50 protein-coding genes (1 of these 50 running past the window's edge) are annotated in these 57,671 nt (G+C 70.9%); 15 read left to right on the top strand and 35 right to left on the bottom strand.

What is annotated here, in order from left to right:
* Together ACZ6KY_RS25790 and ACZ6KY_RS25785 are read right to left on the bottom strand one after the other, a co-directional pair.
* Positions 1-678 carry the 5' portion of a substrate-binding domain-containing protein gene (locus ACZ6KY_RS25790; protein WP_469312656.1) on the bottom strand. Its footprint begins 855 nt before the window's first position, so 678 of the gene's 1,533 nt are visible here — the first part of the coding sequence; it begins with the start codon at positions 676-678; the stop codon falls past the left edge of the window.
* 183 nt (positions 679-861) lie between these two features.
* Positions 862-2,919 carry a serine/threonine-protein kinase gene (locus ACZ6KY_RS25785; protein ID WP_469312655.1) on the bottom strand — a complete coding sequence of 686 codons (2,058 nt, stop codon included), beginning with the start codon at positions 2,917-2,919 and terminating at the stop codon, positions 862-864.
* 288 nt (positions 2,920-3,207) lie between these two features.
* On the opposite strand from ACZ6KY_RS25785, the gene ACZ6KY_RS25780 reads away from it, so the two are divergent.
* The 3 genes from ACZ6KY_RS25780 to ACZ6KY_RS25770 all read left to right on the top strand — a co-directional run bounded on the left by ACZ6KY_RS25780 (position 3,208) and on the right by ACZ6KY_RS25770 (position 6,290).
* The gene (locus tag ACZ6KY_RS25780) at positions 3,208-4,563 is read left to right on the top strand and encodes an aminotransferase class III-fold pyridoxal phosphate-dependent enzyme (protein WP_469312654.1); all 1,356 of its coding nucleotides are present in this window, start codon (positions 3,208-3,210) and stop codon (positions 4,561-4,563) included.
* Positions 4,564-4,734: 171 nt separating this feature from the next.
* Positions 4,735-5,430: a GntR family transcriptional regulator gene (locus ACZ6KY_RS25775; protein WP_469312653.1), complete on the top strand. Its 696-nt coding sequence runs from the start codon at positions 4,735-4,737 to the stop codon at positions 5,428-5,430.
* Between the two features lie 209 nt (positions 5,431-5,639).
* On the top strand, positions 5,640-6,290 hold the full coding sequence (locus ACZ6KY_RS25770; RefSeq protein WP_469312652.1) for a hypothetical protein: 651 nt from the start codon (positions 5,640-5,642) through the stop codon (positions 6,288-6,290).
* Positions 6,291-6,456: 166 nt separating this feature from the next.
* On the opposite strand, the gene ACZ6KY_RS25765 is transcribed toward ACZ6KY_RS25770, so the two are convergent.
* On the bottom strand, positions 6,457-6,747 hold the full coding sequence (locus ACZ6KY_RS25765) for a hypothetical protein (protein WP_469312651.1): 291 nt from the start codon (positions 6,745-6,747) through the stop codon (positions 6,457-6,459).
* A gap of 211 nt (positions 6,748-6,958) precedes the next feature.
* Entirely contained in the window at positions 6,959-8,776 is a 1,818-nt protein-coding gene (locus tag ACZ6KY_RS25760) for a bifunctional metallophosphatase/5'-nucleotidase (protein WP_469312650.1), read from the bottom strand.
* Positions 8,777-9,135: 359 nt separating this feature from the next.
* Between ACZ6KY_RS25760 and ACZ6KY_RS25755 the strand changes: the two genes are divergently transcribed.
* Positions 9,136-9,459, top strand: a complete 324-nt coding sequence (locus ACZ6KY_RS25755) for a hypothetical protein (protein WP_469312649.1) — start codon at positions 9,136-9,138, stop codon at positions 9,457-9,459.
* A gap of 321 nt (positions 9,460-9,780) precedes the next feature.
* Here ACZ6KY_RS25755 and ACZ6KY_RS25750 read toward each other — a convergent pair whose 3' ends face one another.
* A complete protein-coding gene (locus ACZ6KY_RS25750) occupies positions 9,781-11,064 on the bottom strand; it encodes an adenylosuccinate synthase (protein ID WP_469312648.1) in 1,284 nt (427 codons plus the stop codon).
* Positions 11,065-11,264: 200 nt separating this feature from the next.
* Here ACZ6KY_RS25750 and ACZ6KY_RS25745 point away from each other — a divergent pair, with 200 nt between their 5' ends.
* Positions 11,265-12,119 carry a diacylglycerol kinase family protein gene (locus ACZ6KY_RS25745; RefSeq protein WP_469312647.1) on the top strand — a complete coding sequence of 285 codons (855 nt, stop codon included), beginning with the start codon at positions 11,265-11,267 and terminating at the stop codon, positions 12,117-12,119.
* Between the two features lie 409 nt (positions 12,120-12,528).
* Here the strand turns inward: ACZ6KY_RS25745 and ACZ6KY_RS25740 are convergent, their stop codons facing one another.
* Complete coding sequence (locus ACZ6KY_RS25740; RefSeq protein WP_469312646.1) at positions 12,529-13,026, bottom strand: GbsR/MarR family transcriptional regulator; 498 nt, start codon at positions 13,024-13,026, stop codon at positions 12,529-12,531.
* A 103-nt stretch (positions 13,027-13,129) separates the two neighbouring features.
* On the opposite strand from ACZ6KY_RS25740, the gene ACZ6KY_RS25735 reads away from it, so the two are divergent.
* The gene (locus ACZ6KY_RS25735) at positions 13,130-14,146 is read left to right on the top strand and encodes an ABC transporter ATP-binding protein (protein ID WP_469312645.1); all 1,017 of its coding nucleotides are present in this window, start codon (positions 13,130-13,132) and stop codon (positions 14,144-14,146) included.
* A complete protein-coding gene (locus ACZ6KY_RS25730) occupies positions 14,143-15,765 on the top strand; it encodes an ABC transporter permease (RefSeq protein WP_469312644.1) in 1,623 nt (540 codons plus the stop codon). Before ACZ6KY_RS25735 ends, ACZ6KY_RS25730 begins: the two co-directional genes overlap by 4 nt.
* Before the next feature lie 192 nt (positions 15,766-15,957).
* Here the strand turns inward: ACZ6KY_RS25730 and ACZ6KY_RS25725 are convergent, their stop codons facing one another.
* The 11 genes from ACZ6KY_RS25725 to ACZ6KY_RS25675 form a co-directional block, all read right to left on the bottom strand.
* Positions 15,958-17,178, bottom strand: a complete 1,221-nt coding sequence (locus tag ACZ6KY_RS25725; protein ID WP_469312643.1) for a cytochrome P450 — start codon at positions 17,176-17,178, stop codon at positions 15,958-15,960.
* A 130-nt stretch (positions 17,179-17,308) separates the two neighbouring features.
* Positions 17,309-17,992, bottom strand: a complete 684-nt coding sequence (locus ACZ6KY_RS25720; protein ID WP_469312642.1) for a response regulator — start codon at positions 17,990-17,992, stop codon at positions 17,309-17,311.
* Complete coding sequence (locus ACZ6KY_RS25715) at positions 17,989-19,350, bottom strand: sensor histidine kinase (protein ID WP_469312641.1); 1,362 nt, start codon at positions 19,348-19,350, stop codon at positions 17,989-17,991. Before ACZ6KY_RS25715 ends, ACZ6KY_RS25720 begins: the two co-directional genes overlap by 4 nt.
* A gap of 295 nt (positions 19,351-19,645) precedes the next feature.
* Entirely contained in the window at positions 19,646-20,326 is a 681-nt protein-coding gene (locus tag ACZ6KY_RS25710) for a response regulator (protein ID WP_469312640.1), read from the bottom strand.
* Complete coding sequence (locus ACZ6KY_RS25705; protein WP_469312743.1) at positions 20,323-21,759, bottom strand: sensor histidine kinase; 1,437 nt, start codon at positions 21,757-21,759, stop codon at positions 20,323-20,325. Before ACZ6KY_RS25705 ends, ACZ6KY_RS25710 begins: the two co-directional genes overlap by 4 nt.
* A 271-nt stretch (positions 21,760-22,030) precedes the next feature.
* Positions 22,031-23,245: an acyltransferase family protein gene (locus ACZ6KY_RS25700; RefSeq protein WP_469312742.1), complete on the bottom strand. Its 1,215-nt coding sequence runs from the start codon at positions 23,243-23,245 to the stop codon at positions 22,031-22,033.
* Positions 23,246-23,264: 19 nt separating this feature from the next.
* Positions 23,265-24,203: an alpha/beta hydrolase gene (locus tag ACZ6KY_RS25695; protein WP_469312741.1), complete on the bottom strand. Its 939-nt coding sequence runs from the start codon at positions 24,201-24,203 to the stop codon at positions 23,265-23,267.
* Positions 24,204-24,682: 479 nt separating this feature from the next.
* Positions 24,683-25,765, bottom strand: a complete 1,083-nt coding sequence (locus tag ACZ6KY_RS25690; RefSeq protein WP_469312639.1) for an alpha/beta hydrolase family protein — start codon at positions 25,763-25,765, stop codon at positions 24,683-24,685.
* Between the two features lie 334 nt (positions 25,766-26,099).
* The gene (gene kynU / locus ACZ6KY_RS25685; RefSeq protein ID WP_469312638.1) at positions 26,100-27,302 is read right to left on the bottom strand and encodes a kynureninase; all 1,203 of its coding nucleotides are present in this window, start codon (positions 27,300-27,302) and stop codon (positions 26,100-26,102) included.
* A 4-nt stretch (positions 27,303-27,306) separates the two neighbouring features.
* The gene (locus tag ACZ6KY_RS25680; RefSeq protein WP_469312637.1) at positions 27,307-28,152 is read right to left on the bottom strand and encodes a tryptophan 2,3-dioxygenase family protein; all 846 of its coding nucleotides are present in this window, start codon (positions 28,150-28,152) and stop codon (positions 27,307-27,309) included.
* 165 nt (positions 28,153-28,317) lie between these two features.
* Entirely contained in the window at positions 28,318-28,731 is a 414-nt protein-coding gene (locus tag ACZ6KY_RS25675; protein ID WP_401328587.1) for a DUF3151 domain-containing protein, read from the bottom strand.
* Between the two features lie 127 nt (positions 28,732-28,858).
* On the opposite strand from ACZ6KY_RS25675, the gene ACZ6KY_RS25670 reads away from it, so the two are divergent.
* Positions 28,859-29,437, top strand: a complete 579-nt coding sequence (locus tag ACZ6KY_RS25670; protein ID WP_469312636.1) for a hypothetical protein — start codon at positions 28,859-28,861, stop codon at positions 29,435-29,437.
* Here the strand turns inward: ACZ6KY_RS25670 and ACZ6KY_RS25665 are convergent.
* The 12 genes from ACZ6KY_RS25665 to ACZ6KY_RS25610 form a co-directional block, all read right to left on the bottom strand.
* Positions 29,406-31,016: an MFS transporter gene (locus tag ACZ6KY_RS25665; protein WP_469312635.1), complete on the bottom strand. Its 1,611-nt coding sequence runs from the start codon at positions 31,014-31,016 to the stop codon at positions 29,406-29,408. The genes ACZ6KY_RS25670 and ACZ6KY_RS25665 overlap by 32 nt on opposite strands.
* 159 nt (positions 31,017-31,175) lie before the next feature.
* Complete coding sequence (gene fbaA, locus ACZ6KY_RS25660) at positions 31,176-32,198, bottom strand: class II fructose-bisphosphate aldolase (RefSeq protein ID WP_469312634.1); 1,023 nt, start codon at positions 32,196-32,198, stop codon at positions 31,176-31,178.
* A 185-nt stretch (positions 32,199-32,383) separates the two neighbouring features.
* A complete protein-coding gene (pyrE, locus tag ACZ6KY_RS25655) occupies positions 32,384-32,932 on the bottom strand; it encodes an orotate phosphoribosyltransferase (RefSeq protein WP_389090039.1) in 549 nt (182 codons plus the stop codon).
* 10 nt (positions 32,933-32,942) lie between these two features.
* Entirely contained in the window at positions 32,943-33,737 is a 795-nt protein-coding gene (locus ACZ6KY_RS25650) for an aldose epimerase family protein (RefSeq protein WP_469312633.1), read from the bottom strand.
* Between the two features lie 113 nt (positions 33,738-33,850).
* A complete protein-coding gene (locus tag ACZ6KY_RS25645; RefSeq protein WP_469312632.1) occupies positions 33,851-34,810 on the bottom strand; it encodes an SRPBCC family protein in 960 nt (319 codons plus the stop codon).
* Positions 34,811-34,877: 67 nt separating this feature from the next.
* On the bottom strand, positions 34,878-36,551 hold the full coding sequence (locus tag ACZ6KY_RS25640; protein ID WP_469312631.1) for a polyamine aminopropyltransferase: 1,674 nt from the start codon (positions 36,549-36,551) through the stop codon (positions 34,878-34,880).
* Positions 36,552-36,783: 232 nt separating this feature from the next.
* A complete protein-coding gene (locus ACZ6KY_RS25635; RefSeq protein WP_469312630.1) occupies positions 36,784-37,314 on the bottom strand; it encodes a DUF2617 family protein in 531 nt (176 codons plus the stop codon).
* Between the two features lie 865 nt (positions 37,315-38,179).
* Positions 38,180-39,442, bottom strand: a complete 1,263-nt coding sequence (locus ACZ6KY_RS25630; protein ID WP_469312629.1) for a tyrosine-type recombinase/integrase — start codon at positions 39,440-39,442, stop codon at positions 38,180-38,182.
* 744 nt (positions 39,443-40,186) lie between these two features.
* A complete protein-coding gene (locus ACZ6KY_RS25625; protein ID WP_469312628.1) occupies positions 40,187-40,429 on the bottom strand; it encodes a helix-turn-helix transcriptional regulator in 243 nt (80 codons plus the stop codon).
* Positions 40,430-40,679: 250 nt separating this feature from the next.
* On the bottom strand, positions 40,680-42,314 hold the full coding sequence (locus ACZ6KY_RS25620; RefSeq protein WP_469312627.1) for an ATP-binding protein: 1,635 nt from the start codon (positions 42,312-42,314) through the stop codon (positions 40,680-40,682).
* Positions 42,315-42,352: 38 nt separating this feature from the next.
* Positions 42,353-42,880 carry an HNH endonuclease gene (locus tag ACZ6KY_RS25615; protein ID WP_469312626.1) on the bottom strand — a complete coding sequence of 176 codons (528 nt, stop codon included), beginning with the start codon at positions 42,878-42,880 and terminating at the stop codon, positions 42,353-42,355.
* Positions 42,877-43,689 (bottom strand): RNA polymerase sigma factor, encoded by an 813-nt coding sequence (locus tag ACZ6KY_RS25610; protein WP_469312625.1) that lies wholly within the window; start codon positions 43,687-43,689, stop codon positions 42,877-42,879. Before ACZ6KY_RS25610 ends, ACZ6KY_RS25615 begins: the two co-directional genes overlap by 4 nt.
* 298 nt (positions 43,690-43,987) lie before the next feature.
* Here ACZ6KY_RS25610 and ACZ6KY_RS25605 point away from each other — a divergent pair, with 298 nt between their 5' ends.
* From ACZ6KY_RS25605 to ACZ6KY_RS25585, 5 genes are all read left to right on the top strand, one after another.
* Positions 43,988-44,344, top strand: a complete 357-nt coding sequence (locus ACZ6KY_RS25605; protein ID WP_469312624.1) for a GntR family transcriptional regulator — start codon at positions 43,988-43,990, stop codon at positions 44,342-44,344.
* A 597-nt stretch (positions 44,345-44,941) separates the two neighbouring features.
* Entirely contained in the window at positions 44,942-45,640 is a 699-nt protein-coding gene (locus ACZ6KY_RS25600; RefSeq protein ID WP_469312623.1) for a hypothetical protein, read from the top strand.
* Positions 45,625-46,221 (top strand): cysteine hydrolase family protein, encoded by a 597-nt coding sequence (locus tag ACZ6KY_RS25595; protein ID WP_469312622.1) that lies wholly within the window; start codon positions 45,625-45,627, stop codon positions 46,219-46,221. The genes ACZ6KY_RS25600 and ACZ6KY_RS25595 overlap by 16 nt, the downstream gene beginning before the upstream one ends.
* A gap of 1,488 nt (positions 46,222-47,709) precedes the next feature.
* Complete coding sequence (locus ACZ6KY_RS25590; RefSeq protein ID WP_469312621.1) at positions 47,710-48,954, top strand: pyridoxal phosphate-dependent aminotransferase; 1,245 nt, start codon at positions 47,710-47,712, stop codon at positions 48,952-48,954.
* A 310-nt stretch (positions 48,955-49,264) separates the two neighbouring features.
* The gene (locus ACZ6KY_RS25585; protein WP_469312620.1) at positions 49,265-49,420 is read left to right on the top strand and encodes a type I restriction enzyme endonuclease domain-containing protein; all 156 of its coding nucleotides are present in this window, start codon (positions 49,265-49,267) and stop codon (positions 49,418-49,420) included.
* Between the two features lie 40 nt (positions 49,421-49,460).
* Here ACZ6KY_RS25585 and ACZ6KY_RS25580 read toward each other — a convergent pair whose 3' ends face one another.
* The 4 genes from ACZ6KY_RS25580 to ACZ6KY_RS25565 all read right to left on the bottom strand — a co-directional run bounded on the left by ACZ6KY_RS25580 (position 49,461) and on the right by ACZ6KY_RS25565 (position 51,949).
* Positions 49,461-49,793, bottom strand: coding sequence for a PIN-like domain-containing protein (locus ACZ6KY_RS25580; RefSeq protein ID WP_469312619.1), 333 nt, complete (start codon positions 49,791-49,793; stop codon positions 49,461-49,463).
* A gap of 43 nt (positions 49,794-49,836) precedes the next feature.
* Positions 49,837-50,493, bottom strand: coding sequence for a DUF433 domain-containing protein (locus tag ACZ6KY_RS25575; protein ID WP_469312618.1), 657 nt, complete (start codon positions 50,491-50,493; stop codon positions 49,837-49,839).
* Positions 50,494-50,578: 85 nt separating this feature from the next.
* Entirely contained in the window at positions 50,579-51,448 is an 870-nt protein-coding gene (locus ACZ6KY_RS25570; protein ID WP_469312617.1) for a hypothetical protein, read from the bottom strand.
* A gap of 279 nt (positions 51,449-51,727) precedes the next feature.
* Positions 51,728-51,949: a DUF397 domain-containing protein gene (locus ACZ6KY_RS25565; protein WP_469312616.1), complete on the bottom strand. Its 222-nt coding sequence runs from the start codon at positions 51,947-51,949 to the stop codon at positions 51,728-51,730.
* Between the two features lie 274 nt (positions 51,950-52,223).
* Between ACZ6KY_RS25565 and ACZ6KY_RS25560 the strand changes: the two genes are divergently transcribed.
* Positions 52,224-53,423 (top strand): hypothetical protein, encoded by a 1,200-nt coding sequence (locus ACZ6KY_RS25560; RefSeq protein WP_469312615.1) that lies wholly within the window; start codon positions 52,224-52,226, stop codon positions 53,421-53,423.
* Positions 53,424-53,477: 54 nt separating this feature from the next.
* Here ACZ6KY_RS25560 and ACZ6KY_RS25555 read toward each other — a convergent pair whose 3' ends face one another.
* Positions 53,478-54,020 (bottom strand): YbjN domain-containing protein, encoded by a 543-nt coding sequence (locus tag ACZ6KY_RS25555; protein WP_469312614.1) that lies wholly within the window; start codon positions 54,018-54,020, stop codon positions 53,478-53,480.
* Between the two features lie 321 nt (positions 54,021-54,341).
* A complete protein-coding gene (gene clpB, locus ACZ6KY_RS25550; protein WP_469312613.1) occupies positions 54,342-56,954 on the bottom strand; it encodes an ATP-dependent chaperone ClpB in 2,613 nt (870 codons plus the stop codon).
* A gap of 129 nt (positions 56,955-57,083) precedes the next feature.
* Between clpB and ACZ6KY_RS25545 the strand changes: the two genes are divergently transcribed.
* Positions 57,084-57,497, top strand: a complete 414-nt coding sequence (locus tag ACZ6KY_RS25545; RefSeq protein ID WP_469312612.1) for a pyridoxamine 5'-phosphate oxidase family protein — start codon at positions 57,084-57,086, stop codon at positions 57,495-57,497.
* Positions 57,498-57,671 lie beyond the last annotated feature (174 nt).

Genomic DNA, 57,671 nt, shown 5'->3' with positions numbered 1-57,671 from the left:
CGGCGGCGGTGTGTCGTCGCGCAGGACGACGATCAGGGCGAGCGTGACGACGCACACCGTCAGCATCACGGTGATCAGCCGGGCCGCGCGGCTGAACAGCGGCGGCTGGTCGTCCGGTGTCGTACTGCGGTTGGGCCGGACCTCACCGTCCCGGATGCCGCCGATGATCCGTATCGGACAGCCCACGTCGCCGCCCGACAGCAGGACGAGCAGCTTGAAGTGCTCGCCCCGGTTCAGCGGGACCCGCGGGATGCGCAGGGTGCCGTTCTCGTAGCTGAGACCGGCGGCCGGGGTGAAGTGGTCCATCAGATGGTCGGTGCCGGGCGGCTGGGTCACGGACACACCGCGGATGGTGCGGTCGGTGAACACCGCGGTCAGGCCGTGCGGTTCATGGCTCGTGTAGTCGTCCCCGGCGATGCTCCGCGAGCCGTCGTTCTCGATCCGCAGCAGCACGAGGGTGGCGTCGGACATGCCGGGTGCCTCGTCGAACAGCCCGAGCCGTACGTTCGCGCGCCCCGAGCGGACGTCGTCGCCGATGGGATTGTCCATCTGGACCCGGTAGCCGACCGTCTTGCGGCGCGGCACCCTTCGCTCGTACCAGACCATCACGGCGGAGGAGACGACACCGATGACGGCGGTCCCGACGGCCACGACGTTCTCTGCGCTCAGCCACTCCACGTGAGCCACTCCCCCGAGCACTGCGGTGCGGTGCGGTCACCGTACGGCTCAGGCCGGGAACAACCCACATACGGGAAGTGAACTTCAACCGCCCTGGACGGAACGGAAGTCGGCACGTTCCCCGGAGGTCCGCGGCCACTGCTCACGGACCCCCGGGCGGGGCCTCCTGACGGGCTTCCGGGCTCAGCCGGTCTTCGTGTAGGTCAGCTCGGCCTCGGCCGCCGAGCCGGTCTTCGCCCGCCGCAGCCGGCCGTCCGGCAGGAGGGTGACCTCGGAGGCGGCACCCGCCTTGCAGGACGGCGGTGCACCGACGGTGACCTGGGAGGGACCGATCTCCAGCGGCCCCCCGGGCCCCGGAGCCGCGGCGAGGGCGGCCTGGAAGACACAGTGGTAGGTACTGCCGTCCGCGGTGACCGTCAGCACCGTGTCGCCGACGCCGCCCTGCTGGATGGTCATCCGACGCGTGTGGTGGCCGGTGTCGTTGTCGATGGCGGCGTCCCAGGTGCCGAGGAACGCGTCCGGGACGGTGCCGCCCTGCGTCTCCCCGGAGCTGGGCGACCCGGAGTCGGTGGTCGGCGGCTGCGACGCGCTCTGCCCCGGTGTCGTCGCGCCGGAGGCCGGGGCGGACGCCTTGGGGTCGTCCTGGCTTCCCCCGCCCCCGCCGCCCTTCAACAGCGCGAACACGCTGCCGCCCGCGCCGAGCGCGACGACCAGGGCCACGACGACAAGGAGAACGGTGGACCGGCCGCTCCTGCGCGGCGGCTCCGGACCGAGCGGAACGGCCACGGGGCCGTACGGAGGGGTCGGGCCGTAGGGCGGCGGGGTCGCGCCGCCGGGTCCGTACGGGTGGGCGGCGACGCCCGGGCCGTAGGGAGGCGTCGAGCCGTACGGCGGCTGGGGCGCGCCCCAGCCTGCCTGCGGGTAGCCGTAGGCGGGGTGGGCCGGGCCCTGGCCGGAGGGCCCCGGGTGCTGCTGCGGATAGCCGTACGCGGGGTGCGGGCCGGCCGGCGCCGCAGGAGGAGGCGTCGCGCTCTGGCCCGCGACCATGGTGGGGAGATGGTTCACGGGGCCGGGCTGCCCGGGGGGAGGCGGGGTCGAGCCCTCGTCGGCGGGCGTGGGCGCGTGCTCCGGGGAGGCCTCGGCGGACGCGGCGGGCGCCGAGGAACTGGCGGAGGGCGTCGAGGAGGCGGCGGAGGCAGAGGCAGCGGGCGAGCCGGACGGCGGCTTGGAGAAGTCCGGGGCGGCGACCGGCGGCGCGGGCGCCGGCGGCAGGGCCGGCCTGACCGGCACGGCACCCGCGGCGGGCTGCGCCTGCCTCTCGTCGGGATTCTCCGTGTCGAGCAACCGCACCGCGTGGCGCCCGAGTTGGGCCACCAGCGAGCCGGGCAGCCAGGGGTCGAGGGTGCGCCCTTCCGAGACGGTGTCCTCCGCGCCCGTGCGCTCCAGGATCTCGTCGAGACCGGGCCGGGCGGCGGGGTCCTTGCGCAGACAGTCCCGCACGAGGTCGGCGAGGCCCTCGGGCACACCCGTCAGGTCGGGGTCCTCCTGCGCGATGCGGAACATCATGGCGTGCACACCGCTGTTGGCCGCCCCGAACGGAAGGGCGCCGGTGGCCGCGTACGACAGGACGGAGCCGAGGCAGAAGATGTCGCACGCGGGCGTGACCCGGTCGCCGCGCACCTGCTCGGGCGCCATGAAGCCGGGCGAGCCGACGAGCGCCCCGGTGTGGGTCAGGCCGCCGTCGGTCACCGTCTCCAGGGCGCGTGCGATGCCGAAGTCGATGACGCGGGGGCCGTCGATGGTGACGAGGACGTTCGACGGCTTGAGGTCGCGGTGGATGAGGCCCGCGGCGTGGATGTCCTTCAGCGCGTGCGCGAGGCCCGCGGCGAGGATGCGCACGGAACGCTCGGGCAGCGCGCCGTGGTCGCGCCCGACGACGGCCTGGAGCGAGGGCCCCGCCACGTAGCCGGTGGCCACCCAGGGGATCGGGGCCTCGGTGTCCGCGTCCAGTACGGGTGCGGTCCAGAGCCCGCCGACCCGGCGCGCGGCCCGCACCTCCTGGCGGAAGCGGGCCCGGAACTCCTCCTGCTCGGCGAGTTCCGGCCTGACGAGTTTGACGGCGACCGTACGCCCCCGGTCGGACCGCGCGAGATAGACGTGGCCCATCCCTCCGGCACCGAGCCGCGCCAGCAGTCGGTACGCCCCGATCTGGTGCGGATCCCCTGCCCCCAGGTTCTCCATGGCAGCGCCCACCCTCCCCCATATGTGTGCAACAGACCGAGGATAGTGCGCTCTACGGGGATGTGGACGGGTGGTGTCCACGGTTCCGTCACGACTGATCCCGTTTCCGTAACGGGTCCCGCCGTCTCCTTGACGCCAGCAGCCGGGGGATCGCCGGAAGGGGCCGCCGGGCACCCCGGAACGCGGACCCGTCCCCCGGCCAAGCCCGACAGACTGTCGCGGAAAGCCCCCGACCACAGACAGGACGCCGATATCGCGCCCGGTCCGTGGACATTTACGCTTCGCCGCATGACCCCTCAGCCCAACCCCCAGGCCGGCGCCGCCGTGAAGGCCGCGGACCGCGCGCACGTGTTCCACTCCTGGTCCGCGCAGGAGCTCATCGACCCGCTCGCCGTCGCAGGCGCGGAGGGGTCGTACTTCTGGGACTACGAAGGCAAGCGGTATCTGGACTTCACCAGCGGGCTCGTCTTCACCAACATCGGGTACCAGCACCCGAAGGTCGTCGCCGCGATCCAGGAACAGGCCGCGACCCTGACCACGTTCGCGCCCGCCTTCGCCGTCGAGGCGCGGTCGGAGGCGGCCCGGCTGATCGCCGAGCGGACCCCGGGCGACCTGGACAAGATCTTCTTCACCAACGGCGGCGCGGAGGCCGTCGAGAACGCCACGCGGATGGCCCGGCTGCACACCGGCCGTCCGAAGGTGCTCTCCGCCTACCGCTCGTACCACGGCGCCACCTCCACCGCGATCAACCTCACCGGTGACCCGCGGCGCTGGCCGAACGACAGCGGCGCCGCCGGTGTCGTCCACTTCTGGGCGCCGTTCCTGTACCGCAGCCCCTTCCACTCGGACAGCGAGCGGCAGGAGTGCGAGCGCGCGCTCCAGCACCTGGAGGACACGATCGCCTTCGAGGGGCCCGCGACCATAGCGGCCCTGATCCTGGAGACGATCCCGGGCACCGCGGGCATCATGACGCCACCGGCCGGCTACCTCGCCGGGGTGCGGGAGATCTGCGACCGGTACGGGATCGTCTTCGTCCTGGACGAGGTCATGGCCGGGTTCGGCCGGACCGGCAAGTGGTTCGCCGCCGACCACTACGAGGTGACGCCGGACCTGATGACCTTCGCCAAGGGCGTGAACTCCGGCTATGTGCCGCTGGGCGGCGTGGCGATCTCCGCCGCCATCGCCGAGACCTTCGCCAGGCGGCCCTACCCGGGCGGGCTCACCTACTCCGGCCACCCGCTGGCCTGTGCCGCCGCCGTCGCGACGATCAACGTCATGGAGGACGAGGGGATCGTCGACCAGGCCGCGGTCATCGGCGAGACCGTCCTCGGACCGGGGCTGCGCGAGCTGGCCGAGCGGCACCCGAGTGTCGGCGAGGTGCGCGGCACGGGCGTCTTCTGGGCGCTGGAGCTGGTGAAGGACCGGGAGACCCGGGAGCCGCTGGTCCCGTACAACGCGGCGGGCGAGGCGAACGCGCCGATGGCCGCGTTCGGTGCCGCGGCCAAGGCCCGCGGTCTGTGGCCCTTCATCAACATGAACCGCACCCACGTCGTACCGCCGTGCAACATCACCGAGGCCGAGGCCAAGGAGGGTCTCGCGGCCCTCGACGAGGCACTGTCGGTGGCGGACGAGCACACGGTGTGAGGCCTTAGGGGTTCCCGCCCCGGTGGGGGTCGGTCGCGCGGTCGCCCGCGCCCCTTCGGGGGTGCCGGAGAATCCGCCCGCCGACCCCCACGGCGTATGGTGGCCTGCTCGAAGAGATACGCGAGTAGATACGCGCACCTACCCACGCGATGGGGGAGTGAGACCACCACCATGGCCCGCACCGGCGGCACGGGCGCCGTAACCCGCAGCACCCTGCGGCAGCAGATCGCGGACGCGCTCCGTGACGAGGTGCTCGGGGGCCGTCTCCGGCCGGGCCAGGAGTTCACGGTGAAGGAGATCGCGGAGCAGTACGGCGTCTCCGCCACCCCCGTCCGCGAGGCGCTGGTCGACCTGTCGGCCCAGGGACTCCTGGACGCGGACCAGCACCGCGGCTTCCGCGTGCACGAGTACTCCGCCGCCGACTACCGCGGCATGGTCGAGGCGCGCAGCCTGATCACGGAGGGCATGTTCCAGAGCCTCGTGGCCGGCGGCATGCGGCAGGCCGACGACCCGCGCGCGCTCGCCGCCCTCGCGGCCGTCCGGCGCCGCGGCGAGGAGGCGAAGCGCGCGGCCTCCGCCGGTGACCTGAACATCCTCATCGGCTACGACCTGCGCTTCTGGCGCGAGCTCAGCAGCCTCTTCGGCAACGCCTACCTCGGCGACTTCCTGCACCGGCTGCGGGTCCAGTCCTGGGTCTGCACGGTCCAGCACCTGCGCCGGGTCTCCGACCTCCGGGGCCAGCTCTGGTCCGGCCACACGGAACTGGTGGACGCCCTCGCGCGCCGCGACGCCGACACGGCGCGGGCGATCGTGACGGCGTACAACGAGCACGCGCTCGCCCTCATCGAGCGGCTCGACGCCCCCTGAGACGCGGGCCGGGACCCGGTTCACGCCGGTCCCGGGTTTGAGGACACCCGCCCCGGGCGATCGGTGGGATGGGGGCGCGGCCCCCGAGCGGCGGACGGACCCCGGCCCACCCGGGGGCCCTACTTGCGTACCGGCCTCTTCACAAGACCGCCACGCGCACTACGCTGCCCTGACCACCCTGCACCCCAAGGAGCAAGAGGAGCCGTCTGTTGGCCTGTGACCTGTGGTTGGTCCCGCTCGTCGACGTGCTGTGCCACACCCCCGACAACCCCTTCGCCGAGGAACTCGCGCTCTACGACAAGGTGCTCGCCGAGGCCGGGCTCCCCCCGGTGCCGGTGTACGCGTACATGCCCGGCCTGTCGGGTGACGTGGCCCCGGTCGCCGGCTTCGACTACGACGCGCTGCACTTCCTGCGCCGCGCGTACCTGCTCCAGATGTGCGGTCTCGCGGTGGCGCCGGTCGACGAACTGGGCGGCGACTACGAGCAGTTGCTGGAGATGTTCGAGACGAACGCCCAGCAGTCGCATCTGGTCTGGCACTACGACCACGCGGGCGCGTACGTTCCGGTCGAGTTCCCGCATCCGCTGGCCAACGACGAACTCCTCGCGGGCGGCGGCCCCCTGGGCTCCTCCCAGGCGCTCCTGCGCGAACTCGAGTTCGTGGCCCCCGCGATCGGCATCGACCCCGCCAATCCGCCTACGCCACCGCAGCCTCCGAGCTCCCCGACGGAGCTGGAGGAGCCTGCCGCTCCGGCCCCCTTCGACGCCAGCCCCTTCGCCCGCGAACGTCACGTCTGGCTGGGTCTGCACGCCGCGGCGACCCGGAGTCTCGCCCAGGGCTCAATGATCGTCTTCAGCTGATCCCGATCCCACGGTGCGGGGCCCGGCCGTACGGCCCCGCACCGGCGCACGCGACACCGGCCCATCGGGACAGACCTCCGGACGCCTGGCCGGACACGTCGGCGCGCCCCGGCCCGGACACACCTCCCGGTCCGGCCCGGATACGCCCGCGCACCCGGCCCTGCCGTCAACCCAGCTCCGCCAGGCCCTTCTTGAGGTCGTCGCCGTTCATGACGGGGGCGAGCTCGATGCGGGCTCCGAGACTCATGAACAACGGCTCGGCGATCGCCGGGATCTGGCTGGGGTCCTGCAGGTCGAAGAAGAGGTAGCAGGCGCGGCAGCCGTCGTTGGTGGTGAAGTAGGCCGCCTCCGGCTTGAGCTTCTCCATCGTCTCCTGCATCAACTGCTGCAACTTCCCGCCGCGGATGACCTCGTTGGCCTTTTCCGTGTCCATGGTGGCCCTGAGCATCACGCGCATCGCACTCACCTTCTCCATCGGTCGACGCACGCATAGGCACCCAAACGTGCGTTTTCAGGCTATGCCCCTCGTCATCCGCGTGCCCGCTGGAGCTCCGGGAGCGCCGGGAGCGGGCAGGGAACAGGCAAAAGGCAGGCGGCCCAGCCCTCACCCTCTCCGGTGAGGCCTGGGCCGCGTGTCTCCTGAAGGCAGAGGCGCCGAGCGCGCCGGATCAGAAGACCGGCGTGCCGTCCTGCGTCAGCTTCCAGTTGGCGACCGCGAAGTCCGCCGGGTTCAGCGAGCCCTTGGCCGTCACGTAGTCGATCATCAGCTGGCGGATCTCGTTGGTGGAGCTGTAGGCGATGTCGGCGGCCGCGATGTGCGGGTAGCCGCTGCCGCCGTTGGCCCGGTAGTTGTTGACGGCGACGACGAAGACCTGGTCCGCGGCGACCGCGGTGCCGTTGTAGGAGAGGTTCTTGATCCTCGACCCCTCCGGCTGCGCGATGTCGATGTCGTACGAGACACCCGCCGCCGTGTCGTACATGTAGTCCCAGAAGCTGTTGGCGTTGGTGAGGGTGGCGGTGTCCACCGCGGTACCGGACGGGACCTGGTGGTAGTACTTCGCCGCGTACTCCAGGTAGTCCTTGAGCTGGGCGCCCGTCAGCTTCTTGCCGTACAGCGTGTTGTCGTAGATGTAGAGCCCGGCGACGTCGCGGATGGTGACGTCGCCCTGGGGGATGTCGGCGGTGCGGCTGAAGGGCGCGGCGACGGAGATGAGCGGCAGGGCCGCGTCGGCCGTCGACAGACCGGTGGCGACGGCCGCCATCTGGACCTGGTGGATGAAGTCCATGACGGGGACGTCCTTCCAGCACGCCTCCGCCGCCGACAGGTCGGCGGTGCAGGTGCCGACGGGCGTGTTGACGTACTTGACCACGAGGTCGTGGTCCGCCTTGATCAGCCGGGTGATCTCGGCGTCCTCCTCGACGGTGTTGCTGTTCAGGGTCTGCGCCTTGGTGCTGGTGACCTTCCACTGGCCGCGGACGAGTTCGAGCTCGAAGTCGAAGACGGTCAGCCGCATGCCGTAGCAGTAGGGCTCGGAGAGGACGACGTCCTTGCCGGTCTCGGTGTTGGTGACCGTGTACGACGAGACCTCGGTGTGGGTGTGGCCCACGAGGATGGCGTCGATGCCGGGGACCTGCTGGGCGACGAGGTTGGAGGCGTTCTCCACGTACGGGAGTTCGTCGCCGTACGACGAACTGCCGTCCAGGCCCGAGTGGTCGGTGAGGAACACGACGTCGCAGCCGAGGGCGCGCATCCGCGGCACGTACTTCTTCGCCTGCTCGACGAGCCCGGTGAACGCCATCTTCCCGGCGACGTTGTCCTTGTCCCACAGGGCGATTCCGGGGTTCGTCAGGCCGAGGATGCCGACCTTGATGTCCGGGGCGCCGGGGACACGGATGCGCTTCACGGTGTACGGCTGGAAGGCCGGGCGCAGGGTCTTCGCGTCCAGCGCGTTGGCGCCGAGCAGCGGGAAGTGACACTGCTCCTCGAATCTGCGCAGCGTCTCGATGCCGTAGTTGAACTCGTGGTTGCCGAGCGCGGCGGCGTCGTACCGCATGGCGTTCATCGCGATGGCCATCGGGTGCTTGGGACCCCGCTTGCCGTCGGCGGCGACGATGGGGTCGACGCGCGCGTAGTAGTACGCCAGCGAGGTGCCCTGGATGATGTCGCCGGCGTCGACGAGCAGGACGTGGTCCTCGCCCTTGGCGGCGCGCTGCTGCTTGACGAGGGTCGCGACGCGCGCGACACCGACCGAGTTGCCCTTGCTGTCCTTGTACGCCGCGTCCGTGTAGTAGTCCCAGTCGAAGACGTGGCTGTGCAGGTCGGTGGTGCCCAGGATCGAGAACGACCAGGTGCGCGGCGGCTTCGGGTGCCTGCGGTCCGCCGCCTGCGCGGGGGCCGCCGCGGCCGCGCCGCCGACGGCCACGACCGCACCGGTGACGGCCGACTTCTTCACGAACTCCCGGCGGTTCAGGGGATTGACGGGCATACGGACTCCTGGGACTGGGGTGACGCGGGCAGGGGGACGTGTCGTGCGAGCCGTGCGGAACTACACGCGTAGAGCGTGGTCGCCCGCCTATCCCCTCGTGAACCAGGAGAAGCCCATCTCCCGGTCAAGTAAAGGTCAGTTCGAGGTTTCGGGGACACAACGGACCGGAGTTTCGAACCGTGTTCACCCCGCTGTCACATCGCGCTTACGACGACATCGGCCCCAACTGCCGAGCCACTCACGGCGGCCCGGCCGGCATGCCCAGCCCGCGCAGCCCGCCCGGGGCTGACAAGGCGTTCGTCGCGTTCTTCCGTCGGTTCAAGTCCGTTTGCACTCTGGGCCATCCGCGTCTTCGTGGGATGAGCTGGTTCGACACGGTGGACTTCCCGAAGGACGGTGACGGCTGCCGGTGGGACTCCGCTCCGCACGCCCCGGTCACCGGCGTCCGCCTCCAGGGCGTCGGGCACCTGAAGGCCAACCAGCACCGGCCGGTGACCGGCAGGGGCAGGACCGTCTCGGTGAAGCGTGCGGGCCGTGAGCGGTTCGTCCTGCTCACCGCGGAGCAGGGCCTGCCCGAACCGCTGCCCTCGACCGGCAGTGCGGTCGGGATCGACCCGGGTATCGCGAACTTCCTCGCCGACTCGGACGGTGAGTTCGTCCCCGATCCGCAATCCGCGCCATGAGCGCCGGGCCGCCGCGAAACGCGCAGCCGCGCGGCAGGCCCTGTCCCGGTTCCCGCGCCGCGAGGGCGAGCGGCCTGCCGCTCGGCGTCACGAACGCGAGCACGGCGGCCGGCGGGACCGCGCTGACCTGGGCGGACAAAGGCACCGCGGACCACCTGTGGAGACCGGCCTCGCGCCGAGGCCGGCTCCCCGGGTACGGGTACGCCCCCGGATGCCGGCCGGGGGCGCACTCGTGGAAACAACCGTTTCGGAAACGGCTCCGGAACCTGGTCCGCACACCTCTTCGGAACCTGGTCCGGAAGCCGCTCCGGAACCTCCGCGTTAGATGAACGAGTTGATCTCGATCGTCTCGTCGCGGCCCGGTCCGACGCCGATCGCGGAGATCGGGGCGCCCGACATCTCCTCAAGCGCCTTCACGTAGTCCTGCGCGTTCTTCGGGAGATCCGCGAAGGTCTTCGCCTTGGTGATGTCCTCCGACCAGCCGGGGAGGTTCTCGTAGATCGGCTTCGCGTGGTGGAAGTCGGTCTGGGAGTACGGGAGTTCCTCGACGCGCTTGCCGTCGATCTCGTACGCCACGCAGACCGGGATCTCCTCCCAGCCGGTCAGGACGTCCAGCTTGGTGAGGAAGAAGTCGGTCAGACCGTTCACGCGGGTCGCGTAGCGGGCGATGACCGCGTCGAACCAGCCGCAGCGCCGGTCACGGCCGGTCGTCACACCGCGCTCGTGGCCGATGCGCCGCAGCGCCTCGCCGTCCGCGTCGAAGAGCTCGGTCGGGAACGGGCCCGAGCCGACCCGGGTCGTGTACGCCTTGAGGATGCCGATGACCCGGCTGATCTTGGTCGGGCCGACGCCGGCACCCGTGCAGGCGCCGCCCGCGGTCGGGTTGGACGACGTCACGAACGGATACGTGCCGTGGTCGATGTCCAGCAGCGTGCCCTGACCGCCCTCGAAGAGCACGACCTTGTCCTGCTCCAGCGCCTGGTTGAGGATCAGGACGGTGTCCGCGACGTACGGCTTGAGCCGGTCCGCGAAGCCCAGCAGCTCCTCGACGACCTGGCCCGCCTCGATGGCGCGGCGGTTGTAGAGCTTGGTGAGCAGCTGGTTCTTGACCTCCAGCGCCGCTTCGACCTTCTGGGTGAGGATCGACTCGTCGTAGAGGTCCTGGACGCGGATGCCGACGCGGTTGATCTTGTCCGCGTAGGTCGGACCGATACCGCGTCCGGTGGTCCCGATCTTCCGCTTTCCGAGGAAGCGTTCCGTCACCTTGTCGACAGTGACGTTGTAAGGCGTGATGATATGAGCGTTTCCGCTGATCAGCAGCTTGGAGGTGTCGACGCCGCGCTCGTTCAGTCCGTTCAGCTCGGAGAACAGGACGGACGGGTCGATGACGACTCCGTTGCCGATCACCGGAGTGCACTCCGGCGTGAGGATTCCGGAAGGGAGGAGGTGGAGGGCGTATTTCTGGTCGCCCACGACTACCGTATGGCCGGCGTTGTTGCCGCCCTGGTAGCGCACCACATAGTCCACGGATCCACCGAGCAGGTCGGTGGCCTTTCCCTTGCCTTCGTCACCCCACTGAGCACCGAGCAGCACAAGTGCGGGCACAGGCGTACACCCCTTCCGGGCGGGGCATGTCCAAGGTCGGGGACGTACGCGGCTGGTTCTGGCTACAACTGCGTACGCCGGCGACCACCTTTGGCCGCGACCGTCGGACCGGATGCCCCGGAATAGACGAAGCCCCTGGCGCAAAAACGCAAGGGGCTCTTGCACAAAGATGCTACCCGAGGAAGCGAGGCAGGACCGAGGTGGCGGCTTCCGACCAGCTCCTGGTGGTCATCGACCCGGTCGCCCGACGGACGGACGGCGAGTCTGTACGGATCGCGAAAGACGTGCTCAGCGCGGGTGCGGCGACGAAAGTGTGCCTCCCGGACGGGCCCGAGGAATTCGCTCGGGCGCTGATCCGCCGGGGTGCGCGCCGACCCGTCGTCATCGGTGACGACGGGGCCCTTTTGCGGGCGGTGTCCCTGTTGCACCGGCAGCGGGAACTCGCCGCGTGCGCGCTGTCCTTCGTGCCCGTGGGCGGTGTGCTGTCGCTGTCCCGTTCGCTCGGGGTGCCGATGGGGGCCGTCGCGGCGGCCAGGGCGGTCCTCGACGGGGCCGAGCGACGGCTCGACCTGCTCGTGGACGACAGTGACGGCGTGGTGCTCGGCGCGCTGCGCATCCCCTCGCTGCCCTCCCGGGCGCCCGCTCCGGTGCCCGCGGGAGTCCCCGGGGAGGACGGCGCGCATCTCTGGCTGCGCACCTGCCAGTCCCTGGTGCGGACCCTCGCCTCCCGGCCGTCCCGGCTCGCCTCCGCACCCGGACCCGGGCCCTCGCGGCTGCGGATCGAGGTCGACGGGGTGTGCGTGGTGGATCTGGACCAGCCCGTGGAAGCCGTGTCCGTGACGCCCGGAGAATCCGGCACCGGAGCCGAGATCGAGGTCCGCCCGGTGTCCGTGGGGGTCGCGGCCTCGCCCCTGCGACTGCTGGGCCACAAGGTCACCGTCTCCGGCGCCGACTTCCGCTACCGCGCGGACTCCGTGGTGAGCGGCCCGGTCCGGACCCGGACCTGGACGGTACGAGAATCGGCCTGGGGCCTGACCCTGCCGGCCACACACTGACGGGAGGAGTCGGCCCACCCCGGGAGGGCCGATCGCCGGTCCGCCCTGGGAGGGCTGGATGCCGGTCCATCCCGAGAGGGCCGGTTACCGGTCCATCCTGGCGGGACGTGCCCTGTCACGGGCGGGAGGGGGCCGATCCAACCTGACGGACGGGGCGGGGTGCTGGTCCCCGGGAGGGGGGCGGAGCGCCGATCCGCCCCGACAGGACGGAACCCGGTCTACCTGGACAGGACAGGGGCCGGTCCACCCGGACGGGGCGGGGACCAGTCCACCCGGACGGGACGGAGTGCCGGTCCGCCCGGACAGGACGGAAACCGGTCCACCCTGCCGGGACGGGGGAAGATCCACCCTGCCGGGACGGCGCCGGTCCACCCTGCCGGGACGGGACCGGGGTGCCCGGTCCCGCTCGTCAGCCGTCTCGGTACAGCGTCTCGCGGTGGGCGCGCCAGCGTTCCATCATCGCCGCGACCTCACCGTCGATGAACTCGAAGAACGCGAGGGTCTCGGAGAGCCTGCGCCCGGCGGGGGTCGCGGAACCGAGGGAGTCGACGCCGACGCGCAGGGCCAGTTCCCAGCGCTTGAGCACCGCGTCGCGGTTGGTCAGCGCCTCGTACCACTGGTTGCTGTGCACGCGGTACCGCTCGCGCCGCGAGCCGGGTTCACGCTCGCGCGAGACCATGTGCTGCTGCGCGAGATAGCGCACCGCGCCGGAGACGGCGGCGGGGCTGACCTGCAACTGCTCGCCGAGTCCGGCGGAGGTCATGGCACCGGAGTCGGAGGCCAGCAGCGCCGCGAAGACCCGGGCGGGCATCCGCTGCATCCCGGCCTCGACGAGCTGCGCCGCGAAGCCCTCGACGAACTTCGAGACCGCCTCCGGATCCCGCTCAGCCGTAGTCGGTTCAGCCATCTGTCGATCATCTCCCCTGCTCACGCATCGCCATCGAGTGTATCCAGGATTTATACGTTTCCTTAACTTCACAAATTTCTGAAAGAAGCGTACGTTCTGGACCATGACGAAGGCAATCAGCGTCGCCGGACTGCACAAGTCGTTCGGCAGGACGCACGCGCTGGACGGCCTCGACCTGGAGGTCGAGGCCGGTGAGGTGCACGGCTTCCTCGGTCCCAACGGCTCCGGGAAGTCCACCACCATCCGGGTCCTGCTGGGCCTGCTGCGCGCCGACTCGGGCGCGGCACGGATGCTGGGCATGGACCCCTGGGCCGACGCGGTGGAACTGCACCGCCGGGTCGCCTACGTCCCCGGCGACGTGACCCTGTGGCGCAACCTCTCCGGCGGCGAGGTCATCGACCTCTACGGGCGGCTGCACAGCGGGGGCCGCGCCCGGCGCGGCGGGCAGGACGGCGGACGGACCGGCGGCCTCGACCCGGCCCGGCGCGCGGACCTGGTCGAGCGCTTCGAACTCGACCCCACCAAGAAGGGGCGCACCTACTCGAAGGGCAACCGCCAGAAGGTCGCCCTCGTCGCCGCCTTCGCCTCGGACGTCGACGTGCTCATCCTGGACGAGCCCACCTCGGGCCTCGACCCGCTGATGGAAGAGGTCTTCCAGCGGTGCGTCCGGGAGGAACGCGACCGGGGCCGCACCATCCTGCTGTCCTCGCACATCCTGAGCGAGGTCGAGGAACTCTGCGACCGCGTCAGCATCATCCGCAAGGGCCGGACCGTCGAGAGCGGCTCCCTCGCCGACCTGCGCCACCTCACCCGCACCAGCGTCACCGCCGAACTCACCGGCCCGCCGAACGCACTGGCGTCCCTGCCCGGTGTCCACGAACTCGTCGTCGAGGACCTCGACGTCCACGACACCGGGGTCCGGCCGGACGGGGTCCGACACCGGGTCCGGCTGCACGTCGACACCGACAAACTGAACGCCGTCCTGCGGTCGTTGACCGACTCGGGCGTACGGTCCCTGACCTCGACCCCGCCGACCCTGGAGGAGCTGTTCCTGCGGCACTACCAGGAGGACGCGAAGGATGTCCGGGCGGACGGATCCGAAGAGGCGATGGCCCGATGACCGCCACGACCGCCTCGACCCCCGGCACCTTCGCCGCACGCGTCGGCGGCTCCCGCCCGCTGGCCGGCACCGGAACCCTGCTCAGGTTCGCGCTGCGCCGCGACCGCGTGACGATGCCGCTGTGGATCGGCGTGAACGCTCTGCTGGTGCTCTCCCTGCCGGCCTCGCTGAAGACCGTCTACAGCACCCCGGCCGAACGTGCCACCCTGGCCCGGCAGATGCTCACCAACAGCTCCCTGCGCGCCACCTACGGGCCGGTGTTCAGCGACTCGCTCGGCGGACTCACCGCCTGGCGCATCGGCGGCTACGCCGGAGTCCTCGCCGCCATCATGAGCCTGATCATCGTCGTACGGCACACTCGGGACGAGGAGGAGAGCGGACGGCAGGAACTCATCTCGGCCGCGATGGTCGGCCGGCGGGCCCCGCTGACCGCCGCGCTGCTCGCGGCCCTCGTCGCCAACGGTGTCCTCGCCCTGATCATCACGGGCGGCCTCGCCGGACAGGGCGGCTCCGGAGCCCTGGCGCTCGGACTCGCGATCGGCGCGACCGGGATGGTCTTCGCGACCATGGCCGCGATCGTCGCCCAGCTGACGGAGAGCGCCCGGCTCGCCAAGGGACTGACGGGCGGGCTGATCGGCGCCGCCTTCGTCCTCAGAGCGGCGGGCGACTCGGCGACCGACGACGGCTCGTCGGTGCTGACCTGGCTCTCCCCGGTGGGCTGGCTGGAGAACGTCCGCGCCTTCGCCGACGAACGCTGGTGGGTCCTGCCGCTGTTCGCCGCCGCCGTCGCCGCACAGGGCGCCGCCGCCTACACGCTCGCCGGGCGACGCGATGTCGGCATGAGCTTCCTGCCCACCCGGCCGGGGCCCGCGACCGGCCGCCTCGGCACCGCCGGAGCGCTGGCCTGGCGGCTGCAACGCGGAGCCGTACTCGGCTGGAGCCTCGGCTTCCTCGCCGCGGGCGCCGCGTTCGGCGGGATCACGAAGGGGGCCGCGGACCTGGTCGGCGGCAACGCCAAGACCCGCGAGATCATCGAGCGGATGGGCGGACAGGCCGGGATCACCGACGCGTTCCTCGCCGCCATGGTGAACATGCTGGGCATGGTCGCCGCCCTCTACATCGTCTCCTCCGTGCTCCGGCTGCACGGCGAGGAGACCTCGCAGCGCGCCGAACCCCTGCTCGCCGCCGCCGTCGGCCGGCTGCGCTGGGCCGGCGGACACCTCGTCCTCGCCTTCGGCGGCGCGGTCCTCATCATGCTGCTCGGCGGACTCGGCCTCGCTCTCGGCTACGGCTCCGCACTCGGCGCCGTCCTCGGCGCCTGCCTGGTCCAGGTCCCGGCGATCTGGACCCTGGGCGGCGTCGCCGTCCTGCTCTACGGCCTCTCGCCCCGGCTTGCCCCCGGCGCCTGGGCCGCGGCGGGCCTCGCCCTCCTCCTCGGCTGGATCGGCCCCGCCCTGAACATCCCCCAGGCCGTCATGGACCTCTCCCCCTTCGGCCACCTCCCGAAGCTGCCGGGCGGCGCCATGGCCTGGACACCGGTCCTCGTCCTGACCGGGATCGCGGCGGCCCTGACCGCAGCAGGACTGACGTCCCTGCGCCACCGCGACCTGACGACCTGACGACCTGCCGACCTGAGGGGCGATGCTTGGGACTACGTGAGCGGCTACGCGGCCTGACGGTGTGCTGACGGGATGCGGGCGAGGCGGCCTGACGGTGTGACAGGCCGCCCCACCCGGCCGATCCAGCCGGGGAGGAGGCGCGGCACGGCGACAAAAGAGGCCGCGCCGCCGGGCAGGGGATGGCGATGTCGGTCAGACCTCGACCGGCAGGCCCTCCAGTCCGCGGATCACGAAGTTCGGTCTGCGGACCGGCTCCTCGGTGAGCCTGAGAGCCGGGGCCCTGCTCAGGAGTGCGCTCATGGAGGCCGCCAGTTCGAGCCGGGCCAGCGGAGCGCCTATGCAGTAGTGGATACCCGCGCTGAAGGAGATGTGCGGGTTCTCCGCCCGGGACAGGTCCAACGTCTCCGGGTCCGCGAACACCTCGGCGTCACGGTTCGCGGAACCGAAGAGCATCGCGATCTCCGCACCCCGCGGAACCGTCGTACCGCCGATCTCGATGTCGTCCAGCACCCAACGCTCGAACAACTGGAGCGGGGTGTCGTAGCGCATCAACTCCTCCACCGCCGTGGGGATCAATGTGTGGTCCGCCCGCAGCGCCGCCAACTGCCCGGGATGCCGGAACAGGGTCCACCAGCCGGTCACCGTCGAGTTGACCGTCGCCTCGTGCCCCGCGTTCAGCAGCAGCACACAGGTGGAGATCATCTCCTGCTCGGTGAGCCGGTCGCCCTCGTCGTGCGCCGCGATGAGCCCCGAGATCAGATCGTCCGCCGGTTCCTTGCGGCGGGCCTCGATCAGCCCCCGCAGGTACTCGGTGAACTCCTCCGACGCCCGCACCGCCTTCCGCGCCACCTCCTCGGACGGGTTCAGCTCGTACATCCCGCAGATGTCCGCCGACCAGGGCCGCAACGGCGCCCGTTCGGACTCCGGGACACCCAGCATCTCCGCGATCACCGACACCGGCAGCGGCTCCGCCACGTCGGTCAGCAGATCCCCGCCGCCCGCCTCCACCAGCCGGCCGACCAGCTCACCGGCCAGCCCCTCCACATACGGCTTCAGCCGCTCCACCGTGCGCGGTGTGAACGCCTTCGACACCAGCCGCCGGATCCGCGTGTGGTCCGGAGGCTCCAGATCGAGCATCCCGTGATCGTTGAGCACGTGGAACGGCTCGTGCTCCGGGGGCGGCGCCGTCCGCCCGAAGTCCTCGTGCGTGAACCGATGCTGGTACGTCCGGCCCAGCCGGCGGTCTCGCAGCAGCGCCGACACGTCCGCGTGGTGCGGCACCAGCCACTGGTTCGTCGGCTCGTAGTAGTGCACCCGACCCCGCGCACGCAGTTCCTCGTACGCCGGGTACGGGTCCGCCACGAACGCCGGATCCCACGGGTCGAAGGCCCGCGAACTCTCCAAAGCTGCCATGAACGGACGCTAGCCCGACCCACCCCCCGCTGACCAGGGCCGTCCTGAACAGCGGGCCGCCGCCCCCCTCCCGGTCATCCCTTTGCAGCCGACTCCCGCGAGTCGCCCCGTGCAACCAGCCGTGCCACGGTCATCTGGGGGTGACCAGGCGTGCCTCGTACGCGAACACCGCCGCCTGCGTCCGGTCCCGCAGGCCCAGTTTCACCAGGATGCGGCTCACATGGGTCTTGATCGTCGACTCCGCGACGACGAGCCGTCCGGCTATCTCCGCGTTCGACAGCCCCTGCGCGATCAGCACCAGCACCTCCGTCTCCCGGTCGGTCAGATCCCCGTACGCCGCGTGCGCCGTCGCCGACAGCCTGGGCGCGTCCGCGAGCTTGGAGAACTCCGTGATCAGCCGCCTGGTGACCGAGGGGGCGAGCAGCGCCTCCCCGGCCGACACCACCCTCACCCCGTCGGCGAGCTGGCGGGCCGAGGCGTCCTTGAGGAGGAAGCCGGACGCCCCCGCCCGCAGCGCCTGATACACGTACTCGTCGAGATCGAACGTCGTCAGTACCAGCACCTTCGCGGCGCCGTCCGCGGCGACGATCTCCCGGGTCGCGTCGATCCCGTTCATCTCCGGCATGCGGATGTCCATCAGCACGACGTCCGGTTGCAGCTCCCGGACGCGCTCGACCGCCTCCCGCCCGTTCACCGCCTCGCCGACCACCTCGATGTCCGGCATCGCGCCGAGCAGTACGGAGAAGCCCTCGCGGACCATCATCTGGTCGTCGGCGATCAGTACGCGGATCGCACGGCTCGTGCCGCCGGTCATCCGGTCTCCTCCCCCGAGGGCACCGGCAGGAACACCGCCACCTCGTACCCTCCGTCGTCCATGACGCCCGTCGTCATCTCTCCGTCCAGCATCGTGACCCGCTCGCGCATGCCCGTGATGCCGTGCCCCGCGCCGTGCGTGGACTTCTCCAGGGTCGTCACCGGCGCGGGGCCGTTGACTATGCGCAGGCCGAGGCCGCCGAGGACATAACCGATCTCGACGCGGGCCGACGCGCCCGGCGCGTGTCGCAGGGTGTTGCTGAGTGCCTCCTGGACTATCCGGTACGCCGACAGCTCGACGCCCTGCGGAAGCTCGCGCACCGCGCCGGTGACCGCCTTCTCCACGGTCAGACCCGCGTCCCGCACGTTGGCGAGGAGCGCGTCCAGATCCGCGAGGGTGGGCTGCGGAGCGTCCGGGGCCTCGTAGTCCTCGGCCCTGACCACGCCCAGCACCCGGCGCAGCTCGGTCAGCGCCGCCACCGCGTTCTCCCGGATCGTGACGAAGGCCTGCTCCAGCTCCGGGGGCGGATTCTCCACCCGGTAGGGCGCCGCCTCCGCCTGGATGGCGACCACCGACATGTGGTGCGCGACCACGTCGTGCAGCTCACGGGCGATCGTCGTGCGCTCTTCCAGCAGCGTGCGCCTGGAACGCTCCTGCGCGGTCTCCGACTGGTGGGCCGTCACTTCCTGCTTGGCCTCCCTGCGTATGTTCAGGACCGTGACGACCAGGAGGACCAACGCGGAGAGGAACAGCAGCGGAAACGTGTCGACGCTGTAGTAGCCCCCGCCGAAGAGAGTGTCCGCGAGCAGGCCGTACACGGCGGTCAGCAGCCACATCCAGGCCGCGACGCGGGGGCGTGACCGCAGCGCCACGACCGTCATCACGATGATGTGCGCCATGAAGGCGCCGGGCGCCCACGGCCAGTCGCTCCAGCCACTGTCGAAAACGGCGACGACCGGAGCCGCCACGATCGAGAGCCAGAAGGCGCCGACCGGGCGAACGAGCGTCGCCAGGACGGGGAGCAGGGCGAGGAGCCCGCACAGCAGGGGGACGAACGGGCCGCGGCCGGGGCCGCCGGCCGCCGTGTAGCCCATGGCCATCGCCAGCAGGCCGGCCGCCGCCACCGTCCCGTGCGGGATCCAGGCCGCCTTTGCCCGCAGGGTTCCGGGGAGGCGGCGGGTGAGGGCGCCGTCCGTGCGTCTGCGGGGGAGCGGGCGGTAGGCGAAGGCGTCATGGAACATGTCCTGCCGCAGGCCGCGCACGGCGTCCGCGGCGAGGCGGTACTCCGGGCTGCGGGGCTTGGCCCCGGCACCGCCGGGAGGCGGGGGTGTCGTCTGCGTCTGGGTCGTCTCGGTCACGTTCAAAACGGTAGGCCCAGGTGGGGCGTGGGGTCGTCACCTGCGAGGAGGGTCCTTGAGGGTCCGTCTCAGGTACTACGGGTAGGGGCCAGGTGTGGACCCGAGGGCGGGGTGCGGACTCGGGGACTGCCGGGGCGCTCTCGCTCGCGTTCGGTGCCGGGTGCGTGGTGGGCCGGGCTCTTCCTGCCTGGCGCCGTTCCTGCGGGGTGTCGTTTCAGGCCGCGGGTACGCAGGGGCGGGTGCGCAGGGGCTTGTCTGTCCCCGGGCGGCGGCTTTCCGGGTGGGGGTGTGCGGGTCAGTAGCCCGTGGGGCGGATCAGGCCCGATTCGTAGGCGAAGACCGCTGCTTGGGTGCGGTCGCGCAGGCCCAGTTTGACGAGGATGCGGCCGACGTGGGTTTTCACGGTCTGCTCGGCCACCACCAGACGTTGGGCGATCTCGGCGTTGGAGAGGCCCTGGGCGATGTGGGCCAGGACCTCGGTCTCGCGTTCGGTGAGGTCGCCGATGCGTTGCTTCAGGGGTGCGCGCGGGGTGGAGTCGAGGCGGGAGAACTCGGCGATGAGGCGACGGGTGATGCCGGGGGCGAGGAGGGCGTCGCCGGCCGCGACCACGCGGACCGCTTCCGCGAGTTGATCGGCCGAGGCGTCCTTGAGGAGGAAGCCGGAGGCGCCGGCGCGGAGGGCTTCGTAGACGTACTCGTCGAGGTCGAAGGTGGTGAGCACCAGGACCTTGATGTGCGGGGTGTCGGTGGTGATGCGTCGGGTCGCCTCGATGCCGCCGAGCTCGGGCATGCGGATGTCCATCAGGACGACGTCCGGGGCGAGTTCGGCGACCTTGAGGATCGCGTCGAGTCCGTCGACCGCCTGACCGACCACCTCGATGCCCGGGTGGGTGTTGAGCAGCACGGTGAATCCCTGCCGGACCATCTGCTGGTCGTCGGCGATCAGTACGCGGATGGTGCCGCTCACGGTCGTCATGGCGTCTCTTCTCCTGGGATGCCTGTGAAGGTGTCGTCTGGGAGGCCTGTGAAGGTGTCGTCGGTCCGGGGGGCGCAGTCGGCGGGCGCGGTGCCGTTGCCCGGGAGGAAGGCCGCCACCGCGAAACCGCCGCACGACGTCTCCGAGGTCACGAGGGTGCCACCCAGCATCGCGACCCGCTCCCGCATGCCGAGCAGTCCGTGTCCCGCGCCCGGGGACGGCGGGGCGGGGCGCTCGGGCCGTGAGTTGACGACTCTCACCTGGAGGCCCCGCGGGAAGTGCCAGAGCTCCACCTTGACCGCGGAACCCGGCGCATGGCGCAGGGCGTTGCTCAGCGCCTCCTGGACGATCCGGTACGCCGACAGTTCGACGCCCGGTGCCAGGGGGAGCTGTTCCCCGGTGATCTCCGTGGTCACGTCCAGTCCCGCGGCGCGGGTGTTCTCGACCAGGGCGTCGAGACGGCCCAGCGTGGGCTGCGGGGCGTCCGGAGCCACGCCCGCACCCGCGCCGAGGCCGTACGGGTCCTCCGGGTTCTCCGAACGCAGCACTCCGAGCACCCGGCGCAGCTCGGTCAGCGCCTCCAGGGCGTTCTGCCGGATGCCCTCCAGGTTCTCCTTCAGTTCGTCGGTCGGGTTCTCGACCAGGTGGGGGGCGACCTGCGCCTGAATGGAAATCACCGACATGTGGTGCGCGACCACGTCATGGAGCTCGCGCGCGATACGGCTGCGCTCCTCCAGGACCGTACGGCGGGCGCGCTCCTCCTCGGTCAGGGACGCCTGCTGGACCAGTTGGGTACGGGCCTCGCGGCGACCGCGCAGCGCTGTGCCGAGAAGGACGACGGCGGCGAAGACGACGACCGCCAGCGCTCCCGTCGTGTGGTACGAGGGTCCGGGGAGCATGACCGTCGGCGGGTACGACGGTCCGCCGGCCAGGCCCTGCAACACATAGGTGGCGAGACAGGTCAGGGACAGCGCGCCGACAGCGACGCGCGCGGGCAGCCGCAGGGCGAGCAGGAAGAACACGAAGGCCTGCGCCGTCATCGCGGACGTGCTCCATGGCCAGTCCGGTCCCGGTACCGGTCCCGGGATGGCCGCCACCATGTCCGAGTGGGCAGCGGCGGCGGCGACCACGGTGACGCCAAGCGACAGCCACCAGGCCGGCACGGGACGCCACAGCGCGAGCACGACCGCCGCGCCCAGCGCGAGGCCGCTCACCGTGCCCAGCGGGAAACCCAGTCGATAGCCGTCGCTCAGTTCGTCCATGGCCGCCAGCCCGAGTCCGAGGGCGATCAGGCACACCACGACATGCGGCAGGCGGCGCAGCCAACGGGGCCGGGACAGCGGCGGCAGCGGCGCGGCCGCCGGCACCGCGAGCTCGGCCAGGATCCCGCGCAGAAACGGGAACGGGGCCTGGGCCAGTGTCCGTACGCGGATGCCTCTGGGGGAACGGGGGCCACGACTGGCGGGCACGGTGGTGGGGTCACCGCGGAAGGGTGCGGCAGTGGGATCACCGCCGATGGATGCGCTGCTGGGTGCGGCGGCGAGGACGGGCGCGGCGGCTGAGGTCTCGGACACGGGGACGGCGGCTGAGGTCTCGGGCGCGGTGGTGGGGGCGGAGGTTCCGGGCGGGCGTGAGGCGGCGTCAGGGAGCTTGGCGGGCTCGCTGTTCGGGGGCCGGTGGTCCTCGCTGGTCACGCCGTCAACCCTAGGCACGAGGCGCCGCCTCGGGGGTGGCCGGGCCAAAACCGCGGTGGACCCGGTGGACGCGGACGACTCGGGACGGACGGCCGGTCGGGCGGCGGGGTCCCCGTTCGTACGAACTGAAGGCGCACCAGCACAGGGTGAGGGCACAGACGAAGACGGGCAGCCAGGCGATTCTCGCGGCCACCCAGGCCAGGGAGTCGGGGGTGGTGTGCAGGCCGGGGAGCCGGCCCGCGAGCAGGCCGAGGGCGGTCACCGCCATCAGGGACGTCTGGTGCCAGAGGAATATCGTCATCGCGGAGAGGTTGGCGAAGGCCGTGCCCGCCCAGACCGCGGGGTGCCGCATCGCTCGGCGCAACGGCTCGCGCAGCAGCAGGGCGAGTCCGCACTGGGCCAGGCCGAAGGTGACCGCGGCCAGAGTCGGCGGGTTCAGGTTGGAGACGGCGGCCCCCGGTATGCCGACCATGGACGCCGGATAACCGGCCCATGTCACCAGCACCGCCGTCACCACCGCGCCGCCGCCGAACAACACCCATCCCGCGCGCGCCCGCTCCAACTCACCGCGTGTCCAGGCGGCGCCCAGGGCGTACGGCACCAGCCAGCCGGCCGCGAGATTCACCCAGCCGAGCCACGCCGGGCCGCCGAAGCCGAAGCGGATGACGTCCACGTGGAGGACGACGGCCAGCGGCCACAGCGGGTTGAGGCGGGTCAGCAGCGGTGTCGCCGCGGTCAGTCCGGCGAAGACCACCAGGAACCAGAGCGGGGACAGTGCCAGCTTCACGAGTGTGTGCACCGTGCCGAGGTCCGCACCGGACGCGACCAGACAGGCCGTCGCCACCGCCCAGAGCGCCAGCACCGCCGCAACCGGCCTCAGGAGGCGGCCCATCCGGACGCGGAGCCACTGCCCGTACGTCGTACCGCTTGCCTGCGCCGACGCGTAGCTCTTCGTCGCCACATGGCCGCCCACCAGGAAGAACACGGCGAGCGTCTGGAAGACCCAGGAGATCGGGGTCAGCCAGGGCATGTGCTGCAACGGGCTCGCCGTGTGCAGCGCGCCGCCGTCCGCGACCAGCGCGGTCACCAGCCAGTGGCCCAGGACGACGCCCAGGATCGCGAGGGCGCGCAGGGCGTCGACGGCGCGGTCCCGCTCGACGGGGGTGGCGCGCTCGATGCGGCGGATCGCGGTCCGTACGCCGGTCAGTGCGGTCGTGCCGGTCAGATCGGTCGTGCCGGTCAGGTCACGCACGGGTCACCTCCGAGGTGTCGCCGAGGACGATGCGGGTGAGGTTGGCCAGGGACACCGAGCCCGGTGCGAAGTAGTCGCTGTGGCCGCCGTCGCCCGCCTGGAAGACCCGGGCGCCGAAGGACCGGGACACCGGGTCGGTTCCGAAGCCGACGGTCGTGCCGAAGAGGCCGAGGCTCGCGTGCGGGACGTGCGCGATCCAGTCGGCGGAGCCGCGGGCGGCCCAGACGCGGGCCGAGGTACGCAGCGCGGCGGCGGAGGACACTCCGGTGCCCGGACTGCCGACCAGGACGATGTCGCTCACGTCCAGGCCCGGGGCGGCGCGGCCGCAGACCACCGTGCCGTACGAGTGGCACAGCAGGGACAGGTGCGCCGACCGGCCGACGACGCCGCGCAGTTGGCGCAGGAAGGCCCGCAGAACGGGGGCCGCCCGCTCCGCGCGGTCCGTCGTGAGGACCGTCGTGCTCACGGTGCCCGGAGCCTCGTACCCGAGCCACGCGAGGACGGCACCGCGCGGGCCGAGTCGGTCGTGCAGGGCGATTGCGCCGGCACGGAAACGGTCGTACGTCTCCAGCGTGGTGTCCGAACCCGGGACCAGGACGGCCACGCGGTCGGCGTGTGCGAGGTCGCCGAAGACCTCGACGGCCCGGCCGGGTCCCCGTCCGTCGAAGGAGAGGAAACGGCGGGAGGGGGCGGCCATGGCGCGGTCGGCCCCGGCCCGGGTGCGGTCGCCGTGGTCCGCGGCCATCCGGGCCGCCTCCGCGGCGTCGGCCCGGTTCGCCTCGTACGCCTTCTCCAGGGTCGACGCGGTCAGCGGGGCGAGGACCGCGGGTGCCGGCGCCGGGATCTCCGGCCGGGCGGCCGCGGACACGGGGACGACGACGGCTGCCGTGACGAGCGTGGCGAGCAGCGCCCGGCACAGCCGCCGGACGATCCGGCCTCCGGCGCGGCGGGGCGGGGGTTCCGCGGGGTGGCCCGGATCCCCGGCGAAATGGCGAGCAGGATTGGTTAAGGGGCTCGGGTCGTGGCTCGGGTCCCCGGCGAGGCGGCGCTGGGGATCCGTGGGGCGACTCGGGTCCCCGGTGGGGTGGCGAGCCGTTTCGGTGAGGCGGCGAGGGGGTTCGGGGGTCGGGGGTGGTGCGCTCGGCCTGGCCCCTGGCGGGTCCGAGCGGGCGTCCGCTCTCCCTCTGGTGGTCGGTTGCGCCCGGAATTCCATAGTGTCCGTCCCTCCCCGTCCGCCCGTTCATCGGGCGTCACTGGAAGGGAAATTACGGATCGTCACCTGTCGTCCGCGTCCCGCTGCGGACCTCATCTGGAAGGTAGCTCTCAGGTACTACGGGTATGACCGGGCTTCGGGCAGGGGCAGCCCCCGGCACTCCGAGCAGTCGCCCGGGGAACCGGGTGGTTACCCGTCTACCAGGCCAGCTGAGCGATCTCCTCGGCCACCACGGCGCAGGCGTCGGCGGCCGGGTCGATCAGGGGAAAGTGGCCTACGTCATCCAGAAGGGTAAGACCGACCACCTCACCCGCCTTGGCGGCCGCGTCCGCGTACGACTCGGCGACCGCCTGCGGCACGACGACGTCGGTACGGCCCTGGACGAGGGTGGTCGCGATACCGGTCGGAAGCAGACGCACCGGGTCGGCGTACGGCAGGCGTTCCGCGAACGCGGCTTCTCCGCCCAGGAGTTGACGGGACGCCCCGCCGCAGACATCGAGCTCCTCCGCGACCTGGAAGTCCGCGATGGGGGCGAGGGCGACGACGCCGCGCAGGGATGCGGGGCGGTCGATGCGCCAGGGCGCGTCGGCGGGCAGGAGGTGCCGCGCCGCGGCCCACAGGGCGAGGTGACCGCCCGCCGAGTGGCCGGTGATCACCATGCGCTGGGGATCGGCCTGCGGGAGGGCCTCGCGTACGAGCGCGGGCAGTGCGTCGAGTGCGGCCGCCACGTCGTCGAAGGTGTCGGGCCACCGGCCGGCGACCGGAGCGCCGGTGTCGGTGTCGGTGTCACCGGATCCATCCCCGTCGCCGGATCCGGCGGTCGCGGAAGTGGCCGCGCTCTCCGGTCCGGGGGCCGCGGGACCGGCCTGCGCGGGGATCACGGGCCCGGCCGGAGCCGGTGACGTCTCCTCGCCGCGGCGGTACTCGACGTTCGCCACGGCGAATCCGCGGCGGGTCAGGAAGTCCGCGAACGGGGTGATGTGACGGCGGTCGTACGGGGCACGCCAGGCGCCGCCGTGCAGAACGACCACGAGAGGGGTGAGGACATCCGGGTCGGGCTCGCGCGGGGCGTAGAAGTCGATCACCTGGTCGGGGTGGTCGCCGTACGCCATGGTGACGTCGGGATCCACGGCCGGGTGCGAGAAGGCGGACGCCTCCTCCGCGGCGTCGCGCGCGACGGCGGCCTCGCGCGCCGCGTCGGCGCGGCTCTGTGCCCTGGCGTCGGCGCGGTGCTCTGCCGTGGCGTCGGCGTCGTCCCGGGATGCGGCATCGTCCTGCATGCTCCGACCTCTCAGCGGTGAAACGGATGTGGCGGCCGGACATCCGGGGCCACCGGCGGACCCCGGCGACCGCCGGGCGAGCCGGGTACCCGGCAGTGCCGGGCCGGCCAGGTACCGGCAGCGCCGGGCGGGGCAAGAGGAGTTTCGCCCCTCCGCCCCTGCCCTCCCCGAGATCTCGGCTTCGCTCGACCAGGGGCCCCATCATCCCCGGGACCCCATCATCCCGAGGGCTCCGCCCCAGACCCCGCTCCTCAAACGCCGAAGCGCCGGAAGGGCTGAATTCCGCTCCCTGAGCCCGAGGGCCTGACGGTCGCGCCCGATGGTCGCGCCCTCGCTAGTCCAGTACCCCCGCCAGTACCCGTGCCGCCCTCTCCGTGTCCGCGAAGCCGACGTACAGAGGGGTGAAGCCGAAGCGGAGGATGTCCGGGTGGCGGAAGTCGCCCACGACGCCCTGGTCGATCAGGCGCTTCATCACGGCGCCCGCGTCCGCGCAGCGCAGGGCCACCTGGCTGCCCCGTTCCGCGTGGGCGGACGGGGTCACGGACTCGACCCGGCCCTCGGGGACGTACGCGGAGACGCACTCCAGGAAGAAGTCGGTCAGGGCGAGCGACTTGGCGCGGACGCTGTCGATCGAGACGCCCTCCCAGACCTCCAGCGCCGCTTCCAGGGCCAGCATCGAGAGGATGTCCGGCGTGCCGACCCGCCCGCGCAGGGCACCCGGTGCCGGGGCGTACGACGGGCTCATGCCGAAGGGGTCCGCGTGCGAGTTCCAGCCGGGGAGCGGGGAGTCGAAGCGGTCCTGGAGGCCGGCGCGGACGTAGAGGTACGCGGGCGAACCCGGGCCGCCGTTCAGGTACTTGTAGGTGCAGCCGACCGCCAGGTCCACCCCGTGCTCGTCAAGCCCGACCGGCAGGGCGCCCGCGGAATGGCACAGGTCCCACACCGACAGGGCGCCCGCCGCGTGGATCGCGGAGGTCAGGGACGCGAGGTCGTAGCGCCGGCCCGTGCGGTAGTCGACGTGGTTGAGAAGCACCGCCGCCGTACGGGAGTTGAGCGCCGAGGGCACCTCGTCGGGATCGACCGGACGCAGCTCGCAGCCCGTCATGCGGGCCGCCGACGCGGCGATGTACCCGTCCGTCGGGAACGTCGTCGCGTCGACCAGGATCTCGTCGCGCCCCTCGCCCGCCAGCCGTACGGCGCCCACCAGCGCCTTGAACACGTTCACGCTGGTCGAGTCGCCGACCACGATCTGACCCGGCGCCGCGCCGACCAGCGGGGCGATCCGGTCGCCGATCCGCTCGGGCGCGGTCCACCACCCGCTCTCCTCCCAGGAGCGGATGCGGAGTTCGCCCCACTGCCTGCGGACGACGTCCTCGACCCGGCCGGGGACCCCGGCCGACAGCGCGCCGAGCGAGTTCCCGTCCAGGTACACCACGTCGTCGAGCACGAACTGCTCGCGCACTCCGGCGAGTTCGTCGGCCGCGTCCAGTTCCGCCGCCCGCGCGCCCAGCGCGGACGCAGGGGCTCGCTCAGACACTCGCTCAGACATGGGACCTCGCCGTCCACAGCTCGGGGAACACGTTCTTCTGCGCGCGCTTCTCCAGCCAGGCAACCCCGGCGGAGCCGCCCGTGCCGGTCTTCGAGCCCATCGCCCGCCGGGTGGCGACGAGATGGTCGTTGCGCCAGCGCCACACCAGCTCGGCGACGTCGGTCAGTGCCTCGCCGAGACGCGCGAGCTCGTCGCTGTCGTCACCGGCGTACAGGGCAGCCCACGCGGCCTCCACCTCGGGCGCGGGCTCGTAACGGCGCGACACGTCACGCTCCAGCACCGCGGCCGGGATCGCGTGCCCGCGCCGCGCGAGCAGCCGCAGCACCTCGTCGTACAGGCTCGGCTCGTGCAGCGCCTTCTCCAGCTCGGCGTACACCCGCGTCGCGCCCCGGTGCGGGACGAGCATGGACGCGGACTTCTCGCCGAGCAGGAACTCCATGCGCCGGTACATCGCCGACTGGAAGCCGGAACCCTCGCCGAGGGCCGAGCGGTAGGAGTTGAACTGCGCGGGGGTGAGCTGTCCGAGCGGACGCCAGGAGGCGTTGAGCGCCTCCAGCTCCCGTACGGACCGCTTCAGGGCGGCCACCGCGACGGGGACGTCGTCGGCGCGCAGCGCCTTGGCCGCCGTCTCCCACTCGTGGACGATGACCGTGAACCACAGCTCCATGACCTGGGTCGTCACGAGGAAGACCATCTCTCCGGGGTCGTCGGAGAGGGTGTGCTGGAGGTGGGTGAGCACGTCCGCCTGTACGTAGTCCTCGTACGGCGTCGTGCCCTGGAAGTCGAGATGCGGAGTCTCGGGCTCCTGAGCCTGCGTGGGCTGAGCCTGGTGGGACATCGCTGTCTCCTGCAATGTGCTCCGGGTAGCGGTCCGCCCCTGCCGTTACCGACACGGGGGCCCCGGTCCCCATCGGGCATCCTCCACAATCGTCCCCCGAAACCGCAAGGTCCGCCTGGTCACACCAGGCGGACCCGCGTCAGAGCCCCCGCAGGGCGGCCGGTGCTAGCCCAGGGTCTGGGCCGCCGTCGGCGAGGAGTCCTTCAGGAACTGGCTGCAGCGCTCGTACTCCTCCTGCTCGCCGATCGCCTGCGCGGCGCGGGCGAGGGCGTGCAGGGCGCGCAGGAAGCCGCGGTTCGGCTCGTGCTCCCAGGGCACCGGGCCGTGTCCCTTCCAGCCGCTGCGGCGCAGGGCGTCCAGGCCACGGTGGTAGCCCGTACGGGCGTAGGCGTACGACTCCACTACACCGCCGCGCTCGAACGCGTCGTCGGCGAGCTGCGCCCAGGCGAGCGAGGAGGTGGGGTACTTGGCGGCGACATCGGCGGGGGCCGTGCCGTTCGCGAGGAGCTCGCGCGGCTCCGGGTCGTCCGGGAGATGGGTCGGGAGCGGTCCCCCGAGGAGGTTCTCGTGAATCGTCATGGGTTCCAGTCTGCTGCATCGTCCATGATCGGTAACGGTTGCCCACGGCGCTCAGGGAACGATCCGTTCCGCGGTGACACCGCGATCAGCGTCTGTCGAACGTGTTCACGCCAACGCGGGAATCATCATGGCCGTACCGACCGCTGCCCGGATCCGCGGAGGTGGCGCCCCGGCCGCCCTCTCCGCCGCCCTTCTGCCCGCGACGACCGCCTGCGGACCGGGGGACGACACCGCCGCCGGTACCTCCTCCCCGCCGGCCACCGCCTCCCCAGCCGCGACCGCGGCCCCGCCCGCCGGCGGCGAGCCGACGGCCGCCGCGCCGAAGATCTCCGCCGCCTCCCCCACGGCCTCCTCCGACGGCCCCGCCTGCATGGGCTGGTCCGGCGTCGACGTCACGCTGCTGCCCGGCACGCGCGTCGCGAAGGACGGCTCGTACATCAAGGTCCAGGAGGGCTCCTGGACCTGCCCGCGGCCCGACGCCCCCGTGTGGCACGCGATCGGCCCGCGGCACGAGATACGGCTCTCCGCGACGGCACGGCTCTCCGTGAACGAACCGTTCCACGACACCGACGTGAACAAGCCGATCGACGTCCGCGCCTTCCTCGCCGAGGCCGACGCCTCGGCCCGGGCGAGCCGGATGTACTTCGCCTACCGGATCGACGCCTCCGGCACGATCACGAGGCTGGACCAGCGCTGGAAGGCGTAGAACCCGAAGAGCCCGGAGGGCCGGGGGAGCCCGGGGCCGCGAGGACGCCACGGGATCGTTCCGGCTCCAGCGGGGGCGCCGTCAGCGAGCCGTGCGTGTGGCACTCGGGGCGGAGGCAGCCGGGCGCCGGGCGGCGTACGGTCGTGAAGGCCAGCACCGCGCCGACCACCAGCACGCCCGCGCACAGCGGCATCGCCCGCCGGAAGGCGGCGTCGAAGGCCTCCGCCGAGCGGTACGCCTCCTCTCCCATCCCGGTGAGCAGCGGCAGCGCGGCCACGGCGAGGAGCCCGGCCACGCGGGCCGCCGCGTTGTTGATCCCGCTGGCCAGGCCCGCCCGCCCGACGTCCACGGAGGCCAGGACGGTCGCGGTCAGCGGCGCGACCAGGGTCACCATGCCGAGGCCCATCACCAGCAGCGCGGGCAGTACGTCGGACACGTACGACGCGTTCTCGCCGACCCGCAGCATCAGCAGCATGCCCGCCGCGCACAGCAGCGGCCCGACGGTCAGCGGGATGCGCGGGCCGATGCGCTGGGAGAGTTCGCCGGAGCGGGCCGAGAAGAGCAGCATCAGGACCGTGGTCGGCAGCAGGGCCGTACCGGCCTGGAGCGCGGAGTAGCCCGCCACGACCTGGAGCTGGAGCGCGGTCAGGAAGAAGAAGCCGCCGAAGGCCGCGTAGACGCACAGGGTCACCAGGTTGACGGCCGTGAACTGGCGCGAGGCGAAGATGTCCAGCGGCATCATCGGATCGGACCGCCGCTTCTCGACGTACACGAACGCCACCCCCGCCGCCACGCCTCCGACCGCCGCCACCCACACGAGCGGGGAACCGCTCCTGGCCTCGATCAGGGCGTACGTCACCAGGGCGAGGGAGAGCGCGCCGAGGACGGCGCCGAGGACGTCGAAGCCGCGGTGGGGCTTGCCTCCCCCGCTCTCGGCTCCGGTCGCGCGGGAGGTGCCGCCGGTCGACTCCGGAACGTGCAGCAGGGCGATCGGGGCGCACACCAGCGCCACGGGGATGTTCAGCAGGAAGACCCAGCGCCAGCCTGGCCCGTCCACCAGCCAGCCGCCCAGGAACGGCCCGACGGCGGCCCCGACACCCCCGAAGCCCGACCACAGGCCGATGGCCCGGGCCCGGTCGTCCGGGTGGAAGGAGGCCTGGATGATCGCCAGCGAGCCGGGGGTGAGCAGCGCCCCGCCGACGCCCTGGAGGACGCGGGCGGCGATGAGCACGCCCACGTCGGGCGCGAGCCCGCACATCAGCGAGGCGACGGCGAACCACACCACGCCGATGACGAAGATCTTCCGGCGCCCGAAGCGGTCACCGAGCGAGCCACCGAGCAGGATCAGTCCGGCCAGCGACAGCATGTAGCCGTTCACGGTCCACTGGAGGGCGGCGAGGCTCGCGTTCAGGTCGCGGCCGATGGTCGGCAGAGCCACATTGACGACGGTCGAGTCCAGCAGGGCCATGCTGGAGCCGAGGACGGTGGTCAGCAGGATCCACTTCCCCGCCGGGGAGGCGATCCGTACCGCGGGTCTGCCGTCCGATACGTCCGATGCGTCCCTCGCAGGCACAGCCATACCTCGGAGCATACGGAAGGGCCCGGCACCGTGGCAGGTGCCGGGCCCTTCCGGAGGTACCACTGCCGGAGAGGTACTACTACCGGAGGTACGACCACGTCAGGACCGGCCGAGGACCTCCGAGGGACTGCCAGAGGCCTACGGGCGGACCACCGGGGACTACTTGAGGCGGGTGCCCGTGGAGCGCAGGGCGGCGCAGGCCTCGGTCACACGCTGGGCCATGCCGGCCTCGGCGAGCTTGCCCCAGGTGCGCGGGTCGTACTTCGACTTGGTGCCGACCTCGCCGTCGACCTTCAGGACAGCGTCGTAGTTGCGGAACATGTGGTCCACGACCGGACGGGTGAAGGCGTACTGGGTGTCGGTGTCGAGGTTCATCTTCACGACGCCGTTCTCCAGCGCGGTGGCGATCTCCTCGGCGGTGGAGCCGGAGCCGCCGTGGAAGACGAAGTCGAACGGGCTCGCCTTGCCGTACTTGGCGGCGACACCCTCCTGGAGGTCCTTGAGGAGCTCGGGGCGCAGGACGACGTTGCCCGGCTTGTACACACCGTGCACGTTGCCGAACGACGCGGCGAGCAGGTAGCGGCCCTTGTCGCCCAGCCCGAGGGCCTCGGCGGTGCGCAGGGCGTCGTCGACGGTCGTGTACAGCTCGTCGTTGATCTCGTGGCTGACGCCGTCCTCCTCGCCACCGGTCGGGGTGATCTCGACCTCGAGGATGATCTTCGCGGCGACGGCCTTGGCGAGCAGCTCCTGGCCGATGGCCAGGTTGTCGGCGAGGGTCTCCGCGGAGCCGTCCCACATGTGGGACTGGAACAGCGGGTTCTCACCCTTGGCGACACGCGCGGCGGAGATGTCGATCAGCGGACGTACGTAGCCGTCCAGCTTGTCCTTGGGACAGTGGTCCGTGTGCAGCGCGACCGTGATGTCGTACTTCGCGGCGACGATGTGCGCGAACTCGGCGAGCGCGACGGCGCCCGTCACCATGTCCTTCTTGTGCTGACCGCCGAGGAACTCCGCACCACCGGTGGAGATCTGGATGATGCCGTCGCTCTCGGCCTCCGCGAAGCCGCGCAGCGCAGCGTGCAGGGTCTGGGACGAGGTCACGTTGATGGCCGGGTAGGCGAACTTGCCTGCCTTCGCCCGGTCGAGCATCTCGTTGTAGACCTCGGGGGTTGCGATGGGCATCTGTCCGCTCCTTGTATGTGCGGGTCTGCGTACTGCTGCTGCGGTACGACGGGACTGGTGCTTATGGCCCTGACCTAGGGGGGCGACGTCATCGTCGGCCCCATCTTTCCAGACATCGCCGGATGCTCCAGACCCCCATCCGACATGCGGGACCCGGCCGTCGGCGGGGTCCCGCGGGAGCTTCGTCAGTCGAGCCCCAACTCGCCCTTGGAGTAGGCGAAGAGGTACGGAACACCCGCTCCGGCCTCGATCTTCTCGGCGGCGCCGGTCGCACGGTCGACGATCGTGGCGACGCCGACGACCTCGGCTCCGGCCTCCCGGACGGCCTGGACGGCCTCCAGCGGGGAGCCGCCCGTGGTCGAGGTGTCCTCGACCACGAGGACGCGCCGGCCCTTGATCTCGGGACCCTCGACACGGCGCTGCAGGCCGTGCGCCTTGGCGGCCTTGCGGACGACGAAGGCGTCCAGCTTGCGCCCGCTCGCGGCGGCGGCGTGCAGCATGGCCCCGGCGACCGGGTCGGCGCCCATGGTCAGCCCGCCGACCGCGTCGAACTCCAGGTCGGCGGTGAGGTCGAGGAGGACCTGTCCGACGAGCGGGGCGGCCTCTCCGTCCAGCGTGATCCGGCGCAGGTCCACGTAGTAGTCGGCCTCAAGACCCGAGGAGAGGGTCACCTTGCCGTGCACCACGGCCTTGTCCTTGATCTGCTGCAGCAGCGCGCCGCGTACATCACTCATGGACGCCAGCTTAGAGGCGCCGCCAGCTCCAGGTCGTGGTGGCTTCGAGGGGTTCGATGGGTGTGACCAGGCGGGGGTGGGTGTTGAGCCCGTTCGGCGGACCGGTCTGCGGCTCCACGCACACGGCCGCCTCCTGCTCGTCGTACACGACGACCCACTGCTCGCGGCTGCCGACCTTCAGCTCCAGCCGTCCCGGCCAGGTGAGCGTGACGTCGACGCCGTCCGGCATGCCGAAGCAGTCGTCCCAGGGGCCGGGCTTCGGGTCGACGCGGCGGCCGGTGGGCAGGTGGTCGTCACCCCGTTCCTCCTGCCAGCCGGGCCGGAAGTCGACGAGGACGTCCTCGCCGCCGTCCCCCAGGTTCCTGTTGAACCAGGGATGCCAGCCGATCTGGGCCGGGAACGAGTCCCCGTACGTCTCCACGGCCATGGTGATCGTCAGGGCGTCCCCGGTGAGGGAGAAGGCCTGGGTGACGCGGGCGGGATGCGGCCAGGGGTCCACCAGGGCGTACGTGATCACGGCCTCGTCCGTGGTGACGCGGGCCGTGGTCCAGGCGCCGTCGCGGGCGGTGCCGTGGATGGCGTGCGGCGGGGAGTTGAGCGGCATCTGCCGGACGGCGGCGCCGTCGAGGAACCGGCCGTCGCGGATCCGCCCGCACCACGGGACCATCGGGAAGCACCCGAACTTCGCGCCCTGCCGCAGCAGTTCGACGCCGCCGACCCGCAGACTCCCGACCCGTCCGCCGTTCCCCGGCGCCACGGTCACCTCCGCGTCACCCGCGGTCAGCGTGATGTCTTCGTTACTCACGGAGTCGACCCTACTGGGGCGGGAGCGCCGCGTGGTTCCCCGCCCTCACCACTCCCTGACGGCGCCTGCGCAGCGTTCACCGCGTCAACGGCGCACGGGCAGTGCGCACTCCGTCAACGGCGCTTGCGCAGTGCCCGGGTCACGACGATCGCCGAGGCCAGCGCCAGGGCCGCCGCGGGGGCCGCCCAGCGGAGGGTGGCGCGGGCGGCGGTGGCCTCCGGGGGCGGGACGGGGGCGTAGCGGCCACGCGGAGGAGCGTGGTCCACCTCCTCCGCGCTGCGCCCGATCATCGTCCGCCGCGCATGCGCCGCCTCGGCCATCGCGTCGGCCCGCCCCGGCTCCGCGACCTCCGCCACGAAGTCCTCCCTGTCGAACTCGTCGTCCCCGGCCAACGGATCCAGCGCGGAGGGCGGCACGTCCGCCTCGAAGAGGGAGGACGCCTCGACTCCGGCGTCGGCGTCAGTGTCGGCGTCAGAGCCGGTGTCAGAGCCGGTGTCGGCGTCGGCCCGTTCGGCGAGGTCCGCTGTCAGGGCTTCCCCGATGCGGGTCAGCAGGCGCTGCCCGGCTGAGGACACCGCGTCGTGCGGGAGTTCGGCCACGCGGCCGTCGCCGGAGGCGGTGCCGCCGAACGCGAGGGTCGTACCGCCGTCGGTGGTGGGGAGCAGCCGAAGGGTGAGCGCCAGTTTCACGGCGCCCCCGCCGCGTACCTCCGAGGCGTCGCCCTCGATCGCGTACGCCCCGTCGTCCTGGGCGGCGACGCGGAACGCGCCGCGATAGGTGATCGTGTGACCGGCGACGCGGACCTTCAGCCGCCCGGCGACCCGCGCGGCCCCCGCGTCCCGCTCGCGCCCGGCGCGGGAGGACGTCTCCGCGGCGTCCTGCCCGGTCCCGGAGACGGGCGGCTCGGTCCCGGGAACGGGCGGCGGCGAGCTCGCGTCCGCGTCCGCCGCGCTGCCGGAGACGGCCGACGCGTCCTGCTGGAGACCCGGGATCGCGCGGGCGACCCGGACGGGATCGGCCAGCGCCTCCCTCAGCCGCCCGGCCGGAAACGGAACGAACACCTCATGCTCCATGTCAGCCGAGCCTACCCAGCACGCCCCGGACCGCACCCGCGTATCCCGGGATTCCCGCGCCCGAGCCTCAGTCGGTGTAGCGCGGATGCACCAGCGTGGAGGGCGGGAGGGGGCGCAGGAAGCGGCTGCGGGAGGCGGCGCGCGCGTCCGCCGCCAGGGCCGCCTGGGTGAGGGTGCGCAGCCGCGGGCAGCAGGAGTCCAGCCGCAGGGATGCGGGCGTGCGGGAGGCGAGGATGAAACCCCAGTCGCCGGCCGAGCCCGCCGCACCCGCGGGGCTGCCGGCGATGCGGCCGGGACCGGCCGCGAAGCCGGGGTCCCGGCCGCCGACACGGTACGGCCTGGTGAACAGCCCGGCCGCGCGGATCGTCGCGTCGACCGTCCAGAAGGCCCGGTGCCGGTCGGCCAGCGGGCCCGCGTGGACCACGAGACGCCCGCCGGGGGCGAGCACGCGGCGCGCGAGGCCGTAGAACTCCTGCGAGTACAGCTTGGTGCTCGCGGTGATGCCCGGATCGGGCAGGTCCGAGATGACGACGTCGTACGTCGACCGGGGGCCGCGCAGCCGGGCGTCGCGCAGCCGGCTGAAGGCGTCCGCCGTCACCTCGTGCACCCGGGGGTCGTCGTACACATGGTGGTTGAGTGCGGACAGCGCGACGTCGTGGCGTGCCAGCCGGACCACGTCCGCGTCGGGTTCGACGATGTCGACGCGGCGCACCCCGGGGTGGCGCAGCACCTCGCGGGCGGCGAGTCCGTCGCCGCCGCCGAGGATGAGCACGCGGGCGTGCGGACCGTTCATCGCGGGGTGGACGAGCGCCTCGTGGTAGCGGTGTTCGTCGCGGCCGCTGAACCGCAGGCGGCCGTCGACGAAGAGGTGGAGCGGACGGTCGCGGGTGCCGCCGGTGAGGACGACCTCCTGGACGCCGGTGCGGAGCGCGACCCGCACGTCCGCCCCGTACAGGGCGTGCCGCGCGGCCCGTTCGAAGTCGCCGACCAGCACCGCGGCCGAGGCGAGGAGGCCGAGGACGAGGACGTTCGCGATGACCAGGGTCCAGCGCGCGCGGCGGGTCAAGTCCTTTCGGAACAGGCCGAGTACGAGGGCCCCGCCGGCGACCGCGTTCACCGTTCCGGTCAGCAGCGCGCCCGTCAGCTGGCCGAGTTGGGGCAGCAGCAGGAACGGGAAGGCGAGGCCGCCGACGAGGGCGCCCACGTAGTCCGCCGCGAACAGGTCCGCGACCGCGCCGCCGGGGTCCTGGCGGCGGATGCGCTGTATCAGCTCCATGAGGAGGGGGACTTCGGCGCCGATGAGCAGACCGATGGTGAGCGAGAAGGCCACCAGCAGACAGCGGGGCCCGTCCGCCCACAGGCCGCCCCATGCGCCTGTCCAGGCGAACACCGCGTACAGGCCCATCGCGCTGCATCCGCCGACCAGGGCGAGCGCCGCCTCGACGGCGCCGAACCCGGCCGCGGCGCGCGGGCGCAGCCGCTTCGCGGCGAGGGAGCCGACGCCCATCGCGAAGACCATGACGGAGAGCACGACGGAGGCCTGGGTGACCGAGTCACCGATCAAGTACGAGGCGAGGGCGACGAGTTCGAGTTCGTACACGAGTCCGCACGCCGCGCAGACGAACACCCCCGCCAGGACGAGGAACCTGCCGATGCCCGGACGGACGGGCAGCCGCGCCTGGCCCTGAACACCCCAGGACGGCGGCGCGCCGGGGGGAGCTGGCGCGTGCGGTTCGATCACGTCGTGAACGCTACGTCACGCCGCCACCACGTCTCGTCACCCACACGTGTGGAAACTGTCGCTCTTCATGGTGCACGGAGTTGACCTGGGCATCTTCCCGGCACACCGCGCGCGAACCCCTCATCCGCGACCACCGCGCCCCGCCGCACGTACTCCTCCCTCACGACGCCGGACGCCGGACGCGGGACACGGGCCACGGGCCACAGGACGCGAGAAGGGGACGCGAAGGACTTCAGACGCCGGACGCGCTGAGGGCGTCCGTCCGTACGCCGACCCGCGTACGCGTCGCGACCAACTGGCCGTCCTGCGGGTACGCGTGCCACGTACGCCAATGGACCTGGCCCTCGTGGCGCTGGGCGAGCATCGCGGTGAACGCGTGCGGACTGCCGGGGAAGACGCCGGCGAGACCCTGGGGGTGGTCGGAGACCAGGGCCAGCAACTCCTGGGCGCGGCCCGCGAAGGAGCCGGGGGACAGGATCTCGACGCGGGCCGCGAACTCGTACTCCCAGTCGTCGAACCGCTTCGCCACGCCGAGCGGCAGGGGTGTGCTGCTGCCCGCGATGCACGCGACGGTCTCCGAGCAACTGCCCCGCTCCTCCTCCAGGAGTACCTGGTGGGATGCGCCGAGCAGTCTCAACTGGAGTTTCGCCCCGGCCAGTTCGAGGTCGAGGGTGGCGAGGGCCGGCAGCGGTTCGCGGCCCAGGGCCCAGGCGAGATCGGCCGCGCGCGTGTCGGTGTACGAGGTTTTCAGGGTCGTGAGCATGGGTCGGCTCCGCTAGCACGCAAAGGTGAGGTGGGGTTCCGGCGCACCCGGTCAACACCGGGGGAACGGCCCGGTCAGCCCGGCCGGAAGGGCATCCGAAGGACGCGTCCGATAGGACCATCCGATGGACTTCCGAGGCCTGTCGGCCCAGGGCTGCTTGGTGATTTACCAGGGCTGCTTTGGTGGTTTAGAGGGAATCATGAACTGTGGTGCCGCCACAGCGTTTTTACCCAACTTCGTGCGGTTTCCATCCCCCCGAGGGCTCCACAGTTCAACTGTTCAACAATGGCGTGCGCCCCGCGCACGGACGTGCCCGTCGGCAGTCGTCGGCCGACGGGCACGTCCGTGCGCCGGACGCGTTTCCGGCAGGGAGCTCAGCTGCCCCGTGTCAGCTGCCTCCGCCGCATCCGCCCCCGCCGCACGAGGACCCGCCTCCGCAGGACGAGCCTCCGCACGACGAGTGACCCCCGCAGGAGTGACCCCCGTGGCCTCCGTGGTGCCCGCCCGACGAGTCGCCGGACGAACCACAGGACGCGGCGCCGCCCACCCCGCCGGCCCACCAACTGCCGCTGCTGTCACCGCTGCCCCGGGAGCGGTGCCATCCCCTCCTGACCACGCCGACGACCTTCATGACCACAACCAGCACAACGACCGCCAGGATGATGCCGATGACCATGGCGCCACCCTCCTTCCGTTCCCCCGAAGCGACCCCCCGTGGGCCGTGCTTCTCGTTCTCCGGTCCTGCGTGACAGGGGGATGCCCTCGCGCTCCGCGGCCCAAAGCAGAGTTGAGGAACTCCTGAGCATCTAAAAGTGGGGATGGCCCCTGACCTGCACAGAAGTGCGGATCAGGAGCACGGCCCGCATCACTGGGCCGTCTGTGGGCCGTGATCTCCATCAGGGAGGGGCTGGAACACCCGGTCGATGGCACGTCGGGCCCGATCCCGGCTGTCGGGCATCAGATGGGCGTAGACCCGCAGAGTCAACGCCGGGTCGGCGTGCCCCATGTACTCACTGACGGCCTTGATGTTCTCCCCCGCGTCCAGCAGTACGGATGCGTAGAAGTGCCGGAGGGCGTGCATGCCGTGCTCGCGCGCGGAGTCGTACTTACCGTCCTCTCCAGCGTCCGGGATGAGGCCAGCCGCCGCGAGCGCAGGCTTCCACTCCAGCCCGTTGAAGTTGCTCCGCCACACCATTCCGCCCTGCTCCGCGGTGAAGAGAAGCCGCGCGGCCGTCTTCGGCGCCTCAGGTACCCCCCAGGGCAACGAGATCTCCGCTGGTTTGTACGCGTCCATGTGGGCCCGCAGCGCGCTCGCCACCGACTCGGGAAGCGGCACGTCCCGGATCTTCCCGCCCTTGGGCAGGTCGAACACGGGATACCCCTCAACGTGCTTGATCTGCCGCACCACATGCAGAGTCCGCCCGTCGGCGTCCAACGCGTCTTCGGCCAGCCCGAACACCTCGCCCTGCCGCAGACCGCAACCGGCGCCGATGTCGACCATCGCGCGATACCGCCCTAACAGTCCTGCCTGAACACCAAGCACCTGCGACCTGGTCCACGGGACGACGTGCCGAGCCTCGGCTTTGGGGCGCCGTACGGTGCGAGCGCTGCACGGGTTGCGATTCAACAGGGCGTCGTCAACCGCAGCGGAGAGGACCGCCTGAACGTCCGCGAAGATGTTCCGCGCGTACGCGGGGCTCACGCCGGGCTTGGCTTCCAGAGCGGCGACCAACTCCCGGATGTGCTCGGGCCGGAACGTGCCGACGGGGCGTGACCCGAGCATGGGATAGGCGTGCAGCCGCAGCCGCCGGCCAAGCTCCTTGCGGGACATCGGGCTTGAGGTCTTGCTCTCCAACCACTTGTCGGCGTACTGCCGGAACGTGATCCGCACGGACTTCGGATCGGTGTACTGACCGCGCGTCATGTCGGCCTCGATGGCACTCAGCCACTTCTCGGCGAGGCGCTTCTGTCCGTCGCGGAAGCTCTTGGACTTCTCGGTGCCGTCGGGGCCGATGTAACGGGCTCGGTAGCGCAGGCCGCTGCCGTGGCGGTCAGTCTTGGCGCGGGTGGTCTTGCCGTTCGCGTCGGTGTCGGTCTTGTACCAGCGGTCTTGGATGTGGCCAGCCATGGGGGCTGATCCCTTCGGTAGCAGGGTGGGGCGGGGCCCGATGGCCGCTGTACGACCGGTTTCGGGGTGTGCTGGGCCAGGCCCGCTACTCGCTACGGGCCTGATCATCGGGGGTTTGGGGTGCTAGCGGGGTTGCTACCGGTAGCGGGTGGGGTTGCTACCGGTAGCACCTGTGTGCGGGCTCTCAGGGAGGCTGGGACAGGGGCTGTCGGGTGGCTTCCGGAGGGGGTTTGCGGGGGTGCTGGGGGTGCGCCTCCCTGCCTCCCTGAGAGGTCATCTGCGCTGATCAGGTGGAGGGAGGCGGGTCAGGGAGGCGGGAGGGAGTTCTCCCTGCCTCCCTTGGCTGGCGGGCCGTACCTCCCTGCCGTTCGCGGTGTCTGCCGGGGCCCGGCGGGGAGGCAGAGGCAGAAAGGGCGGAGGCCTTCCAGAGGGTGCTTTTCGAGGGGTTGAGGTGGCGCCTCCCCGCCTCCCCGAACGGGTGTCTGCGCTGATCAGTGCGGGGGGTGTGGAGTGGGGAGGGGGTTGGGGAGCTCTCCCCGCCTCCCCGGTCCGTCGGGTGGTGCCTCCCCGCGCCGGCGGCCGGGTTTCTAGCAACGGAAGTCAACTTCTCCGGGGGCGTATCCGGTCCGGATGACGGTTCTGCGGAGAGGGGTTGCTAGGTGCTAGGCCGCAGGCCGGGAGCGGTTTCGGTTGCTAGCGGGGGTGCTAGGTCTAGCAACGAAGGGTGCTAGACCTAGCAGCCGTTCAGGCCGCGTCGTCGAGGGCGGTCCGTTCGGCCTCCCACGCTTTTACGGCGACGGGGTTGAAGCGGAGGTAGCGGCCGACGCGGAAGCCGGTCGGGCCGATGCGCTTGCGGCGCCACTGGTAGACGGTCTCCACGCTCGGGAGGCTGAACATCGTGACCAGGTCCTCGGGTGTCAGATAGCGGTCCGGCAGACCGCCGCGCAGGATGGCTCGCGGGTCGGCCGGTTCTTCGGCGGTGGCCATGGTTTTGGTGACTCCTCGTGTCCGTGGCGGGGTGCGTGGGAGTGGTACCGGTCGCAGTCCTGGAGAGTTGGTGTATCGCAGCGTCCGCAGCGTCCCAGCGTCCGCACGTTGGAGTCTTTGCAGGCCAGAGGCGGTGAGAAGTGTGGACGCTAGTGCGGACGCTGTGGACGCTGGACGGCTGTAGCGTCCGCAGCTTCGACGTGTCCGGGCCGCTGGTATGCGGCCCGGCCCGGCTGGTTTTCCGGCTACGTCATCCCTGTTCAGGCCAGGTATCGCGTTCCCGGGGTGGGCCGGTCTGCGGCCAGAGGGAGGCCTGTTCGGGTGTGGACGCTGAATCGTCCTCGGGGGCTGCGCGGGCGAGAGTGAGGAGCCGATGCCGGTCCCGGTCCTGGCTACGCTGCGTGTCATCCACCGTGATGCCGATCGACCGCAGCAGCGGGGCGAGCCGCTTGACCCTGCCACCCGCGCGGGTGGCGTCCACGGGCCAGTTCTTCGGCCTCACCAACGGCACGGGCAGCACTTCGAGCAACTGCCCGGCCGTGCCCTGCCAGATACCGGCCTTGTCGACCAGGCGGGCGATGGCCATCGCGAACGGGTCGCCCTCCATCGCATCGATGGCGACGTTCGCAGACGTGGCCAGGTAGTCGCCCAGGGTGTTCCAGCCTTGGGTCTGGTCGACGGCCGCGAGGACGCGGGCGAAGTCGGCCATGCGCGGCATGGACTCCAGCCGCACCGACGGCAACACGGCCAGGGCGCAGGCCAGCACGTCGAACAGTGCCCCGAGCACGGCCGGACGAACCGCCGCGAAGGTGGCGTCCAACTCCTCCTCGGAGCGACGCCGGTGGGAGTCGATGAGCTGCAAGTCCAACATCAGCACCCGCTCCGCCAGGTCGCCCGCGAGAGCTCCCGCGTCGATGGTGGTCATGGCCAGCACCCGTTTGAAGGTGAGCACGACCACGTCGTCGTCGGTGTACAGGGCGCGGTCGACCACGCCGTCGCCGGTCACGGCCTTGCACAGGGTGTCCGACAGCCACGGCGGGATGGTCGAGACGTTGTCCAGGCACAGCGCCCATGAGCTGAACGCCTGCCGCGACCACGCCTTTTCGTCGCGCGGCTGGCTCCGCTTGGCTGCCGGGGACGGGTCGACGAGGTTGATGAACATCTGCGCGGCCTTCGACTTGCCTGTGCCCTGCTCGCCCTTGCACACCAAAGCGGGGTGCGGGATCTCCGGAATCCACGCCGCGACCAGCCACGCGACGAGCTGGTGAAACGTCGACTCGTCCATGTTCAGCAGCGCGTGCAGCTTGGCCAGCCCGTCGCCGTCCAGCACCGGCTCCGGCATCGGCGCCATGGCCCCGGAACGCCGGAACAAGACCGGGGCGCGGTCGACCACCTGCCAGCCGAGGCCGGAGACGACGACCGCGCGGCCGTCCGCGCTGCCGAGGTCGACCACGACCGCGCCGGCCGCATCGCGGCCCACCCGCAGGTTCACGGTGACGGGGTCGGTGTCCTCCGCGATCCCTTCGAGCACGGTCATCGCGTCCGCAAGGGCCGACTGCGAGGCCACCTCGCCGGGGCAGTCGTCCGCGAACTGCCGGGCCAGACGCTGCCGTACGCCGGTCTTGCCCCGCAGCGGGAGCGCGATGTTCGGGCCGTCCAGGGCGACCGCGTACGGACGGCTGTCGGTGGACAGCACGAACCGGTAGCGCTCGCGGGCCATGTCGACCAGCCTCGATGCGGCGGACGGCTTCTTGTCCTCCCCCGCACCCCCGTGCGGCCGTGCGGGCGTGCGGCCCGCACGTGCGGGTGCCCGATCCGCCCGTGCGGACGGGTGTACGGGCTGGGTGTTCACGGCGGTGTCCACCGTGTTCACGGCAGTGTTCACGGGTCGGGCCGATCCGTTCACGGCGCCGTTCACGGCGTTCACGCGGCAGCCCCCTCTCCACTCGGCCCGTCACACGCCCTGATCGGTCGGGGCGCGCGCGGGTAGTCGGGTCGGGCCGACGGCCGTCGCATGCGGCAGCCGTGGCAGGTCGATTCGGGCTGGTCGGAGGTCGACTCAACGTCGACCGGTCGGGGCGTGACGCCGGGTGTGACGCGGGTCGTCACGCTGGCCAGGGCCGTGCGATGGTCGGCGGCGAGTCGAGCCAACACGAGCCAGTCGACCGGGCGGACGACCGGCGTAGTCGGGTCGGCCCACCGCAGCAGCAACAGGGCGAGCGAGAGCGGCAGTCGGTCGGCCTTGGCCTGGTTGCAGTCGACGCAGGCGAGCATGAGCGAGGTGACCGACCACGACCGCCACAGCGACTGAGGTGCCACGTGATCGAGGGTGGCCTCACTCAGGTCTACGAACGGCTGATCGCAGTAGGCACAGCGCTGCCCGTGGCGGCGCGCGAGCTGTTCCTTGCGCACGCGCCGCCGTGCGGAGTTGAGCGGGTGACCGTGCCTCATGCCGCCTGCTCCATGTCACTCGCGGTCAGGCCGCGCAGATGCGACAGGCAGCGGGAGACGACCTTGACCCGGCCGACCGGCAGGCCAGTCCGCTCAGCGGCCTGGTTGCATGTCACGCCCTGCGCCAACAGCAGCAGGACCGACCGCACATCGTCGTCCAGGCGCAGCAGCACCCTGCGCCGCACCTCATCCATTCGGTCCAGCGCCTCGCGCTGCCACAGCGGCAGGGACTGCACATCCACTGCCGAACCGGCCAGTGAAGGATTGGTCATCTTGAGCATGAGGACGGCCGTCGCGACCAACCGGTAGGCGCTGGACAGGGCGCACCCGAGGTGCTCGCTGATCGGCTCATTGGCCAGACCGTCCAGCGCGAGCGTCAATGCCTCGCGCTCCGAGTCCGGAAGCTTCACCAGCATCTGGCGCAGGTATTCGGGCAGCTCCGCCATCGCGCATTGGTCCGGCACTAGCGGGCACAGCGTGTTGCGGGTCAGCGGGTCTTCCCAGTCCACAGGCGTTTCCGTCGACCGGGCCAACTGGAAGTGGGCGACGATGCGGCTCTGCAGTCGCACGTACAACATGGGAAGAACGTCGTCCCGCGTCAGGCCCGGGAGCAGGACGTCAGCCGCCCCAGTGCGCGCCACCTTCACCCAGGTCTCCTGCGCGATGTCCTCAGCCAGCATGGACGCCTGTGTAAGCGACAGGCCGCGCCACGTCATCAGCTTGCGCCGCGCGTACGGCACAAGCACGTCGTTGTACTGGCCGAACAGCTCCCCCAGCCGCTCCGACTGCTCAGCCGTCAGCGGGATCATCTCGCCACTCCGCAGACGACGCCCACCGGGGCCGTTGCCCCGAGAGCCGGTCTGTTTGGTGCTCCGCTTCACGCTGGTTCCAGGCATGATGGATGTACCCCTTCGAGGGTCAGGGAGCGACTGTCTGCTTGGCGGTAGGGCCGCTCCTGCGGTAGTTGGCCCCAACGGGTCTTTGGTGCGGTAACACCGACGATCCGTTGGGTGCCTTGCTGTGCACTACGGTGCACTAGGGTGCCTTGCTCGTCAACCCCCTGCGGTCCTCTAGTGCGCACTGGGGTGCCCGACGTAGCCTGGAGCTATGCCGATCAATCGAACTGGAGCGAGGCCGCTCAAAGCGCAAATCCTGGATGAGCTCAGACAGCGACTGGCCACAGGGCAGTACGAGGTGGGCTCGAAGTTCCCGTCACTGCGCGAGCTGACGTCTGAGTTCGACGTAGCCGAGATGACAGTGCAAGGAGCAGTGCAGGAGCTCCAGCGCGCCGGGTTCCTCGAAAGCGTGGCGGGCAAGGGCACGTTCGTTAAGGCACTCCCCGAAGCGACAGACGCTCCGCCGGCAGACCCCAACGCGTGTGGATGCACCGAGGTGGACAAGCTGCGAGTGGAAGTGGCAGAGATCCGGGCCCGGCTCGAAGCTCTTGAGCGAGTGGGCTCCTGACAAACCGTCGACTTGGCATGCATCGAGCGTGCCTCTGGCGGAAGAACACCGGCAGACGACAGGCACTGACAGCGCTGGACAGGCAACACGTCCATGGACAGGGGGACACGGCGTATGGACAGGGGGACAGCCGACAAAGATCAGCGGTTCGTTCCGAATCAGGTACTGATCGGCCTCAGGGGTGAACGGGGGTGGGGTAGGCCAAGACTGGCAAAGGCTTTGGATTCCCTCTGTACGAGCAAGGGATGGAGTTCCCCCGGGTTAGCCGCACTCGAAAAAGCCCTGTACCGAATTGAGACAGGGCGAGTCGTCCGGCCGGATGATTTTTATGCCCGCCTACTCTGCGAGGCATACAGCAAGTCCGCTCACGACCTATTCGGCGACCTTGACACAAGACCTCCAGGCCGGAAAGCGTCAACCTGTGACTTACGGAGTCATAAGTTCATTCCGATTTTCGTTGGTCCGGATGTCACAGCCAAACTGGTTGATTCACAAGAGATGAGCGGTGCCAGTGCTCAATGGATTGACTGCCACCGGACAGAGATCTCACTCCCAGACGCACAATGCACTCTCTACAGTTGGCCGTTCGGTGTCGCCATGTACCACGTCGTCGAGGATCGACCTATAGAGCAAGTTGCCGAGTTAGCCGTTTGGCGCCGTTCCTCTTACGAGGAAAACATGACCTGGGCACAAAATGAATTGCGCAGGCTAACCGGCATTGAGAACTTGAGCGCTTCATACGTGCTCAGCTTCTATTGGCTGGACCGTTCAGTCTGGTCGGGAATCCAACTGGAAACGGCGCTACGCATGATATGCATGCCTCGCGTACTCCTCGAACGCGATGACGTTCGCAGCGACACAAGGGATTCGTTTGGGCATGCAACCCTGGTCGAGCAGGCACTCTTGCGCGAGGGGTTCAATCATCCAGAGATGGTGGATTTTGGAATCAAGGGCATTTCTCACGGGTTTGCGTCCTGGTCCGGCGTCGTGTATCACCCAGTTGCGCCCGAGCGAGGACTATCCGAGCAAGACCTAGTGGCCTGCGAGCTGGCCGTTCAAGCTATTTGGGCGTACTGCGATCACATCCGGGGGCAGCTAGAAAAGGGGCTCGACCCTGAAATCCCGCCAGAATTCGGATGGCGGTTCCTCAGGGGAATCAGGTCGCGGATAACGACTGAACGCCCACGGGAGACATCTCAGCATCGGGCCATGCGCGAGGCCATTATAGAAACCAGTGGCCTTGCTCGACACCTGTCACAAGCCGTAGAAACGCTACGCGAATGCGAAGGGCAGTGAAGATGGACACAAATAAGGCCGTGCTCGTCGTAATTGACGCACAGAATGGCTTCATTCGCGAACCGTCTAAACCTGTAATCCCCGTGATCGCAGATCTTGTTTCCCGGTGGCAGGAGAACGGGGGGGACGTGATTTTCACCCGTTATCTAAATTATCCCGGAAGTCCATTTGAGCGCATGATCCACTGGACTGCACTACAGGATTCACCGCAGACGGATATCGTCTCAGAACTTCTCCCTTTCGCACAGCGAGCAACGGCCGTTCTAGACAAGACGATTTACAGCCTGTTCTCGGATGAAGGCTCAGAACTCGTCCAGCGACATGGATGGACCGACCTATATATCTGTGGAATCGCCACGGAAAGTTGCGTCCTCAAGACCGCAGTTGACGCATTCGAACGGGACCTCACGCCGTGGCTTCTTGAAGACGCGTCAGCAAGTCACGCTGGCTCCGCTGTGCACGACGCCGGAATCCTGGTAGCTAGCAGATTTATCGGCGTAGGCCAGGTCATCAAGACCGACGACGTGCCACGTTCGCTGCTCCCGGATTCTTCATCGGTCGCACGCGCCCACGCGGGATAGAACGAGCGGCCACAGGCCGCACGACCTTTAGCAGCTCGCTACGCTCGCGCGGCAACGCCCGTGACCACGAAGGCCGTTGCGCCCCTGCGAAACGGCGGCCTCCTTACCGGCCCCGCTCCTCTACCGGCCGGGCTACACGAGGAGCGAAGAGACCACCCCCGCGCGCCGGCGCGGGTGGTCTCTTCGTCGTTCCGCAGCGTCCAGCGTCCGCAGTGTCCGCAACTCTCCCCCTGCTAAGAGCCGCTGTGACCTGCAGAAAGACGCTCTTAGCGACTCAGGGTCACCGGACGCTGCGGACACTAGCGGACGCTAAACATTTTGTTTAGCGTCCACAGGGAAAGTGCAGGTCAGAGAGCGTGACCGACGCCCGGCGGACGCTGCGGACGCTACCTTCCCTCAATCTCTAGTAAGAGAGCGAGGGACGGCTCTTCAGAGGGAGAGGCGCACACCCCCCCTCCTGAAAAGCCTCGGTGGGCCGCACAGAACGGAACGGGCCCAACAACGCTCGCCCAAGCCTGCCGTCTGCCCCTTGGAAGGCACTCAGGACGGCATTCCAGGCGGGGAGGCAGGTCCGTCGCGCTTCCTGGATTGCCGTCCGGCGTACAAGCAAGAGGAGCACCACGCGCGACGGGGTGCTCCTCTTGCTTGCACGCGGCATTACGCCGCGTGCAAGCCCGCCCGAGTTGCGGCGGTTGATGCCGCCGGTTGCGTTGACAGCGCCGGTTGAGCCCTGCAACCGCTCATGACCTGCGAGTTTCCAAGCTGCCACGGTTTCCAGGGAGGGCCCCTACGCGCGCGTGCGCGTAGGGGCCCGGAAACTGGCGCCATACAGCGTCTTCGTGAGGCCATGGGCAGCCGTTCACGCCCCCGAGGTCTTCCGCCCCCTGCAAGGGGGTTCAGACGCCCTGAGAGGCGCCTACGGCCTCACCCCCGAACGGCGCTCGCCGCGCGAGCGCAGCGAGCCTCCAAGGGACGTACGGCCGCAGGCCGTTCCTAACTGCTCTTCCTCCCCCAACGCGCGGGCACCCGCCGCCACTTGTCGCTTGTCGCTTGTCGCTTGTCGCCTCGGACGAAGTCGTGCCGCAAGGGCGCCTAATGCAGCCTCTGACCTGCGAGCCGACAAGCGACAAGACAAGCGACAAGCGACAAGCCACGGGCCCGATAGCGATCCGGCCGGCACTCCCCTCAGAGGCGCCGAGCCCCACAATTTCGGGGGCTGCCTGGATGGCTCGCTAACCGCTAACGGGCTGGTCCCGAGCGGCTTTGGCCGCTAGCGGGGTCGCTAACGTTAGCGACTCCTGTCGCTAGCACCAGAGGCTCTTCGGGGGCAGAGACGGGGCCGTCTGTGGGCCGTCCGAGGGTGGCCAACGTCGACAGATGACGACAGTTGCCGACGGCTCAACCCCTGTTCAGAGGTGGCGCGTTGGGTTCCTCCGCAGGCGCCCAACGCCGAAGGTAAGTTGAGGAACTCCAGAGCTTGGGAGCAGGATGACCGGCATGACCTCCAGCGCGCGCCCCTTTCTGAACCGCCGGCTCGCCGAGTTCGGGACGACGATCTTCGCCGAGATGTCCGCCCTCGCGATGAGCACCGGCTCGATCAACCTCGGACAGGGCTTCCCGGACACGGACGGACCCGAGGAGATCCGGGAGGCGGCCGTACGCGCGCTGCGGGACGGGCGCGGCAACCAGTACCCGCCGGGTCCGGGCGTCCCCGAACTGCGTACCGCGATCGCCGCGCACCAGAAACACCACTACGGCCTGTCGTACGACCCCGACACCGAGGTCCTGGTGACGGCGGGCGCCACCGAGGCCATCGCCGCCGCCCTGCTCGCGCTCCTGGAGCCCGGCGACGAGGTGATCGCCCTGGAGCCGTACTACGACTCGTACGCCGCCTCCATCGCCATGGCGGGCGGGACGCGCGTACCCGTGACGCTGCGCCCCGACGAGGGCGGCGGTGACGCGGGTGGCCACGACGGGGGCGGTCATGACGAGGGCGCCCACCGGCGCTTCCGGCTCGACCTCGACGAACTGCGCGACGCGGTCACCGAGCGGACCCGGCTGCTGCTGATCAACACCCCGCACAATCCGACCGGCACCGTCCTCACCCGCGCCGAGCTGACGGAGATCGCGCGGATCGCCGTCGAGCGGGATCTGCTCGTGGTGACGGACGAGGTCTACGAGCACCTCGTCTTCGACGACGCCGAGCACGTACCGCTGGCCGGCCTGCCGGGGATGCGCGAGCGGACGGTCACCATCGGCAGCGCGGGCAAGACGTTCTCGTTCACCGGCTGGAAGGTGGGCTGGGTGACCGCGCCGCCGGCCCTGGTCAGCGCCGTACGGTCGGCGAAGCAGTTCCTGACGTACGTGGCGTCGGGGCCCTTCCAGTACGCCGTCGCCGAGGCGCTCGCGCTGCCGGACGCGTACTTCGAGACCTTCCGCGCGGACATGCTGCGCAAGCGGGACGTGCTGGCGGCGGGACTCACGGAGGCGGGCTTCGCGGTCTTCCGGCCGCAGGGCACGTACTTCGTCACCACCGACATCCGCCCGCTCGGCGAGACGGACGGCTTCGCCTTCTGCCGCGCCCTGCCCGAGCGCGCAGGGGTCGTGGCCATCCCGAACGCGGTCTTCTACGACCACCGCGAACAGGGCGCGCCTTTCGTGCGATTCGCGTTCTGCAAGCAAACGCGTGTTCTGGAAGACGCGGTCTCCCGGCTCAGGACACTGGTCGAATGACACCCACCACGCGTGACGACCAGGGAGCGGCCTCTCGGCCTCGGGCCCTCCCAGCCGCCACGCGTCCGCGCCGCTGCACCGGCGGAGTCGCGTGAACACCACCACGAGGACCGCACGCAGACACACCGAGCGACAACTCCCATAGCAGGAAGCCAAGTTGCCTGACTCACAGTGCAGCGCGTGGATGACACACGAACCACGGTGGCGCGATGACTGGACGGGCGACCCGTATCGCCAGGCGTGGCGGGCGACTCGGTGGCAGCGGTGATCCATTTCTGCGCTGAGTGAGGCCGCCGACGCCTTCGCCTGGTTGTCCCGCGACCCCGTCCGGGCCGAGCTGCGCACCCGCATCCGTCGTGTGCCGGCGATGTTCGACTACCCGCCGGAGGAGGAGCGCGAGGCGATCGACCTGGTCCTCAAGCAGATGGAGATCGTGGCCGCGCTCTGGGCGCCCGCGGTGAAGTAGCTCGGTCCGTGGGCGGGCTGCCCCGAGGGACACCCGCCCGTCAGGGCCAGGTCCGCTCGATACGGTCGTGTCGCACCGCGTATGCCGCCGGGCCGCCCTTCTCGACGGCCCGGTGGATCGCGTCACGGCGTGCGACGAGCCGCTCGACCATCTCGACGCTGCGAAGCTGCTGGTTGTCCAGATAGGACAGCACCGCCTCGCGCTCCAGGACGGGCCGGATTTCCAGGTCTCGGGTCTTGATCCGCCCATCCTTCGACAACGGGACCCAGGACCGGTCGAGACCGTGAGTGATCCACTCCTCGTCGGGAACGTCCTGCCCGTCGTCCGGGAAGAAGTCTCCGATGCGGTGAACCGTCCACCCGGAGAATCTCAATCCTTCCGCGACCCGGCGACCGAGATTCCGGTCGAGGAAGAACTCAGGCGGCAAGGTGCACCACTGCCCGGCAGAGCGCGTCCACCTGCTCAGGCGTCATGTCGTAGTCGTACGCGATGTCTTCGACGGCCTCTCCGGCCTCCCACAGGTCGGTGATGGCCTGCACCGTGACGCGGTTGGCGGCCACCACGGGAAGACCATGGCCGAACCTCGGATCGATCACCACCGGGACAGAGTCCGGATACTGCCTCAGCCGCAGGCTGGAGGGGAAGTCGTCGCCCGGTTCCCAGGTGAGGTAGCGGAGATAGTCGGAGACCACTTCCTGGATGGGGACCTGGCCGTCGCGGGCTCTGCGGAGATCCCCCCAACCGTGCTCGATGAAGATGTCCACACCATCCGTGGCGATCCGCTTGGACACGAGGCCGTAGGGGGTGTCGAAGGCGTCCCGTACGGCGGCAGCCGCCTCCCTGATCTCACTCATGCGGAGCCCCAGGGAACGCAGAGAACGAAGAACGTGTGCCTCGGCCACCGCGATGAACGGCACCGAGGGCTGTCCCTTCCGCATCGGCTCGACCTGGTGGACCAGTGGCGCTCCGGCGGCCTTGGCCTTCAGCCACGAGGTGAGAGTCGACTGCGGAATCTCAAGGTAGGAGGCGGTCTCTGCGGGCGTCAGGAGTCCGTCCGTGAACCTGTCGGCCATGCCCCGCCTCCTCCTGGCCCCGGGTTTCGCATCGTGCCACATCAAGCGTCCCACCTTCGTGTGGACCGCACACCCAGTCATCGGCTCAGCCGGCCGCACGGAGTTGGTCCCGGGATCGGCAGTCCCGGCAACGGCCGGGTTCCGCCGTGCGGAATCCCCGGTCGCAGCCGTCACAGTTCCGCATGGGCACGACCGCCGGACGTACGGAAGGTTCTGCACTTCGGGCCGGTGCGGGGAGAGGGAGGGGAGTCTCCTTGAGCCGGTGGGCGAGGATGCCGACCGGGCGCGTCAGGAAATGGTCCGGGAGCCGTGCGGTGAGGTGGTCCGTGATCTGCGTGGGCAGGAGACCTGCCGCGAGCCACCGGGTGACGGCCGGGGCGAGGCGGGCGGCTTCCTGCGCGGACAGGACGAGGCGGGCGTCGACCCGGCGCAGAGCGGCGAGTACGGCGACGGCTCGAGAGTCGGCGTCGGCAAGCGGGATCGGCGTCTCGGCCTCGGCCTGTACGGGCGGCTGCACGACCGCGGACGCGGGCGGGACCGCTGCTGCAGTGACCGGCTTCCGCCGGGGCCGGGGCGGCTCGGGAGGCCCGTCCGGTCCCGGGGTGCCGCCGGGTACGTCGTAGAAGTACGTCCGGGTACGGACCTGCCCGGTGGGCGTTCGCTCGCGGCGGCGCTCCAGGTGTCCGGCCGTCTCCAACTCCCTGAGCGCTCGCGAGATCAGGATCTCGCCCTCGCTGAAGTGCTCGCACAGGGCGGCGATGCTCACGGGGGAGCCTTCGGGCAGTGAGGAGATGTACGCCGCGACGCCGACCGTGACCGCGCTGCCGCGTCGCTGGGCGAGGGCGTTGGATAGCACGGTGAAGTCGGCCGTGAGGCGGGTGCGTACATGGATCACGCCGGAGGTCGGTGCTCCGGCGTCGGCGCGCAGGCGCGCGTTAGACTGCGGGTCAGCCATCGGGAAGTCTGCTTCTTCCTGGTTGGTCAGGCCCTCGTTCGGGATTGCAGTCCCGGTCGGGGGCCGTACTTTTTCGGTTGTCGCGGCGAACGTAACGGTCCGCATCCCGCCCCTGCAAGCCGGTCACCCGGACGAGTGACGCGGGCTTCCCGGCGGGGAGGGTGGGTGGGTGGGTAGTTCTTTCCCCCGGTTCTTTCAGGAGGTCAGCGGCCCGCCGGACCCTCGCGGACAAGGGCCCGGTGAGCCCGGATGACGGACGGCGGCCAGGGCCCGGCCGCCTCAGGGACGGTGGTGCCCGCCCTTCAACTCGCCTATGAAGGCGGCCCAGGAAGCGGCTTCGAAGCACAGCGCCGGACCGTGCGGGACCTTGCTGTCACGGACCGGGACGACGGTCCCTCGGAACCGGTCGGCCGCCTCCACGCAGTCGCCCCCCGCCTGATTGCTGTAGCTGCTCCTGCGCCAGGCGACACCGCTCAGAACGGGACGGGAGATTCGAGCCACGGTAGTTGCCCTCCATCGTGGACCGGATCATGTCGACGACGGCCGGACCGGACGCGCGGGCCGGACCCGCGGGCGGCCGGAAACGGCGGGCCAGACGCGCCGGGCCGGGGCAGGACCCGCTGGGCGGCTGGAAGAGGGGGAGGAACCCGCCGTGCGGGGCCGTCTAGCACCGGTCGCACCCCGCGTGCGGGCGGCGCGCCGGTAGCTCCGGAACGGAACCCGCACGGACGATCAAAGCTCGCGAATACCCCGTAGGGAACGCACAGTTCGGGGTGTGACCCACCCGAGCACCCTCGCTCGCCCCGCTCTCACCGAGCCCGGCGACCGTGCCGTCCGCCCGTCCCGCGCCGCACGCAGCCTGCCGTACGCCGCGATCACGGCGCTCGGGCTGTTCGCCGCCGCGCGCCTGGCCGGCCTCCTCGTGCTCGCCGGGACCGCCTGGGCCACCCGCCAGCACCCGGTCGCCCTGCTCGCGCGGTCCTGGGACTCGGCCTGGTACCTGGGGATCGCCGCGCACGGCTACGGGCGGACGCTCCACTTCCACCCCACGGTCGTCCACAGCGACCTCGCGTTCTTCCCGCTCTACCCGGCCCTCGTACGGGCCGTCACCACGCTGACCCCGCTGACCGGGGGCTCGGCGGGCCTGCTGGTGTCCTGGACCGCGGCGGCGGCGGCCGTGTGCGGGGTGTACGCGATCGGGGCCCGGCTGCACGGCCGGGCGGTCGGTACGGCGCTGGTGCTGCTGTGGGGTCTGCTGCCGCACTCGGTGGTGCTGACGATGGCGTACACCGAGCCCGTGCTGACCGCGTTCGCCGCCTGGTCGCTGTACGCGGTGCTCGACCGGCGCTGGCTGTGGGCGGGCTCGCTGGCCGCGCTCGCGGGGCTGTCCAGGCCGAACGGCTTCACGGTGGCCACGGCGGTCCTCGCGGCGGCGGCGCACGAGATCTGGCGGCGCCGCGGAAAAGTTTCCCACAGGCTGTGGACGGGCGCCGCGCTCGCGCCGGTCGGCTGGGTCGGCTATGTGCTGTGGGTGGGACACCGCGAGGGCGACTGGCTCGGCGGCTACTTCCAGGTGCAGCGGCTGTGGGGCTCGCGCTTCGACCTCGGCGCGGGGTCGCTCCACTTCGTCAAGCACCTGCTGCTGCACGGGGACCGGTTCGTGTTCCCCATGACGATGGTGATCGTCGCCGCGGCCGTGCTGCTGTACGCGCTGCTGATCGCCGACCGGGCGCCGTTGCCGCTGCTGGTCTACAGCGGCGCCCTGCTGCTGATCGCGCTGGGCGGCTCGGGGTTCTTCGAGTCGAAGCCGCGGTTCCTGCTGCCGGCGTTCCCGCTGCTGCTGCCGCTGGCCCGCGCGCTGGTGCGAACGGCGAGAGCCCGCCCCTGGCACGCGACCCTGGTGGTCGGTGCCCTGGCCGGGCTCTCGTTCGCCTACGGCGCGTATCTGGTCGTGATCGCGCACACCCCGCTCTAGGACCTGTCCCAGGGGCCGGTGCGCGCCGTGAGGAGCGCCGCCGCGAGGACGGGCCTACTCGTCTTCGGTGCCCTCTTCGTCCTCGGGCTTCTCCGCCTCGTTGATCTCCTGCTCCAGGCCGAGCTGCTCGACGAGCCACTTGTCGAACTCGATGGCGGCCCGCACCCAGCTGACCGTGGAGGACACGAAGTGCTCCAGGCTGACGCCGGTGCCGATCAGCATCTGCGCCTCACCGATCAGGCGGACGGTGCCGTCGTCGTGGGTGTGGCTGTAGACCTTGGGCCACAGGGTGCGGCGGTTCCAGTCGTCGATCGACTCGAGGAGCGCGTGCTTCTCGTCGAGCTGGTGGGGCCGGTCGTAGAACGTCCGCACCGAGAAGACCTGCTGGTCACCCTCGCCGCGGAACATGAAGTACGTACGGAACTCCTCCCACGGCGCCGCGAGGTCACCCTCGTCGTCGACGACGTACTTCAGCTCCATCTGGTCAAGGAGCTGCTTAACGAGGTCCTGATCCGGGACCACGGGGCCCGCGGGGCCGCCGGACTGCGGCTCGGGCTGGCCCCCGAAGTTCGGAATCGAGGACGGGTCGATGCTCACCGTGTATTTCCCTTCGTACGGATGCTGCCATCCTCCCTCATGCGGCACCGGGAGTGGCAACCCCTGGCAGGGCCTGTCCGCCGGGGGCTGACAGGATCCGGTCACGTACGGGCATCGGGCGGGGCGGGGAGGGTCCGCGGGGGCACGCCGGGAGGCGCCCGTACAGCGGCGCCATGAACATGCGAAGAACCCGCGGCGGGTGTGCCACGGGTCCTTCGCTCTCCGAGATCGGTACATCCGGTACGGGTACGGGGTTCCGGTACCGGTACGGATCCGGAACCCCGCACCCGTACCGGACTCCGGCCAGAGCTGGCGCTGGGACTACAGCGTCTTGCCCGTCGCCGGACCCACGATCAGGCCGTCGCCGAAGGCGTCCACGCGGACCGTGTCGCCGTCCTTGACCTCGCCCGCCAGGATCTCCTTGGCCAGCCGGTCTCCGATGGCGGTCTGGACGAGGCGCCGCAGCGGGCGCGCTCCGTACGCCGGGTCGTTGCCCTCCTCGGCCAGCCAGGCCAGCGCCGCGTCGGTGACCTCCAGGGTGAGCCGGCGCTCGGCGAGCCGCTTCGCGAGGCGGTCGATCTGGAGCCGGGCGATGCGCTCCAGCTCCCGCTGGTCGAGCGCGGAGAAGACGACGAGGTCGTCCAGCCGGTTCAGGAACTCCGGCTTGAAGGAGGCGCGGACGACCTCCAGGACCTGCCGCTTCCTGTCCTCCTCCGAGGACAGCGGATCGGCGAGGCTCTGCCCGCCGAGGAACTGGCTGCCCAGGTTCGAGGTGAGGATCAGGATGGTGTTGCGGAAGTCGACCGTCCGGCCCTGACCGTCCGTCAGCCGCCCGTCGTCCAGCACCTGGAGCAGGATGTCGAAGACCTCGGGGTGCGCCTTCTCCACCTCGTCGAGCAGGATCACGCTGTACGGGCGACGGCGCACGGCCTCGGTGAGCTGGCCGCCCTCCTCGTAGCCGATGTACCCGGGCGGCGCGCCGACCAGCCGGGCCACGCTGTGCTTCTCTCCGTACTCCGACATGTCGATGCGGATCATCGCCCGCTCGTCGTCGAAGAGGAAGTCGGCGAGCGCCTTGGCGAGTTCGGTCTTTCCGACGCCCGTCGGGCCGAGGAAGAGGAACGAGCCGGTGGGCCGGTCCGGGTCGGCGATGCCGGCGCGGGTGCGCCGCACGGCGTCGGACACCGCCCCCACGGCCTCGGTCTGGCCGATCAGACGGCGGCCCAACTCCTCCTCCATGCGCAGGAGTTTCTGCGTCTCGCCCTCCAGGAGACGGCCGGCCGGGATGCCGGTCCAGGCGCCGACGACGTCCGCGATGTCGTCCGGCCCGACCTCCTCCTTGACCATCGTGCCCTTGGCGACCTCCTCCTCGGCCTGCGAGGCTTCCTCCAAGTCCCTTTCCAGGGTGGGGATCTCGCCGTAGAGCAGCTTGGAGGCGGTGTCGAAGTCGCCGTCGCGCTGCGCGCGTTCGGCCTGGCCGCGCAGCTCGTCGAGCTTCTCCTTCAGCTCACCGACGCGGTTGAGGGACTCCTTCTCCTTCTCCCAGCGGGCGGTGAGACCGCGCAGTTCCTCCTCCTTGTCGGCGAGGTCGCGGCGCAGCTTGTCCAGGCGCTCCCTGCTGGCGGCGTCGGTCTCCTTGCCGATCGCCAGCTCCTCCATCTTCAGCCGGTCGACGACCCGCTGGAGCTCGTCGATCTCGACCGGGGAGGAGTCGATCTCCATGCGCAGCCGTGAGGCCGCCTCGTCGACGAGGTCGATGGCCTTGTCGGGAAGGAAGCGGGAGGTGATGTAGCGGTCGGACAGGGTCGCGGCGGCCACCAGCGCCCTGTCGGCGATCTGGACCTTGTGGTGGGCCTCGTAGCGGCCCTTGAGACCGCGCAGGATGGCGATGGTGTCCTCGACGGTCGGCTCGGCGACCAGCACCTGCTGGAAGCGCCGCTCCAGCGCCGGGTCCTTCTCGATCCGCTCGCGGTACTCGTCCAGGGTGGTGGCGCCGACCATGCGCAGCTCACCGCGGGCGAGCATGGGCTTGAGCATGTTGCCGGCGTCCATGGCGGAGTCGCCGCCCGCGCCGGCGCCCACGACGGTGTGCAGCTCGTCGATGAAGGTGATGACCTGCCCGTCGGAGTCCTTGATCTCCGCGAGCACGGTCTTCAGGCGCTCCTCGAACTCGCCCCGGTACTTCGCGCCGGCGACCATCGCGCCGAGGTCCAGCGAGACGAGCCGCTTGTTCTTGAGGGACTCGGGTACGTCGCCCTTCACGATCCGCTGGGCGAGCCCCTCGACGACGGCGGTCTTGCCGACGCCTGGCTCACCGATGAGGACGGGGTTGTTCTTCGTGCGGCGGGACAGGACCTGCACCACCCGGCGGATCTCGTGGTCCCGGCCGATGACGGGGTCGAGCTTGCCCTCACGCGCCGCGGCGGTGAAGTCCGTACCGAACTTTTCGAGCGCCTTGTACTGGCCCTCGGGATCCGGGGTCGTCACCCGGCGCCCTCCCCTGGTCTTCTGGAACGCGTCCAGCAGCTTCCTCGCACTGGCGCCCTGCTGGGAGAGTACGTCGGCGATCGCGCCGCCCTTCGCGGCGATCCCGACGAGCAGGTGCTCGGTGGAGATGAACTCGTCGCCGAGCTCCTTGGCGCGCTCGGCGGCGTCGGCGATGACGGCGAGCACGTCGCGGTTGGGCTGCGGGGGCGCGACGGTGGAGCCGGTCACGCTGGGCAGACCGGCGAGCACGCGCTCGGTGCCGGCCCGCACGGACGCCTGATCGGCGTCCACGACTGCCAGCAGATCGATGATGTTCTCGTTGTCCTGCCCCTCCAGCAGAGCGAGCAGCAGGTGGGCGGGGGTGAGGTCCGGGTGCCCCTCCTTCACGGCGCGGTTGCTCGCCGCGTTGATCGCGTCCCGGCTCCTGTTGGTCAGCTCGGCGTCCACGTTCGCGTTCTCCTCCTCCTGGGGTTCCTGACCGATCTGACTCGGCCAACGTACATAAAGTTGAGTCTATTCCACTCAAGGCTGGAAGGGGAGGGAAATGGACGCCCGTAAGGCGTAGATTCGGGCCTCATGGCTTCCTATCCGGTGGACCCGCGGCAGCCCGACGCCGCCTACCTGAGCTTCTGGCGCGAGCGCCATCTGTGCACCCTGACCACCCTCCGCGCCGACGGCAGCCCGCATGTGGTGCCCGTCGGCGTTACATACGACCCCGAGGCCGGTCTCGCTCGGGTCATCACCAACAAGTCCAGCGCGAAGGTGGGCCACGTGCTCGCGGCGGGGGCGGACGGGGCGCGCGTGGCGGTCTGCCAGGTGGACGGCCCGCGCTGGGCGACGCTGGAGGGCCGGGCGCGGGTCTCCACGGACCCCGCCCGCGTCGCGGAGGCGGTACGGCGCTACGCGGAGCGGTACGAGCGCATGCCGTCGCCGAACCCGGCCCGCGTGGCGATCGAGATCGAGCTCACGGCGGCGATGGGCCGCGGATGAGACCGCGACCCGGCATCCCGCGGCTGGTTCCAGCCCTTGCCAGGAACGGCCGAAACCCGGAGGTCTCCCCGGAAACTGCAGCGGGGGGGGGGGGGGGGGGGGGGGGGGGGGGGGGGGGGGGGGGGGGGGGGGGGGGGGGGGGGGGGAGAGGTGGGGGGGGAGGGGGGGGGGGGA

Source organism: Streptomyces sp. NPDC042002, from assembly GCF_055588305.1.
This window is presented reverse-complemented; position numbering and strand designations above follow the sequence as displayed.

Bases quoted from the DNA above. Each gene is read 5' to 3' on its own strand.
- ACZ6KY_RS25755 (WP_469312649.1), top strand. From the start codon at position 9,136: ATGAGCTGGTTCGACACGGTGGACTTCCCGAAGGACGGTGACGGCTGC.
- ACZ6KY_RS25665 (WP_469312635.1), bottom strand. From the start codon at position 31,016: ATGGCTGTGCCTGCGAGGGACGCATCGGACGTATCGGACGGCAGACCC.
- ACZ6KY_RS25765 (WP_469312651.1), bottom strand. From the start codon at position 6,747: ATGCGCGTGATGCTCAGGGCCACCATGGACACGGAAAAGGCCAACGAG.
- ACZ6KY_RS25740 (WP_469312646.1), bottom strand. From the start codon at position 13,026: ATGGCTGAACCGACTACGGCTGAGCGGGATCCGGAGGCGGTCTCGAAG.
- ACZ6KY_RS25570 (WP_469312617.1), bottom strand. From the start codon at position 51,448: ATGGCTGACCCGCAGTCTAACGCGCGCCTGCGCGCCGACGCCGGAGCA.
- ACZ6KY_RS25600 (WP_469312623.1), top strand. From the start codon at position 44,942: ATGTACCACGTCGTCGAGGATCGACCTATAGAGCAAGTTGCCGAGTTA.
- ACZ6KY_RS25645 (WP_469312632.1), bottom strand. From the start codon at position 34,810: ATGGAGCATGAGGTGTTCGTTCCGTTTCCGGCCGGGCGGCTGAGGGAG.
- ACZ6KY_RS25725 (WP_469312643.1), bottom strand. From the start codon at position 17,178: ATGGCAGCTTTGGAGAGTTCGCGGGCCTTCGACCCGTGGGATCCGGCG.
- ACZ6KY_RS25670 (WP_469312636.1), top strand. From the start codon at position 28,859: ATGGCCGTACCGACCGCTGCCCGGATCCGCGGAGGTGGCGCCCCGGCC.
- ACZ6KY_RS25775 (WP_469312653.1), top strand. From the start codon at position 4,735: ATGGCCCGCACCGGCGGCACGGGCGCCGTAACCCGCAGCACCCTGCGG.
- ACZ6KY_RS25735 (WP_469312645.1), top strand. From the start codon at position 13,130: ATGACGAAGGCAATCAGCGTCGCCGGACTGCACAAGTCGTTCGGCAGG.
- ACZ6KY_RS25610 (WP_469312625.1), bottom strand. From the start codon at position 43,689: ATGATCCCGCTGACGGCTGAGCAGTCGGAGCGGCTGGGGGAGCTGTTC.
- ACZ6KY_RS25720 (WP_469312642.1), bottom strand. From the start codon at position 17,992: ATGACCGGCGGCACGAGCCGTGCGATCCGCGTACTGATCGCCGACGAC.
- ACZ6KY_RS25575 (WP_469312618.1), bottom strand. From the start codon at position 50,493: ATGGCCGACAGGTTCACGGACGGACTCCTGACGCCCGCAGAGACCGCC.
- ACZ6KY_RS25625 (WP_469312628.1), bottom strand. From the start codon at position 40,429: ATGGCCACCGCCGAAGAACCGGCCGACCCGCGAGCCATCCTGCGCGGC.
- ACZ6KY_RS25605 (WP_469312624.1), top strand. From the start codon at position 43,988: ATGCCGATCAATCGAACTGGAGCGAGGCCGCTCAAAGCGCAAATCCTG.
- ACZ6KY_RS25635 (WP_469312630.1), bottom strand. From the start codon at position 37,314: ATGCTCACGACCCTGAAAACCTCGTACACCGACACGCGCGCGGCCGAT.
- fbaA (WP_469312634.1), bottom strand. From the start codon at position 32,198: ATGCCCATCGCAACCCCCGAGGTCTACAACGAGATGCTCGACCGGGCG.
- ACZ6KY_RS25545 (WP_469312612.1), top strand. From the start codon at position 57,084: ATGGCTTCCTATCCGGTGGACCCGCGGCAGCCCGACGCCGCCTACCTG.
- ACZ6KY_RS25710 (WP_469312640.1), bottom strand. From the start codon at position 20,326: ATGACGACCGTGAGCGGCACCATCCGCGTACTGATCGCCGACGACCAG.
- ACZ6KY_RS25595 (WP_469312622.1), top strand. From the start codon at position 45,625: ATGCGAAGGGCAGTGAAGATGGACACAAATAAGGCCGTGCTCGTCGTA.
- ACZ6KY_RS25675 (WP_401328587.1), bottom strand. From the start codon at position 28,731: ATGACGATTCACGAGAACCTCCTCGGGGGACCGCTCCCGACCCATCTC.
- ACZ6KY_RS25690 (WP_469312639.1), bottom strand. From the start codon at position 25,765: ATGCAGGACGATGCCGCATCCCGGGACGACGCCGACGCCACGGCAGAG.
- ACZ6KY_RS25780 (WP_469312654.1), top strand. From the start codon at position 3,208: ATGACCCCTCAGCCCAACCCCCAGGCCGGCGCCGCCGTGAAGGCCGCG.
- ACZ6KY_RS25680 (WP_469312637.1), bottom strand. From the start codon at position 28,152: ATGTCCCACCAGGCTCAGCCCACGCAGGCTCAGGAGCCCGAGACTCCG.
- ACZ6KY_RS25615 (WP_469312626.1), bottom strand. From the start codon at position 42,880: ATGAGGCACGGTCACCCGCTCAACTCCGCACGGCGGCGCGTGCGCAAG.
- ACZ6KY_RS25785 (WP_469312655.1), bottom strand. From the start codon at position 2,919: ATGGAGAACCTGGGGGCAGGGGATCCGCACCAGATCGGGGCGTACCGA.
- pyrE (WP_389090039.1), bottom strand. From the start codon at position 32,932: ATGAGTGATGTACGCGGCGCGCTGCTGCAGCAGATCAAGGACAAGGCC.
- ACZ6KY_RS25630 (WP_469312629.1), bottom strand. From the start codon at position 39,442: ATGGCTGGCCACATCCAAGACCGCTGGTACAAGACCGACACCGACGCG.
- ACZ6KY_RS25590 (WP_469312621.1), top strand. From the start codon at position 47,710: ATGACCGGCATGACCTCCAGCGCGCGCCCCTTTCTGAACCGCCGGCTC.
- ACZ6KY_RS25760 (WP_469312650.1), bottom strand. From the start codon at position 8,776: ATGCCCGTCAATCCCCTGAACCGCCGGGAGTTCGTGAAGAAGTCGGCC.
- ACZ6KY_RS25730 (WP_469312644.1), top strand. From the start codon at position 14,143: ATGACCGCCACGACCGCCTCGACCCCCGGCACCTTCGCCGCACGCGTC.